The organism is Marmoricola sp. Leaf446, assembly GCF_001424755.1.
In the GTDB taxonomy this organism is placed as follows: Bacteria; Actinomycetota; Actinomycetes; order Propionibacteriales; family Nocardioidaceae; genus Marmoricola.
Genome location: NZ_LMRF01000001.1, coordinates 976,853 through 1,032,468 on the forward strand (window position 1 = coordinate 976,853; position 55,616 = coordinate 1,032,468).

The window sequence follows — 55,616 nt, forward strand, 5'->3', positions numbered from 1 at the left end:
GGCGACCGCCTCGCCGCGGGCGGCCCACTCCCGGCGCTCCTCGACCAGGTCGGGCCAGCGCTCGGCGGTGTGGGGCGCCCGCTCGCGCGGGCCCTCGCTGAAGTGCTGCATCACCGGGTCGGCCAGGCACTCCAGCATCCTCGGGAGGTCGGCGTCGGCCGGCGGGCGCAGCACGACGCCCTGGTCGCGCAGCACGGGCACGTCGTACCAGGGGTGGCGGGGGGCGAGCTCCTCGCCGCGGGCCAGGGTGCCGTGCCAGGCCGGGACGAGCGCGCCCCGCTGCTGCATCCAGTGGCGCTCCTGTCCGACCGCGAAGCCCAGCCGCCACGCGACGCGGCGCGAGGGCCAGTTCCACTTCTTGGCCGTCCAGTCGACCACCTCGAGCCCGCGCTCCTCGAACCCCCACCGCACCAGCAGCCGGCACGCCCGCTCGGTCACGCCGCGGCCGCGCGCCCACGGGCTGGTGGCGTAGCCGAGCTCGGCCAGGCCGGCCCCGCGCCGGTTCAGCGCGACGCCGCCCGCGAACCGCTCCGTGCCGTCGTCGTCGGGCGCGGTGACGGCGAATCCCCACTCGGCGTCGGCCTCCCACCCGCCCGGGACGAGGTGGCGCACGAACGTCTTGGCGTCGTCGAGGGTGTAGGGCACCGGGACGGTCGTCCACGCCTGCGTCCCGGCGTCGGTGCACTGCTCCAGGACCGCTGGTACGTCGTCCTCGGTGTGCCCGCGCAGCGTCACCACGCCGTCGGTCAGCGTGGGGACGCGGGTCACGGGTAGGACATCCCCATCGCCTCGCGCACCTCGGCCAGCGTGGCGTCCGCGATCTCGTTGGCCCGCTCGTTGCCGCGCCGCAGCACGCCGTCGACGAAGCCGAGGTCCTCGGCCAGGGCGGCGCGGCGCTCGCGCAGGGGGGCGAAGTGGGTGTTGACCGCGTCGGTGACGCGCTTCTTCAGCCCGCCGCCACCGCCGTCGCCGATCTCCTCGGCGATGGTGGCCGGGTCGCCGCCCTCGCACATGGCGGCGACGGTCAGCAGGTTGGCGACCTCGGGGCGGTGCTCGGGGTCGTAGGTGATGTGGCGGTCGCTGTCGGTCTTGGCGCCCTTGAGCTTCTTGGCCGTCTCGTCGGCGCTCATCCGCAGCTCGATGACGTTGCCCTTGGACTTGCTCATCTTGGTGCCGTCGGTGCCCAGCACGTTGGTGGCCTCCGAGAGCAGGGCGCCCGGCTCGGGGAAGGTGACGCCGTACTTGTCGTTGAACCGGCGGGCCACGACGCGGGTCTGCTCGATGTGGGGCAGCTGGTCCTTGCCGACCGGCACCACCGTGGCCTTGCAGAACAGGATGTCGGCCGCCTGGTGCACCGGGTAGGTCAGCATCAGCCCGTTGATCGAGGTGATGCCCGCCGTGGCCGCCTCGTCCTTGACGGTGGGGTTGCGCTGCAGCTCGGCCACGCTGACCAGGCTCAGGAAGGGCAGCAGCAGCTGGTTGAGCGCCGGCACCGCGGAGTGGGTGAAGATCGTGCATCGCTCGGGGTCCAGGCCCGCAGCGAGGTTGTCGAGCAGCAGGTTGCGGACGTTGCCGCGGATGTCGCCGGCGATCTCGCGGTCGGTGATCACCTGGTAGTCGGCGATCAGCTGGAGGATCTCGACCCCGGCCTCCTGCAGGCGCAACCGGTTGCGGATCGAGCCGAAGTAGTGGCCGATGTGCAGGGCGCCGGTGGGGCGGTCGCCGGTGAGCATCCGCAGCTCGCCGGGTGCGTTCTCGATGCGTGCCTCGAGAGCGGCGCTGCGCTCGAGGGCGGCGCTGAAGGAGTCGGTCATGAGGTGGGTCCTCCTGGGGGAAGGGGCACAACTCTACAAAGGCCCGGCCGGGCCTGCCGGCGACCCCGTCGGGGTCGCTAGGGTCGTCGTCGTGCCCACAGTCGGAGTCAGCCTCGCCGTGCCGGAGCCGTGGGGGCGCGAGCTTCAGGAGTACCGCGTCTCGCTCGGCGACGCGGCGGCGGTGCACATCCCCACGCACATCACGCTGCTGCCCCCGTTGGAGGTCGACGAGGCCGACGTACGCCTGCTGGAGGAGCACCTCGCCGGCGTCGCCGCACGCACCCCGGCCTTCTCGGTCCACCTGCGCGGCACCGGCAGCTTCCGCCCCGTCTCGCCGGTCGTGTTCGTCGGCGTCGTCGAGGGCATCAGCGCGTGCGAGCAGCTCGCCGCCGACGTCGTCTCGGGCCCCCTCGAGGTCGACCGGGGCTTCCCCTACCACCCCCACGTGACGGTGGCCCACCACCTCGGTGACGACCTCCTCGACCGCGCCTTCGCCGAGCTCGGCGACTTCGACGTGGCCTTCGCGGCCGAGGAGATGTGGATGTACCGCCACGACCCCGACTCCGGCTGGCAGCCCACCCGCGCCTTCGCCCTCACCGGCGCCTGATCCCTCACCGTCCACAGGGACAGCCGGACCGGTCGCACGTGGCGCCGGGGGGCGACATCCTCCCGGGGTGACCGTGCTCCCCGCGCCGCTGCGCGCCCTGCTGGACGAGCAGGGCGGCGTGGTGGCCCGGTCCCAGGTCCTTACGGTCGGTCACGAGGTGCACGACCTGCGCCGGTGGGTCCGGCGGCGGCTGCTCGTGCCGGTCCACGAGGGGGTGTACGTCGACCACACCGGTCCGCTGACCTGGCACCAGCGCTCGGTGGCCGCGGTGCTGTACGCCGCCCCGGCAGCGCTCCACGGCTGCTGCGCGCTCCGGGCGATCCACGGACCCGGGTGGCGGGGCCACGACGACACCGACGCGGTGCACGTGGCCGTCGACGTCTCGCGGCGGGTCGTAGACCAGCCGGGTGTCGTGGTGCACCGGGTCGCGGGGTTGGCCGAGAGGGCATCGTGGCACCGGTGCCCGCCACGGATGCGTGTCGAGGAGGCGGTGCTCGACGTGGCCTCGACGGCCGTCGACGACTACGCCGCCGTCCAGGTGGTCGCCGCCGCGGTCGGCGCGCGGACGACGACGGCGGTGCGGCTGGGTGCGGCGCTGTCCCGCCGCCGCCGCATCGCCCGACGGGCGTTCCTGCAGGGCGTCGTCGACGACGTGGCGCAGGGCGCGTGCTCGGTGCTCGAAGTCGCCTACCTCCGCGACGTCGAGCGGGCCCACTCGCTGCCGCGGGGGAGGCGTCAGGTGCCCAGACCGGACCGACCCGGCCTTCGCGACGTGCTCTACGCCGAGCAGGACACCGTCGTCGAGCTGGACGGTCGGCTGGACCACACCCGGATGGCCGACCGTGGCGCCGACCTCGACCGCGACCTGCAGGCGCTGACCGACGGCCTGGTCACGGCCCGGGTCGGCTGGGGCCAGGCCGTACGCCGCTCCTGCCGCACGGCCCGGGCCGTGGGCAGCCTGTTGCAGGCCCGAGGATGGACGGGCGTCCCCATCACCTGTCCACGCTGCCGAGAACGCGGAAGATCCGAGTCACCAGGTGACTCGGATCTTCCGCGTTGATGCGTGGTTACTCAGTGACCGTGGCGGATGGCGGTCCGGAGGTCCTTGTTGAGCTGGGAGATGACGTCCAGGGGGATGCCCTTGGGGCAGGCCGAAGTGCACTCGCCGATGTTGGTGCAGCCGCCGAAGCCCTCGTGGTCGTGCTGGGCGACCATGCTGGCGACGCGGGTGTCGCGCTCGGCCTGGCCCTGGGGGAGCTCGCCGAGGTGGGTGATCTTGGCGCCGAGGAACAGCGAGGCCGAGCCGTTGGGGCAGGCCGCCACGCAGGCGCCGCAGCCGATGCAGGTGGCGACGTCGAACGCGCGGTCGGCGTTCTCCTTCGGCACCGGGGTGGCGTGGGCGTCGGGGGCCGCGCCGGTGTTGACCGAGACGAAGCCGCCGCGGGCGATGATGCGGTCGAAGGCCGACCGGTCGACCATCAGGTCCTTGATGATCGGGAAGGCGGCGGCGCGCCACGGCTCGACGGTGATGGTCTCGCCGTCGCGGAAGGAGCGCATGTGCAGCTGGCAGGTGGTGGTCACCTCGGGGCCGTGGGCCTCGCCGTTGATCATCAGGTCGCAGCTGCCGCAGATGCCCTCGCGACAGTCGTGGTCGAAGACGATCGGCTCCTCGTCGTCGTTGATGAGCTGCTCGTTGAGCACGTCGAGCATCTCCAGGAACGACATGTCCTCGGAGATCTCGTCGACGTCGTAGGTGCGGATGCCGCCCTCGGCCTGCGGGCCGGCCTGGCGCCAGATCTTCAGGGTGAGCTTCATGGGGTGGGGATCTCCAGGTGGGTGAACGTCAGGGGGAGGGAGGGGAGGCCGGTCACTTGTAGCTGCGCGCGGCCATCTTGACGGCCTCGTAGACGAGGTCCTCCTTGTGCAGGACCGGCTTCTCGCCCTCGCCGGCCCACTCCCAGGCGGCGACGTAGGCGTACTGGTCGTCGTGGCGCAGCGCCTCGCCGTCCTCGGTCTGGGACTCGCCGCGGAAGTGACCGCCGCAGGACTCGCGCCGGTTGAGCGCGTCGATGCACATCAGCTCGCCGAGCTCGAAGAAGTCGGCCACGCGGCCGGCCTTCTCCAGCGACTGGTTGACGCCGTCGCCGGTGCCGAGCACCTTGACGTTGCGCCAGAAGTCGTCCTTGAGGGTGCGGATGAGGTCGATGGCCTTCTTCAGGCCGTCCTCGGTGCGCTCCATGCCGCAGTACTCCCACATGATGTTGCCGAGCTCGCGGTGGTAGGAGTCGACGCTGCGGGTGCCCTTGTTGGACAGGAAGTGGTTGATCCGGGCCTCGGCCGACTCGCGCGCCTCGACGACGGCGGGGTGGCTCTCCTCGATCTTCTCGAACGGGGAGTCGGCCAGGTAGTCGCGGATCGTGTTCGGCAGCACGAAGTAGCCGTCGGCCAGGCCCTGCATCAGCGCCGAGGCGCCGAGGCGGTTGGCGCCGTGGTCGGAGAAGTTGGCCTCGCCGGCCACGAACAGGCCGGGGATCGTCGACTGCAGGTCGTAGTCGACCCACAGGCCGCCCATCACGTAGTGGACGGCCGGGTAGATCCGCATCGGGACCTCGTAGGGGTCCTCGCCGGTGATGCGGGCGTACATGTCGAACAGGTTGCCGTACTTGCTCTCGATGGCCGGACGGCCGAGGCGCTCGATGGCCTCGGAGAAGTCCAGGTAGACGCCGCGGCGCACGCCCTCGACCTCGGGGCCGACGCCGCGGCCCTCGTCGCACATGTTCTTGGCCTGGCGCGAGGCGATGTCGCGGGGCACCAGGTTGCCGAAGGAGGGGTAGATCCGCTCGAGGTAGTAGTCGCGGTCGTCCTCGGCGATCTCGCGCGGGTCCTTGTCGGCGTCCTTGGCGTCCTTGGGCACCCAGATGCGGCCGTCGTTGCGCAGCGACTCGCTCATCAGGGTCAGCTTGGACTGGTGGGCGCCGGAGACCGGGATGCAGGTCGGGTGGATCTGGGTGTAGCAGGGGTTGGCCATGTAGGCGCCCTTGCGGTGCGCGCGCCAGGTGGCGGTGACGTTGCAGCCCATGGCGTTGGTGGAGAGGAAGAAGACGTTGCCGTAGCCGCCGCTGGCCAGCACGACCACGTCGGCCAGGTGGGTCTCGAGCTCGCCGGTGACCATGTCGCGCACGATCACGCCGCGGGCGCGGCCGTCGACGACGACGAGCTCGACCATCTCGTGGCGGGAGTACTGCTGGACGGTGCCGGCGCCGATCTGGCGCTCCAGCGCCTGGTAGGCGCCGAGGAGCAGCTGCTGGCCGGTCTGGCCGCGGGCGTAGAAGGTGCGGGAGACCTGGACGCCGCCGAAGGAGCGGTTGTCGAGCAGGCCGCCGTATTCGCGGGCGAAGGGGACGCCCTGCGCGACGCACTGGTCGATGATGTTGGTGCTCACCTGGGCCAGGCGGAAGACGTTGGTCTCGCGGGAGCGGTAGTCGCCGCCCTTGATGGTGTCGTAGAAGAGGCGGTGGACGGAGTCACCGTCGCCCTTGTAGTTCTTGGCCGCGTTGATGCCGCCCTGGGCCGCGATGGAGTGCGCGCGCCGCGGGGAGTCCTGGTAGCAGAACGTCTTGACCTGGTAGCCGGCCTCGCCGAGCGTGGCGGCCGCGGAGCCGCCGGCCAGGCCGGTGCCGACCATGATGACCGAGACCTTGCGGCGGTTGGCCGGGTTGACGATGCGGGCCTCGAACTGGCGGGTGTCCCACTTGTCCTCGACCGGACCGCCGGGGGCCTTGGTGTCGGCGATTGGGTCGCCGGGGACGTAGTAGCCCGCGGCGTCGTCGTGCTGCTGCGGGTCGTCGGGGGAGGAGGGGTCCGAGGTCTTCAGTGCGGGGTTGCTCATGGTGACTTCGCCTTACTTCGAGATGACGCCGGTCAGGACGCCGAGAGGGACGAGGGAGAACCCGCCCGCCACCACCACGGCGACGACGAGCCCGGCGCGCTTCCAGACCAGCCGCTGGCGCGCGGAGTTGGTGAAGCCGAGGGTCTGGCCGGCGCTCCACACCCCGTGGTGCAGGTGCGTGCCCAGCATGAACATGGCGACCAGGTAGATCAGGGTCAGCCACCACACCGAGAACGAGTCGACCATCAGGTTGAACGGGTCGTTGGTGGCACCGCCGGTGACGTTGACCTTGCCGACGGTGAAGTTGAGCAGGTGCCACACGATGAACAGCAGCAGCGTCACGCCGCCCCAGCGCATCAGGTGGGAGGAGAACGAGGAGTGCTTGTTCTTCTTCACGACGTACTTCGTCCCGCCGCGGGCGGTCTGCGCCCGGCGCCACAGCGTCACGGCCGCGTAGACGTGCAGGGCCAGCGAGACCAGCAGCACCACCCGGATGACCCAGAGCAGCCCGCTGTAGGGCAGCAGCGGCTCACCGAGGGTGCGCAGGTGCTCGGCGTACTCGTTGAACGAGTCGTGGCCGGCGAACGCCTTGAGGTTGCCGTACATGTGAGCGAGGACGTAGCCGATGAAGACGAGGCCGGTGACGGCCATCAGGAGCTTCAGGGCGATGGTCGAGCGCGTCGACCTGCTGTTCTTCACGAGAGTCGCGGTTGCCACGCCGACCACGGTATCCCGCGGACGGGCGTGACGGGGCGCACGGGTGTGTGAGACATCCCTCGCGTCGGGCCGCGGTGGTGGTCGCGTCCCACGGAGCGGGACGGTCTAGCCGCGCACCACCCTGACCGTCGTACGCCGCGCCGCGGTGAAGTCCCAGACGGAGCGGGCCATCTGCGAGGACACCCGGAAGCAGCCGTGCGAGCGGAAGGTGTCGGTGCCGAGGAAGTGGTCGGGGTGGATCTGCTCGCCGCTGGACATCGACCGCGGGATCCGGTGGAAGCCGAAGCCGCACGCGGCGAAGCGCACGAAGTGGTCCAGCCACAGCGAGCCGCTGCGGTTGCGCACCACGCGGGCGGCGCGGCCGCAGTAGGAGCCGGTCGCGTAGCTGCCCGGTCGCAGCTCGGCGGGGTTGTCGACCATGCCGCCCTGGGCCACGACGCTCCCGTCGGCGCCGACCAGCCACACCCAGTTCTGGCGCTGGCTGGCCACGATGCGGCGGCCGCTGCCGGACGCGGCCGGCACGGGGCGCCGGTCGCACCGTGCGGCCGACGACGCGGCCAGGCGCTGCCTGGTCGTGGCGTCGAGCCGACCGGTCTGCGCCATGGCGTGACGCGACTGGAAGCGGACCACCGCCGCGCGGGTCCACGCGCCGAGCTCGCCGTCGGCGCGGCCGGGGTCGCAGCCGAGCGCGGCCAGCCGGCGCTGTGCCTGGGCGACGGTGAGGCCGGCGGCGCCCGCGGGGGAGGCGGGCGCCAGGGTGACGACCAGGGCGGCGAGCACGAGAGCCACGAGCGCCGCCAGCGACACGGGGCGAGGGGCGGAGCGGGGTCGGGTGGTGGTCACGGCAGTGCCTTCCTGGTCGGGGCCTCGTCGCGGGCCGGGGTGGTGGGGGAGTCGGGGGCCCGGTGCAGGATCAGCACGGCGCGGTCGTCCTCGCCGCGGCGTACTTCCTGGAGCAGGCGCTGGGCGGCGCCCTCGAAGCCGTCGGCCACCGCCACGGCGCCGCGCTCGCGCAGCCACTCCAGGCCGACGTCGAGGTCGTGGGAGCGGTACTCGATGACGCCGTCGGTGTAGAACATCAGCGCCTGGCCGGGGTCGAGGGTGCCGGTGGTGGTGTGCATCTCGGGCTGCTCCACGATGCCGAGCGCCATCCCGCGGGCGGCGTCGGTGCGCCACTCGCCGTCCTCGGGCCACCACACCAGGGCGGGCGGGTGGCCGGCGCTGGTCAGCCCGTAGTCGCCCGTCTCGAGGTCGACGGTCACGTGGATGGCGGTGGCGAAGCCCTCGTCCTGCTTCTGGCGCAGCAGGAAGTCGTTGGCCGACTCGAGCAGCCCCTGGGGCGGCAGCGACCCGATCAGGCCGCCCAGCGCCCCGCCGAACTGCAGCGCCTGGGAGGCGGCGCCGACGCCCTTGCCGCACACGTCCACCAGGATCATCTCGAGCCGGCGGCCCTGCTGGGACAGGTCGGCGACCAGGAAGTCGCCGCCGTAGCCGACCCCGCTGGCGGCGATCATCGCCGACTGGGTGGTCCAGCCGTCGGGCAGCGGCGGCACCGTGCCGGCCGCCTGGAGCCGACGGCGCAGGTCGTTGAGCATCGCCTCGCTCATCGGGCCGGGCAGGCCGCTGTGCTGGCGGCTGCTGGCGAACAGGATCAGCCCGATCGAGAGCAGCACGGTGGTGATGGCGGTGACGCGGGTGGGGTTGAGGCCGACCTCGGTCACCATGGCGGTCACGGAGAGCACGTACGTCGTCGCGCAGAGCACCACGAGCGGGCGGAAGCGCAGCAGCAGCATCCCGAGCAGCAGCCACACGTAGTACGCCGTCAGCGGCATCAGCGGATAGCTGGCCAGCGAGACGCCGAAGCACACGACCACGCCGACGAGCAGCGCCGCGAGCGTGAGCAGCTGGCTCTCCCGGCTGCCGGTGCGCCACGTGGCCACGGGGTCGGTCAGGTAGCGCCGTACGCGCGTCGACAGCGAGGTGGTCTGCACGGCTGTCCTCCCCCCGAGATGCTGCCGCTCCAGGCTAGGGGCATCGGGGGCCGCGGCGGAGGTGGAACCGGACTGGTCTAGTGGGGGACGCCCTCGGCACGCAGCGGTCGCGCGGCCCCGGTCCCGAGCAGGGCCGGGTAGTGGCGCTCGAGCAGGTCGGCGACCGCGTCGTCCCAGGTCCGGTGGGCGACCGAGGCGCGGGCCCGTGCGGCCAGCGTGAAGCGCAGGTCAGGGCTGGCGGCCAGCCGCGCCACCGCGCGGGCCAGGGCCTTGCCGCCACGGTCGGTGGTCACGAGCAGGCCGTTCTCCTCGTGGCGCACCGCCCGGGTCGCCGTACCGCTGTCGAAGGCCACCACCGGCACGCCGCTGGCCAGGGCCTCCAGCAGCACCGGGGCGTACGCCGCCCGCTTGCGCGGCTGCACCAGCACGTCGGCGGTGGCCAGGCAGCGGGCGCGCTCGACGCCGGTGGCCCGGGGCACGACCTTGGCGCCCGCGGCCCGCAGGTGGTCCGCGCCGGCGCCGTCACCCAGCGCCACCAGCCGTACGCCGGGGAGCCGGGCGACCGTGGCCAGCCGGCCGACGACCTTGCGCCGGTCGAGCGGGCCGTCGTGCAGCACCACCAGCCGCCCGCCGTCGGGGGCGTGCACCCGGGCCCACCGGTCGTGCAGCGCCTCGTCGCGCAGCCCGGGGTGGTGGTGCTCGAGGTCGACGCCGGGACCCCAGCGGCGGGGCTCGAGCACCAGCGTCGGCACGCCGAGCCGGTCGGCCGCCTCGGCGGCCTTCATGCCCAGCCGGTGGGGGTCGAGGAGGTGGCAGACGTCGGGCCGGGAGAGGGCCATCGCCTCGCGCACGGCCGAGACCGGCGTCATCCGGCTGGCCCAGAACATCCGGGCGCCGTGGAAGGTCGCCTGCCCGCGACCGCCGGCGAAGACGACGACGTCGTGCCCGGCGGCGGTGAGCCGCACGGCCACCTCGCGCGTGACCCGGGCGGACGGGTCGTCGGCGGGGGTGAAGGTCTCGCTGACCAGTGCGATGCGCATGGCCCCCACGCTGCTCCCGTCCGATGTCGGTCGGGTGACGTTCGTGGGTGTGTCAGGTGAACGTGCCGGCCCCGGCCGGCTGCTCGAGCTCGGGCGCCAGTCGGCCGTGGAGGCAGACGTCGTGGCGGCGCTCGCCGCCGGGGGCGTCGGGGTCCCGCAGCGGCAGGAAGGCGCGGCGTACGCCCTCGCGCTCGTAGCCGGCGCCGGTGGCGACCCGGCAGGAGGCGAGGTTCTCGGTGCTGTGGTCGAGCTGCACCCGCACCTGGTGGGGGCCGCCCTCGTCCTCGAGCAACCAGCGGGTGAGCAGCCGCAGCGCCCGGGTGCCGACCCCGCGACCGCGTGCGTCGGGGTGCACGCCGTAGCCCACGTCGGCGATGCGGAAGGCGGGTGGCAGCTCCTGGCGCCAGGCCACCGTGCCGAGGAAGTGCTCCGGGGCCCCCTCCTCGGCCACCACCAGCGCGCCCGGGACGAGGTCGTCGAAGTGCCGCCGGCTCTCCTCCGGGCGGCCCTCGAGCTGCTGCACCGAGGTCGGCAGCACGACGATGGTGGGGATTCCCCAGCGGAGCTCGTCGGGGTCCCCGTAGAGCGCGAACCAGCGGTCGAGGTCGCCGGGGTGGGCCGGACGCAGCACCAGGCCCTCGCCGGTGACGAGGTGCCGACGGCCGTCCGCGTCCTTGGTGTCCACCGGCCCAGGCTAGGACGAGATTCACACTCGCTGGTCGCGCCGCGGGTCTGTCCCTACCCTCGGCCCATGACCAGTGACGCCCGTCTCAGCCTGGCCGAGGGCAGCCGGCACACCCGCGAGGACTGGGAGCGGGCGGCCGCGGCGGTGCTGCGCAAGGCCCGCCGCCTCGGCGAGGACGCCCCCGACCACGACGTGTGGGAGGCGCTGACGGGCACCACGCTCGACGGGCTGCGGGTGCCGCCGCTGGGCACGCCCGAGCTGGTCGCCGACCTGCCCGCCCCGGTGCGGCCCCCGGCGCGCGACGCCGGGTGGGACGTCCGGGCCTGGCTCGCCGACGCCGACGCCGCCCGTGGCAACGCCGCGCTGCTGACCGACCTCGAGAACGGCGCCACGTCGCTGCTCGTCCAGGTCGGGGCCGGCGGCACCGCTCCCGAGGACCTCGCCCGGCTGCTCGACGGCGTCCTGCTCGACGTCGCCGCCGTGGTGCTGGACGCGCCCGGCGACCCGCTCGGCGCGGCCCGTGCGCTCGCGGCCGTCGCCGAGGGCGTCGAGGCGCCGCTCGCCGCGGGCACCAACCTCGGCGTCGACCCGGTCGCCGCGCGGGTGCGCGGCCTCACCGGCGACGGCGCGGTCGAGGACGACGACGAGACGCTGCGGCAGGCGGCGACCCTCGCCCGGGGGCTGGGGTGCCGGGCGTTCGTCGTCGACGGCACCGCGCTGCACGACCTGGGTGCCTCGGACGTGCAGGAGGTCGGCTACGCCCTGGCGGTCGCCGTCCACCTGCTCCGGACGCTGGAGCGCGCCGGGGTCGACGTCGACGAGGCGGCGGGCCTGGTGGAGTTCCGGCTCGCCGCGACCGACCAGCAGTTCGTCACGATCGCCAAGCTGCGCGCCGTACGACGGCTGTGGGCGCGCGTCCTCGAGCTCAGCGGGGCGTCGGAGGACCGTCGCCAGATGGTGCTGCACGCGATGACCTCCCGCCCGATGATGACCCGCTACGACCCCTGGGTGAACCAGCTGCGCACCTGCGTGGCCGCCTTCGCCGCCGGGGTCGGGGGCGCCGACGCCGTGACCGTGCTGCCCTTCGACTCCCGCCTCGGCGTGCCCGACGCCTTCGGTCGCCGCATCGCCCGCAACACCTCGACGCTGCTCGTCGAGGAGTCCCACGTCGCCCGGGTGGCCGACCCCGCCGGCGGCGCCTTCGCGGTCGAGGGGCTGACCGACGACCTGGCCGTCGCCGCGTGGGAGGAGCTGGGCCGGCTCGAGGGGTCCGGCGGCGTCCACGCGGCGCTCGAGGACGGCTCGCTGCAGTCCCGCGTCGACGACGTGGTCGCCGAGCGCGACCGCCGGGTCGCGACCAGGGCGCTGCCGCTCACCGGCACCTCGGAGTTCCCCCACCTCGGCGAGACCCTGCCCGAGCGGGAGCCGTACGCCGAGGGGTCGTACCTCGTCCGTCCGTACGCCGAGCCGTTCGAGCACCTCCGCGACGAGCCGGCCGCCACGCCGGTGTTCCTGGCCACCATGGGCAGCGTCGCCGCCCACACCGCGCGCGCCACCTTCGCCCGCAACCTGTTCGCGGCGGGCGGTGTCGACGTGGTCAACCAGGGCGCGCACGACGACGTCGAGGCGGTGCTGGCCGACTACCGCGGACCCGACGGCGGCCAGCCGGTGGTGTGCCTGGTCGGCCACGACCGGGCCTACGACGCGTGGGGCGCCGACCTGGCGGCCGCGCTGCGCGAGGCCGGGGCGGCCCACGTGGTCGTGGCCGGCAAGGCCCGCGACTGGGCCGACGACAGCTGCGCCCTGGGGGTCGACGCGCTCGACTTCCTGCGCCGGACGAGGGAGAACCTGCGATGACCGTCCCGGAGAGCTTCGCCGGACTGCCCCTGGCGGGCGAGGTCCGCGCCGAGGAGGCCGTCGAGCGGGAGCCGTGGCCCTCGCCGGAGGGCATCGACGTGCTGCCGGTCTACGGGCCCGAGCACCTCGAGGGCCTCGACGCCCTCGACACCTACCCCGGACTCGCGCCGTTCCTGCGCGGGCCCTACCCGACGATGTACACCACCCAGCCCTGGACGGTGCGGCAGTACGCCGGCTTCTCGACCGCCGAGGAGTCCAACGCCTTCTACCGCCGCAACCTCGCGGCCGGGCAGAAGGGCCTCTCGGTCGCCTTCGACCTGGCCACCCACCGCGGCTACGACTCCGACCACCCGCGGGTCAAGGGCGACGTCGGCATGGCCGGCGTGGCGATCGACTCGATCTACGACGCCCGCACCCTCTTCGACGGCATCCCGCTCGACGAGATGTCGGTCTCGATGACCATGAACGGCGCGGTGCTGCCGATCATGGCGCTCTACATCGCCGCGGCCGAGGAGCAGGGGGTGAAGCCGGAGCAGCTCACGGGGACCATCCAGAACGACATCCTCAAGGAGTTCATGGTCCGCAACACCTACATCTACCCGCCGCAGCCGAGCATGCGGATCATCTCCGACATCTTCGCCTACACCTCGGCCAAGATGCCGCGCTTCAACTCGATCTCGATCTCCGGCTACCACATCCAGGAGGCCGGGGCAACGGCCGACCTGGAGCTGGCGTACACGCTGGCCGACGGCGTGGAGTACATCCGCGCGGGCCTCGACGCCGGCCTGACCATCGACCAGTTCGCGCCGCGGCTGTCCTTCTTCTGGGCCATCGGGATGAACTTCTTCATGGAGGTCGCCAAGCTCCGCGCCGCCCGCGCGCTGTGGGCCCGCCTGGTGGCGCAGTTCGAGCCGGAGAACCCCAAGTCGCTCTCGCTGCGCACGCACAGCCAGACCAGCGGCTGGTCGCTGACCGCGCAGGACGTGTTCAACAACGTGCAGCGCACCTGCATCGAGGCGATGGCCGCGACCCAGGGCCACACCCAGTCGCTGCACACCAACGCCCTCGACGAGGCGATCGCGCTGCCGACCGACTTCTCCGCCCGGATCGCCCGCAACACCCAGCTGCTGCTGCAGCAGGAGTCCGGCACCACCGGGACCATCGACCCCTGGGGCGGCAGCTGGTACGTCGAGCGGCTGACCCACGACCTCGCCGAGAAGGCCTGGGCGCACATCGAGGAGGTCGAGGCCGCCGGCGGCATGGCCAAGGCGATCGAGGAGGGGCTGCCCAAGATGCGCATCGAGGAGGCCGCGGCCCGCACCCAGGCGCGGCTCGACTCCGGCGTGCAGACGCTCGTGGGCGTCAACACCTACCGCCTCGCCGACGAGGACAAGCTCGACGTCCTGCGCGTCGACAACGCCAGCGTCTACCGCCAGCAGCTCGACAAGCTGGCCCGGCTGCGCGAGGAGCGCGACGACGACGAGGTCCGCCGCACCCTCGAGGCGCTGACCCGCTCGGCCGAGGCCGGCGTCTCGACCGGCGCGACCAGCGGCCCCGAGGCCTCCGACGGCAACCTGCTCGCCCTGGCCGTCGACGCCGCCCGGGCCAAGGCCACGGTGGGGGAGATCTCCGAGGCGCTCGAGCAGGTCTACGGCCGCCACCGCGCCACCATCCGTACGATCTCGGGCGTGTACAAGCGCGAGTCGGGCAGCAGCGAGGCGCTCGACAAGGTGCTCGCGGCGACCGAGAAGTTCGCCGAGGACGAGGGCCGGCGCCCCCGCATCCTGGTGGCCAAGATGGGCCAGGACGGCCACGACCGCGGCCAGAAGGTCATCGTCACCGCCTTCGCCGACATGGGCTTCGACGTCGACGTGGGGCCGCTGTTCTCCACCCCCGAGGAGGTCGCCCAGCAGGCGGTCGACGCCGACGTGCACGTCGTCGGGGTCAACTCGCTCGCCGCTGGCCACCTGACGCTCGTGCCCGAGCTCAAGCAGGCGCTGGCCGACCAGGGCGCCGAGGACGTGATGGTGGTCGTGGGCGGCGTGATCCCGCCCGACGACGTGCCCACGCTGCTCGAGGCGGGGGCGGCCGAGGTGTTCCTGCCCGGCACCGTCATCGCCGACGCCGCGCTCGGCCTGCTCGAGAAGCTCTCGGCCCAGCTGGGTCACTGAGGGTGGCCGGCAGGGACGTCGCCTCGCTGGTCGAGGGCATCCGCGAGGGTCGCCGGGCCGCGGTGGCGCGCGCCATCACGCTGGTGGAGTCGGCGCGCCCCGACCACCGGGCCACCGCCCGCGAGCTGCTGACCGCGCTGGCGGGGGAGCCCGACCGGGCCCCGGCCGTGCGCGTCGGCGTCTCCGGGGTGCCGGGCGTGGGCAAGTCGACCTTCATCGAGGGCCTCGGCACCCGGCTGACCGGGGCCGGCCACCGCGTCGGCGTGCTGGCCGTCGACCCGTCCTCGGTCCGCACCGGCGGGTCGGTGCTGGGCGACAAGACGCGGATGGCGACGCTGACCGCCGACCCGCAGGCCTACATCCGGCCCTCGCCGAGCGCGGGCACCCTGGGCGGGGTCGCGCGGGCGACCACCCAGGCGATGGTGGTGCTCGAGGCCGCGGGCTACGACGTCGTGCTGGTCGAGACCGTCGGCGTCGGCCAGTCCGAGGTGACCGTGGCCGGCATGGTCGACACCTTCCTGTTCCTCACCCTGGCCCGCACCGGCGACCAGCTGCAGGGCATCAAGAAGGGCATCCTGGAGATCGCCGACGTGATCGCGGTCAACAAGGCCGACGGCGACCGCGCCCAGGAGGCGAGGTCGGCGGCCAGGGAGCTCGCGGGCGCGCTGCGGCTGGTGCAGTCCTCCTCGGAGGGCTGGGTGCCACCGGTGCTGACCTGCTCGGCGCTGCACGACGAGGGCCTCGACGAGGTCTGGGCGCGGGTGCTGGCGCACCGGGAGTCGCTGGGGGAGCAGGGGCTGGCCGCCAAGCGCGCCGCCCAGCAACACGACTTCACCTGGGCGCTGGTGCGCGACGAGCTCGACCAGCGGCTGCGACGCTCGCCGGGGGTGGCGGCCGTGCGTGACGACGTACGCCGGGCGCTGCTGGCCGGCGAGACCACGGCCCCCCTGGCCGCCGACCGGCTGCTCGCGGCGTACGACTCGGACCCGCGGGCGGACTGACCTCTCGTCGGTCGGGCTCGTCGGGAGCCCGGTCTCGACCTGCGGGTGTGGGGGCGGAGCGGGCGCGCCGACGGATACCCTTGCCCGAGTGACCCCGCCACCCACCGCCACCGCCGACCTCGCGCAGGCCGTGGTCGAGGGGGTCCGTGACCGCGAGGAGCTGCTCGTCGAGGTCCGCCGCGACCTCCACGCGCACCCCGAGCTGTCGTGGTCCGAGCACCGCACCGCGGCCCTGGTCGCCAAGCACCTCGAGCACGCCGGCCTCGACCCGCGCCCGATGCCGCGCGGCGGGCTACTCGTCGAGGTGGGTGGCGCCCACGACGGGCCGACGGTGGCGCTGCGCGCCGACCTCGACGCCCTCCCGGTCGACGACCGCACCGGCGACCCGTGGGCCAGCACCGTGCCCGGCGTCGCCCACGCCTGCGGCCACGACGTCCACACCACCGCGCTGCTGGGCGCCGGGCTGGCCCTGGCCGCCCACGCCGACCGGCTTCCCGGCCGGGTGCGCCTGGTCTTCCAGCCGGCCGAGGAGATCATGCCCGGCGGGGCGCTGATGGCCATCGACGCCGGCGCGCTCGACGGTGTCAGCCGCATCTTCGGCCTCCACGTCGACCCGACCCTCGACGTCGGCACGGTCGGGCTGCGCGAGGGCCCGCTGACCGGCGCGGCCGACCACCTCGACGTCGTGCTCACCGGAAAGGGCGGGCACACCTCGCGCCCCCACCTGACCGAGGACCTCACCTTCGCGCTCGGCAAGCTCGTCACCGAGCTGCCGGCCGTGCTCTCGCGGCGGCTCGACCCCCGCGCCGGGGCCAGCGTGGTGTGGGGACTGGTCCAGGCCGGTTCGGCCGTCAACGTGATCCCCTCGACCGGTCGCGCGGGCGGCACCGTGCGGATGCTGGACGCCGTCGCGTGGGCCGACGCCGAGCAGCTGGTGAGCGACATCATCGAGCAGATCGTCGAGCCCTACGGCGTCGAGCCGGTCATCCGCTACGTCCGCGGCGTGCCCCCGGTGGTCAACGAGCCCCGGTCCACGCAGCTGCTGGGCCGCGCCGTGCGCGACGTCCTGGGCGAGGAGGCCGCCGTGGGCACCACGCAGAGCCTCGGCGGCGAGGACTTCGCGTGGTACGTCGACACGGTGCCCGGCGCGATGGGCCGGCTTGGCGTGCGCACGCCGGGCGGACCGACGTACGACCTGCACCAGGGGGACCTGCGCATCGACGAGCGCGCGACGGTCGTCGGGGCGGGTGTCCTGGCGGCCGCGGCCCTGGCCTCGCTGGCCGCCGAGGTCACCGACCGATAACACTTGCCGTCCACCCCTCGCCACCGGTAGGTGCGGCCCACCGGCTCGCTTAGGGTGCGTCGAGACGTGCCGGCCCGTGGCACCCGAGACCCAGGAGGCATCTTGCGTCGCATGAGCAAGATCGCGGCAGTGACCATGGTGGGGGCCCTCGCCCTGACCGGGTGTGGCAGCAATAGCGGCGGTGGCGGTGGGGGCGGCAGCAGCAGCTCCGGCGGCTCGGCCTCCGAGGACGTCTGCAAGTCCAAGACGGACGGCGACGGTCCCAAGATCGGCCTGGCGTACGACGTCGGCGGCCGGGGCGACCAGTCCTTCAACGACTCCGCCTACGCCGGTCTCGAGAAGGCCGTCGAGGACCTCGACGCCACCTGCGTCGAGGCCAACGCCCAGACCGACGACAACGACACCACCCGCGCCGAGCGGCTGCGCACGCTGGCCGAGGGCGGCGTGAACCCCGTCATCGCGGTCGGCTACCTCTACTCCCCGGCCGCGGCCAAGGTCGCGCCGGAGTACCCCGACGTCGACTTCGCGGTCATCGACGGCTACGCCAGCACCATCGCCACCGACGCGACCAACCTCGCCGACCTGACCTTCGCGGAGAACGAGGGCTCCTACCTCGTCGGCGTCGCCGCGGCGCTGGAGTCCAAGAGCGGCAAGATCGGGTTCGTGGGCGGCGTCGACGGCGAGCTGATCCAGAAGTTCGAGGCGGGCTACGTCGCCGGTGCGAAGTCGGTCAAGCCCGACATCGACATCGCGATCCAGTACCTCACCCAGGACCAGGCCGACGCCGCGACGGGCTACGAGAACCCGTCCGGTGGCAAGGCGGCGGCCGAGGCGATGTACCAGGACGGCGCCGACGTGGTCTACCACGCCGCGGGCAAGTCGGGGCTGGGTGTCTTCCAGGCCGCGGCCGCGGCCGGCGACGGCAACTGGGCGATCGGGGTCGACTCCGACCAGTACCTCACCGCGCCGAAGGACCAGCAGCCCCGCATCCTGACCTCGATGCTCAAGCGCATCGACACCGCGGTGCTCGAGGCCGGCAAGGCCGTCCAGGACGACAGCTGGAAGTCCGGGTTCGTGACCTACGACCTCAAGAGCGACGGCGTGGGCTACTCCACCTCGGGCGGTTTCGTCGACGACCTGAAGACGCAGATCGACGAGGCGGCCGACCAGATCAAGAGCGGCGAGGTCACGGTCCCCGCGAAGCCGGAGAACTGACCCCACGCTCCGGCCCGCTGCAGGGCCACGAGCAGTGACCAGGTGCCCGGGCGACCCGTAGGGTCTGCCCGGGCACCTGGCTGTAGCGCCACCTGGCACACCCACCGAGGAGGAGGCGGACCGTGTCGACCAGCACCGGCTCGCAGACGCAGGCGGGCCGCACCCGCACCCCGGCCATCGAGCTGCGGGGCATCGGCAAGCGCTTCCCCGGCGTGATCGCCAACCACGACGTCGACATCACGATCGAGAGCGGCACCATCCACGCCCTCGTGGGGGAGAACGGTGCCGGCAAGTCGACCCTGATGAAGATCCTGTACGGCGTGCAGCGGCCCGACGACGGCACCATCACCGTCGAGGGCCAGCAGGTCACGCTGTCCACCCCGGCCGACGCGATCGCGCGCGGCATCGGGATGGTCTTCCAGCACTTCATGCTGGCCGACAACCTCACCGTCCTGGAGAACGTCACCCTGGGCGCGGAGAAGCTGCACGGCATCGGCGACGCCGCGCGCGCCCGGATCGTGGAGATCTCCGAGCAGTACGGCTTCGGCCTCGACCCCGACGAGCTCGTCGAGACCCTCGGCGTCGGCGAGCGGCAGCGCGTGGAGATCCTCAAGGTGCTCTACCGCGGCGCCCGCATCATCATCCTCGACGAGCCCACTGCCGTGCTGGTGCCGCAGGAGGTCGACGCCCTGTTCGACAACCTTCGGCTGCTGCGCGAGGAGGGCAACACCCTCATCTTCATCTCCCACAAGCTCGACGAGGTCCGGGCCGTCGCCGACCGGATCACGGTCATCCGCCGCGGCACCACCGTCGCCTCCGTCGCCCCGGCCGAGGTGACCTCGCGCCAGCTCGCCGAGCTGATGGTCGGCAGCGAGCTGCCCTCGCCGAGCACGGGGGAGTCCACCGTCACCGACCGGGTGCTGCTCTCGGTGCGCGACCTCACCGTCCGTGACGCCCCCACCGTCCCCGGCCAGACGGTCGGCCGGGCGGTGCTCGCCGACGTCTCCTTCGACATCCACGCCGGGGAGGTGCTGGGCATCGCGGGGGTCGAGGGCAACGGGCAGACCGAGCTCGTCGAGGCGCTCGTCGGGATGCGCCGCCCGGAGCAGGGGTCGGTGCACCTCGCCGACCAGGACGTCAGCGAGTGGTCCACCCGTCGGCGCCGCGAGGCCGGCATCGGCTACGTGCCCGAGGACCGCCACCGCCACGGCCTGCTCCTGGACTCGCCGCTGTGGGAGAACCGCATCCTGGGCCACCAGACCAGGCCCCCGTCGGTCAGGGGCGGCTGGCTCGACGTCCGCGGCTCGCGCAAGGACTCCACCCGCATCGTGGAGCAGTACGACGTCCGCACCCCCGGCATCGACACCACCGCCCGGGCGCTGTCGGGCGGCAACCAGCAGAAGTTCATCGTCGGCCGCGAGATGAGCGGCGACCCGGTGCTCCTGGTGGCCGCGCACCCGACCCGCGGCGTCGACGTCGGCGCCCAGGCGCAGATCTGGCAGCACGTCAAGGACGCCCGGCGCGAGGGGCTGGCCGTGCTGCTCGTCTCGGCCGACCTCGACGAGCTGATCGGCCTGTCCGACACCATCCGGGTGATGCTGCGGGGGCGCCTGGTCGGCGACTTCGACCCGCAGACCGTCACCCCCCAGGAGCTCGGCTCGGCGATGACCGGGGCCGGCGACGAGGAGACCGCACGATGAGCGTCGTACGCCGGGCCGTGGTCGTGCTCGCCGCCCCCGTCCTCGCCCTCGTGGTGGCCGGGCTGATCGTGAGCGGGCTGCTGCTCGCCACCGGCGACGACGTCGCGGGGTTCTGGCGGGTGATGACCACGGTGCCGAGCGAGCGCTCGATCGTGGCGATCATGAACCAGTCGACGATCCTCTACGTCTCGGGCGTCGCGGCCGCGATCGGCTTCCGGATGAACCTGTTCAACATCGGCGTCGAGGGCCAGTACCGCCTCGGCGGGTTCGCGGCCGGCGCCTTCGCCGGCCAGGCCTGGCTGCCCGGCTACCTCAACACCGTCGTCGCGATCCTGGTCGCGATGCTGGTCGGCGCGCTGTGGGCCGGCATCGCCGGCGTGCTGCGCGCCTACCGCGGCGTCAGCGAGGTGATCTCCACGATCATGCTCAACGCCATCGCGGGGTCGCTGATCGGCTACCTGATCAAGCGCTGGGGCGAGAGCACCGGCAACGCGACCAACACCAAGGCCATGCCCGAGGGCAGCCGCATCGGCACCGTCGCGGTCTTCCCCGACAGCCCCGTGGAGCTCTACGGCCTGGGCCTGCTGGCGGTCGTCGTGGGCGTCGGCTTCTGGGTGCTGCTCAACCGGACCCGCTTCGGCTTCGACCTGCGGGCCACCGGCGCCTCGGAGTCGGCGGCCGTCGCGAGCGGCGTCGACACCCGCCGGATGATCGTGGTGACGATGCTGGTCTCGGGCGGCGTCGCCGGCCTGATCGGGCTGCCGGTGATGTTCTCGCAGTCCTACAACTACGGCTCGTCGTTCCAGACCGGGCTCGGCTTCACCGGCATCGCGGTGGCGCTGCTCGGTCGCAACCACCCGGTGGGCATCGCCTTCGGCGCGCTGGTCTTCGCCTACCTCTCCCAGCAGGCCAACCTGCTCAACATCCAGGCCGGCATCAGCCCCGACATCATCGAGGCGACCCAGGGCATCATCGTGCTCGCCGTGGTGATCGCCTACGTCGTCGTGCGCCGCTACCGCGTCCGGCAGGAGCAGGCGCAGGTGGCCCGCCAGCTCGACGACGCCCCGCCCGGCGCCGCGCCCGCGTCAGCCGCGACCCCCGCCGGAGGTGCCCGATGAGCGTCCCCACCACGGCGACCGGCGGCGCCGGAGCCCCTGCCCCCCAGGGTGACCCCGCCCCGCACCGGGGGCTGCGGCTGCTCGGCATCGGGGTGGGCGTGTTCCTGCTGCTGTGCCTGGTGCGGGTGGTCACCGGCGCCGGCCCGCTCACCTCGTTCGGCACCCTCGCGCTGACGCTGACCGCGGCGACCCCGATCGTGATGGCCGGTCTGGGCGGGCTGTGGTCCGAGCGCGCGGGCGTGGTCAACATCGGGCTCGAGGGCATGATGATCCTCGGCACCCTGGGCGCCGGCTACATCGGCTACCACTACGGCTGGGTGGCCGGGGTCCTCGGCGCGGTGATCTTCGGCGTCGTCGGCGGCGCGCTGCACGCGCTCGCCACGGTCGTCTTCGGCGTCGACCACATCGTCTCCGGGGTGGCGATCAACATCATCGCGCTCGGCATCTCCGGCTTCCTGGCCGAGGTCTGGTTCTCCGCGCTCCCGGGCGGCGGGCCGACCCAGTCACCGCCGCTGCCGGCGGTGCCGCGGATCGACGTGCCCTTCCTCGCCGAGCCGGCCAAGGCGCTGGCCGACCGCGGCTGGTTCGTGCTCAGCGACCTCGCCGGCCTGGCCGAGGTGTTCACCCGCAACCTCTCGCTGCTGCACGTCGTGGGCCTGCTGCTGCTCCCGGCCAGCTACTGGCTGCTGTGGCGCACCCGGTTCGGGCTGCGGCTGCGCTCGGTCGGCGAGGCCCCCGCGGCCGCGGAGTCGCTCGGCGTCGACGTCATCCGCTACAAGATCGTCGCGGTCCTGGTCTCCGGCGCCCTGGCCGGCCTGGGCGGCGCGATGATCGCGATGGTGTCCTCCTCGGGCTTCCAGGTCGGGATGAGCAGCGGCATCGGCTACATCGGCCTCGCCGCGATGATCTTCGGCAACTGGCGGCCCACCGGCCTGCTCGTCGGCGCGCTGCTGTTCGGCTACACCCAGGCGCTGCCGTTCCGCGACGGCCCCGAGACCGTGCACGCGCTGCTCCTGCTCGTCGGCGTGCTGCTGGTCGTGGTCGCCGTCGTGCAGGTGGTGCGTCGCAAGGGCCGCACGGCGGTCTGGCTCGGGGTCTTCGCCGTGGCGTTCCTCGCCTGGTTCGCCAGCACCGACGTCGTGCCCTCGGACTTCACCCGGATGTCGCCCTACGTCACCACGCTGCTCGTGCTCGCCCTGGCCTCGCAGCGGCTGCGGATGCCTGCGGCCGACGGCGTGATCTACCGCAAGGGCTCGGCCGGGTGAGCGTGACCCCCGACGAGCCCGCCGGCGGCTGGGAGGCGCTCCGGGCCGAGGCGGTCGCCGCGTCCGCGCACGCCTACGCGCCGTACTCCCGCTTCCGCGTCGGCGCTGCCGCGCTCGTCGACGACGGCCGCGTGGTCTCGGGCTGCAACGTCGAGAACGCGGCGTACGGCGTGGCGCTGTGCGCCGAGTGCGGTCTGGTCTCCCAGCTGCACCGCAGTGGCGGCGGCCGGCTCACCCACTTCGTGTGCGTCGACGGCGAGGAGCGGCTGATCATGCCGTGCGGTCGCTGTCGGCAGCTGCTGTGGGAGAACGGCGGTCCCGACCTGCTGCTGCTCACCGGGCGCGGCGTACGACGGATGGACGAGGTGCTGCCCGATGCGTTCGGCGCCGACGACCTCGGTTGACCTGACCTCGGCCGCCGTCGTGGCCGACCCCTACCCGGTGCTGGCCGCCGAGCGGGCGCAGCACGCGGTCGCCCGGCACGAGGACACCGGCACCTGGCTGGCGTTCTCCCACGCCGCCGCCGGGGCGGTGCTGCGCGACCGGCGGCTGGGCCGGATCTGGCGCGACCGCGAGCCCGCGGCCTACCTCGAGCCGTTCAACCTGCTCCACCGCCACCAGATGATGGAGAACGAGCCGCCCGAGCACACCCGGCTGCGCCGGGCCGTGGCCGGCGCGTTCAACCGCGGCCACGTCGAGCGGCTGCGCCCCCGGGTGCGGGAGCTGGCGGCGGGGCTGCTGGCCGAGGTCGACCGGTCGGGCTTCGACGTGCTCGCGTCGTACGCCGAGCCGCTGCCCGTCCTGGTCATCGCCGAGCTCGTGGGGCTGGACCGCGCCGACGTTCCGTCGCTGCGGCGCTGGTCGCAGGCGATCGTGCGGATGTACGAGCCCGCGCCCTCGCCGGCCACCGTGGACGCGGCCGTGTCGGCGGCGACCGAGTTCGCCGACCTGGTGCGCGAGCACGTGCAGCGGCGCCGCACCCACCCCGGCGAGGACCTCACCACCGACCTGCTGGCCGCCGGACTGTCCGAGGTCGAGCTGGTCGCCGCCGTCGTGCTGCTGCTCAACGCCGGCCACGAGGCCTCGGTCAACGTCTTCGGCAACGGGCTCGTCGCCGCGCTGCGCCACGGCGTGCGGCTCGGCGAGGTCGAGGACCTGCCCGTCCTGGTGGAGGAGATGCTGCGCTTCGACTCGGCGCTGCAACTCTTCGAGCGCACCGCCACCACCGACGTCGAGGTCGGCGGCGTGGTCGTCGCGGAGGGCGAGCGGGTGGCGGCGCTGCTCGGCGCGGCCAACCGCGACCCGGCGGTGTTCGCCGAGCCCGACCGCTTCGACCCCGCGCGGGCGACCAACCCGCACCTCGCCTTCGGCGCCGGCCTGCACTTCTGCCTCGGCGCGCCGCTGGCCCGGATGGAGCTGGTCGAGTCGCTCGCCGCGCTGGGCTCCACGTTCCCGGACCTGGCGCTCGCGGGCGAGCCGACCGGCCGGGGCACGTTCGTGCTGCGCGGCTGGGCCGAGGTGCCGGTCACCGGCTGACCGGCGGCGCGGGTCGAGCCGGTCGCCGGTCGAGTCGGTCGCCGGTCGAGCCGGTCGCCGGTCGAGTCCGTCGCCCTCAGGTCTCGCGGGTGCGTGGGCTGATGCCGCAGCCCACCACGGCCAGCCCGACGAGCCCGGCCACCAGCGCGGGCAGCGCCACGGTGGGCACCAGCACGGCCAGCAGCGCCCCGCCGAGGCCGACGAAGACCGCCTGCGACATCTGGTCGGCCAGCTGGACCGAGGAGGAGTGGAAGCCGACCTCCTGCTGCTCGGAGTGGGCCAGCATCAGGAACGACAGCGACGAGTAGGACAGCCCCATCCCGGCGCCGCTGAGCGCGAGCCCGAGGAACGCCAGCCACGGCACGAGCCCGAGCGTGACCGGCACCAGCAGCGCGAGGCCGACCGCCACCAGGGCGAACCCGACCCGCAGCAGCGCCGCGCGCGAGAGCGCCGGACGACGCCCCTGCCAGGCCGAGGCGGCCGACCAGCCCAGCGAGCCCACGATGAGCGGCGCCCCGGCGGCGGTCAGCGACCAGCCGTGCGTGGTGGTGAGGGTCAGGGGCAGGTAGGCGTTGGCGGTGAAGAACGCGCCGGAGACCAGCCACCGGCCGGCGACCACCGCGCCGATCCCGGCGCCGGCGCGGGGGGTGCCGGTGGGGAAGACGCGCACCAGCGCCACCCCCAGCACCCCCACCGCGCCCACCACGACCAGGAGCCGGCCGCCGCGGGGGTCCTCCGCGGCCCAGGTCAGCACCGAGACCGCGACGGCCGAGACGGCCGCCGCCGTCACCAGGCCGCGCCGGGCCTGCGGGGGGTCGCCCTCGGGCGGGGCCAGGCCCGCCACGGCCGGCAGCACCAGCAGCACCGCGACGGCCACGAGCGGGACCAGCCCGAGGAAGACCCAGTGCCAGGAGAAGCGGTCGGTCACGAACCCGGCCACCGGCGGACCGATGAGCGACGGCAGCACCCAGGAGGCGGACAGCAGCGCGAACACCGCGGGCCGGGCGCGCCGGGTGTAGACGACGGCGATGAGCACGTAGACCCCGACCCCGAGGGCCCCCGCCGCGAACCCCTGCAGCACGCGTCCCACCAGCAGCGGCGCCATCGTCGGGGACAGCCCCGCCAGCAGCAGGCCCGCGCCGAAGACCAGGGGCCCGACCAGGAGCGGCAGCCGGGGGCCGTGGGCGTCGCACCAGCGTCCGGTCAGCACGTTGCCGAGCACGGTGCTGGCGATGAACGCCACGAACGGCCAGGCGTAGGTCTCCACCGACCCGAGGTCGGCGACCAGCGCGGGCATCGCCGTACCGACGCCCATGGCCTCGAACGCGACCAGGCTGATGGTGAGCACGATGCCGACCGTCACCGCCCGGTGGGAGGGCCCGAAGAGCTCCTCGCGCACGCTCGGCTCGGTCGTCGTCACCGTCCCAGCCTGCCCGCCCGTGCCTGACGTCGCGCACCGGGGGAGCGCCGGTAGGTTGGTCGGTCCGCAGCACCCCAGGGAGGACCGCCATGGCCCAGCACGACGCCGTCGAGGTCATCGTCGCCAAGCGCGACGGTGGCGAGCTCAGCGACAGCCAGATCGACTGGGTGGTCGACGCCTACACCCGGGGCGAGGTGGCCGACGAGCAGATGTCCGCGCTCGCGATGGCGATCCTGCTCAACGGCATGGACCGCCGCGAGATCTCCCGGTGGACCGCGGCCATGATCGCCAGCGGAGAGCGGATGGACTTCTCCTCGCTGTCGCGGCCCACCGCCGACAAGCACTCGACCGGTGGCGTGGGCGACAAGATCACGCTGCCGCTGGCGCCGCTGGTCGCGGCCTGCGGCGTGGCCGTGCCGCAGCTCTCCGGCCGCGGTCTGGGCCACACCGGCGGCACCCTCGACAAGCTCGAGGCGATCCCGGGCTGGCAGGCCTCGCTCTCCAACGCCGACATGCTCCGCCAGCTCGAGGACGTCGGCGCCGTGGTGTGCGCCGCGGGGTCGGGGCTGGCCCCGGCGGACAAGAAGCTCTACGCCCTGCGCGACGTCACCGGCACCGTCGAGGCGATCCCGCTGATCGCGTCCTCGATCATGAGCAAGAAGATCGCCGAGGGCACCGGCTCGCTGGTGCTCGACGTCAAGGTCGGCACCGGCGCGTTCATGAAGGACCTCGAGCGTGCCCGCGAGCTCGCCGAGACCATGGTGGCGCTCGGGAAGGACGCCGGCGTCCACACCGTCGCCCTGCTCACCGAGATGTCGGTGCCGCTCGGCCTCACCGCGGGCAACGCGCTCGAGGTGCGCGAGTCGGTCGAGGTGCTCGAGGGCGGTGGCCCCGCCGACGTCGTCGAGCTCACCCTCGCGCTGGCCCGCGAGATGCTCGCCGGCGCCGGCCGCGACGACGTCGACCCCGCCGAGGTGCTGGCCTCGGGTGCGGCGCTCGACGCCTGGCGCGCGATGATCGCCGCGCAGGGCGGCGACCCGGCTGCGCCGCTGCCGACCGCCCGCGAGACCCACGTGGTCACCGCACCGGCCTCGGGCGTGCTCACCCGGCTCGACGCGATGGCCGTCGGCATGGCCGCCTGGCGCCTCGGTGCCGGCCGCGCCACCCAGGGCGCCGCGGTCCAGGCCGGCGCGGGTGTCGAGTGGCACGCCCGCCCCGGCGACGAGGTCGCCGAGGGACAGCCGTTGCTCACGCTGCACACCGACGAGCCCGACCGGTTCGAGCGTGCGCTCGCCTCGTTGGAGGGCGGCATCGACGTCTCGCCGGCCGGCACGGCGTACGAGCCCGGGCCGATCGTGATCGACCGGGTGGGCTGAGGGTCTTCGGTTTCCCAGGCCCGCCTGGGAAACCGCCCTCGTCCGAACGCACGGTACGCGACACGCCGTACGACGGGGTCCGGGTGTTCGGAGAAGGATGACGCCCCCGGGACGTCATACGGATCGTGGCTCGGAGCCACCGACTCGTATGACGTCCCGGTGCGGGCGGGCGCCCACGAGCCCTCAGACGTACGTCGTGACCTCGCCCGACAGCATCGTGGCGCCGCCGGTGGCGAAGGTGGGGACGTCGGCGACCGCGGCCTTGCCCTCGGGCCCGCCGAAGCCGGCGGCGAACGCGTCGCGGTCGGCGAAGGTGAGCACCGCGACCAGGTAGTGGTCGGCGGGGGAGCCGTCCGGTCCCGGGTCGGCCTTGTGGGAGGTGTACGACAGCAGGCCGGGCACCTTCTCGGCGAGCGGCGCGTGCGTGCTCGCGTAGTGCTCGTCGAAGGCGGCGGGGTCGTCAGGGTGTCCGTACACGACGGTGAGCTGGTAGGTCATGGACCCACCTTCACCCCTGCCCCCCGACGGCACAAGGCGCTCGCGGGGTAGTCCGAGACGAAGAGCACCGTACGACGAGCCGCGACGGTGCTTTTCGTCTCGGACTACCCGGTGGTCCGGGGTCGCTCGGTCAGCCGAGCAGCAGCACGACGGTCTCGGCGACGCAGGCGGGCTTGTCCTGGTCCTCGATCTCGACGACGTACTTCAAGGTGAGCTGGCGGCCGGCGGAGACCTCGGTGATGGAGCCGATGCTCGCGACCAGGCGCACCCGGGAGCCGACGAGGACCGGGTGGGGGAAGCGGACCTTGTTGACGCCGTAGTTGAGCTTGGCGCCGGAGGTCTGCAGGTCGATCACCTGGGCGCTGAGCCAGGGGATGAGCGAGAGCGTGAGGTAGCCGTGGGCGATGGTGCCGCCGAACGGTCCCTCCTTCGCCTTCTCGACGTCCACGTGGATCCACTGGTGGTCGCCGGTCGCGTCGGCGAACTGGTCGACGCGCTCCTGGGTGATCTCCACCCACTCGGTGGTGCCCACCTCCTCGCCGGTGGCGGACTCGATCTCCTCGAAGGTGCTGAAGGTGCGCATGCAGGTGGCTCCCGTTCGGCGTCGACCCGTCCCGAGCCTCGCCCGACGACGGTGTTGGATGGCGGCATGGCCGAACCTACCGCCCTCACCACCGCGCAGATTCGGTCCGTCCCGAAGGTCCTGCTGCACGACCACCTCGACGGCGGTCTGCGGCCGGCCACGATCGTCGAGCTCGCCGACGAGGTGGGCCACGCCCTGCCCGCCGCCGACGCCGCGTCGCTGGGTCGCTGGTTCACCGAGTCGGCCGACAGCGGGTCGCTCCCGCGCTACCTCGAGACCTTCGACCACACCGTCGCGGTGATGCAGCGCGCCGACCACCTGCGCCGCGTCGCCCGGGAGTGCGTCGAGGACCTCGCCGCGGACGGCGTGGTGTACGCCGAGGTGCGCTACGCCCCCGAGCAGCACCTCGCCGCCGGGCTGACCCTCGACGAGGTGGTGCGCGCGGTGCAGGACGGCATCGACGAGGGCACGACGGCGGTCGCGGCCGGCGGCGGCCGGGCGATCGTCGTACGCCAGCTGCTGACCGCCATGCGGCACGCGGCCCGCTCACGCGAGATCGCCGAGCTGGCCGTCGCCCACCGCGACGTCGGCGTGGTGGGGTTCGACATCGCGGGAGCCGAGGCGGGCTACCCGCCCACCCGCCACCTCGACGCCTTCGAGCACATGAAGCGCAGCAACGCCCACTTCACGATCCACGCCGGCGAGGCGTTCGGGCTGCCCTCGATCTGGGAGGCGTTGCAGTGGTGCGGGGCCGACCGGCTGGGCCACGGCGTGCGCCTGATCGACGACATCGAGGTGCTCGACGACGGCGAGGTCCGGCTGGGCCGGCTGGCCTCCTACGTCCGCGACCGCCGGGTGCCGCTCGAGCTGTGCCCGCACTCCAACGTGCAGACCGGTGCCGCCGCCTCGATCGCGGAGCACCCGATCGGGCTGCTGGCCCGGCTGAAGTTCCGCGTCACGGTCAACACCGACAACCGGCTGATGAGCGGCACCTCGATGACCCGCGAGATGCAGGCGCTGGTCGAGGCCTTCGGGTGGGGGCTGGAGGACCTGCGCTGGGTGACGGTCAACGCCATGAAGTCGGCCTTCGTCCACTTCGACCAGCGGCTCGCGATCATCGAGGACGTCGTCAAGCCGGCGTACGCCGAGGCGCTGCGCGACTGACCCACCCGGGCCGCAACACGCCCGTGGCGACCATCCGACATCGGGCCGATCGGGCGCGACAACGGGGCCCCCGGTCGGAGAGGGTGAGGGCCGTGCCGTGCTGCGGTCCCGGTGTCCCGGGCGCTGCGCGGACGCGCGGTGGGACGGCGACCGGGGGGATCGCCGTCTCGTCGCGCGGGCGGGAAAGGTGCTGCCCACGTGCTGATTCTGCGAACATGCCCTGCATGGACGTCATCGACCACGGTCACGTTCTCGGGGAGACGCCTGACATCCGTCGGTTGCGCGAGCAGTCCGACGAGGTCGAGCGTCTCGTGGGGGACCTGGCCGCAAGCAAGGCCCGGGGGGGTGACGAGGTGCGGCCGGTGGTCGGCCTCGGCGCCCTGGTCGGCGAGCTGAAGCGGCTCGAGCCGACGGCGACCCGTGTGTCCCGGGTGCTGCAGCCCGACTACTCCTACGACCCCGAGGACCCGGGCGTCGAGCTGGTGCAGCGCGCGGAGGCCCGCGGGGTGGAGCAGCGGCTGATCACCTCGCCGCACTCGCTGCGCACCCACCCGCTGCTGAGCTCGATCTTCCCGCGGGTGCTGAGCGGCCCGGTCTTCCTCCGCGCCATGGTCATCGACGAGACGGCGGCGCTGATCGGCGGCCGGCCCGACGCGTTCGGCAACCGGGTCTCGTGGAGCACCCGCTCGCCCCAGGTGATCGCCGCGGTGCTCGACGTGTGGCACGCCACGGTCAAGCTGTGCCGGCCGGCGCTGGCGCCGGGGGAGCAGCCCCCGTTGACGCGGCGTCAGCTCGACGTCGCCCGGCTGCTGTGCATCGGCGAGAAGGACAAGTCGATCGCCCGGCTGCTCGACCTGTCGGCCCGCACGGTCGAGCGCGAGGTCAGCGCGATCCTGCGCGCGCTGCAGGCCACCAGCCGCACGGAGGCGGTGCTGCTGATGCGCGGCCGGGGCGTCAACGGCGGCTGGGCGGAGACGACGGACCCGGTCGGTCCCTGAGCCGGCCGATCGCGAGCCGAGCCTCCTCGGGGCGGCACACCTCGCAGCCGAGCCGGCGCGCGTGCGACACCACCTCGCGCTGGGCGCGGAGCAGGTGCAGCCCTCGCCGCAGCAGCACCCACGGCGGCTTGCGGCGCTCGCTCAGGTCGCGGGAGAGACGTCGGGCGAAGGTGAGGGCCGGGTGCTGCGTCACGCAGTACGCCGCGGCGAGCAGCCCGCGACGCCGGCACTCCGCGACCACCTCCTGCGCGAAGATCCCCTCGGCCACGACCAGCGGGGCACCGGCCAGCTCGACGACGCGGTGGCCGGTGCGGGCGTTGGCCGCGATCTCGTAGACCGGCGCGTCGACGGAGCCGGTGCGGCACAGCTCCTCGAGGGCCTGGACCGCGGCGTCGTGGTTCCACGAGGCGGGGGCGTCCCAGTCCACGACGGGGTCACCACCGGCGAGGTCGAGCACCGGCAGCGTCGGGTCGTCGCCGTCCTTGTAGAAGTCGTCGAGCCGCAGCACCGGCAGCCCGAGCCGCTCGGCGAGCCGCGACTTGCCCGAGCCCGAGGGGCCGGCGAGGACGACGACGCGGGCGAGCAGCGGGGAGTCGGGCACTCAGAGGCCCATCGGGTGCCAGACCGTCTTGGTCTCCAGGAAGTCGGTCATCCGGTCCAGGCCCGGGGTGGCCAGCCAGTCCTCCGCGGCCGGGCGGCGGACGCGCTTGAGGTTGTCGGCGGCCGCGATCTCCAGGTTGCGGGCGGCCTCGGGGTCCTCGACGCCGGTGAGATCGATGGCGTCGACGTCCATGTGGGAGGCCAGCCACGGCGCGATCTCGTCCTGCGGCCCGGTGAGCACGTTGACGACGCCGGCCGGCACGTCGGAGGTCGCCATCACCTCGCCCAGCGTGATCGCGGTGAGCGGGTGCGGCTGGCTCGCGACCACGACGCAGGTGTTGCCGGTCGCGATCACCGGGGCGACCACGCTGACCAGTCCGAGCAGCGGCCCGGCGGGGGCGAGCACGGCCACGACGCCGGTCGGCTCGGGCGCGGAGTGGTTGAGGTAGGGCCCGGACACCGGGTTGGCGCCCCCGACCACCTGGGCGAGCTTGTCCGACCACCCGGCGTACCAGACGAGCCGGTCGATCGCCGCGTCCACGTAGGTGCGCGCCCGCGAGGCGGTGATCCCCTCGGCGGTCCGCAGCTCGGCCTCGAACTGGTCGCGGCGGCTCTCCAGCACCTCGGCGACGCGGTAGACGACCTGCCCCCGGTTGTACGCCGTGCGGCCGGACCAGCCGTCGAAGGCCTTGCGGGCGGCGACGACCGCGTCGCGGGCGTCCTTGCGCGAGGCCCGGGACGCGTGGGCCCAGAACCGGCCCTTGGCGTCCTCGACGGCGTAGGAGCGCCCCGACTCCGAGCGGGGGAAGGCCCCGCCGAGGTAGAGCTTGTAGGTCTTGCGTACGTCGGCGCGCGTCATCGCTCGCTGCCCTTCAGGTAGGGGGCCAGGCCGTGCCGGCCGCCCTCGCGGCCGTAGCCCGACTCCTGGTAGCCGCCGAACGGGCTGGCCGGGTCGAACTTGTTGAACGTGTTGGACCACACCACGCCGGCGCGCAGCCGGGCCGCGGTCCACAGGATGCGCGAGCCCTTGTCGGACCAGACGCCGGCCGAGAGGCCGTACGGCGTGTTGTTGGCCTTGGCGACCGCCTCCTGCGGCGTCCGGAAGGTCAGCACCGACAGCACCGGCCCGAAGATCTCCTCGCGGGCGATCCGGTGGGCCTGGCTGACCCCGGTGAACAGCGTCGGGGCGAACCAGCTGCCCTTGGTGGGCAGCTCGCACGGCGCCGACCAGCGCTCCGCGCCCTCGGCCTCGCCGACGCCGACCAGCTCCTGGATGCGACCGAGCTGCTCGGGGGAGTTGATCGCGCCGACGTCGGTGTTCTTGTCGAGCGGGTCGCCGACCCGCAGGGTGGCCATCCGGCGCTTGAGCCGCTCGAGGACCTCCTCGGCCACCGACTCCTGGACGAGCAGCCGCGAGCCGGCGCAGCAGACGTGGCCCTGGTTGAAGAAGATGCCGTCGACGATGCCCTCGACGGCCTGGTCGACCGGGGCGTCGTCGTAGACGATGTTGGCGGCCTTGCCGCCGAGCTCGAGCGTCACCTTCTTGGTGGTCCCGGCGACGCTGCGCGCGATCGCCTTGCCGACCTCGGTCGAGCCGGTGAAGGCCACCTTGTCGACGTCGTCGTGCGAGACCACCGCGTGGCCGGTCGCGCCGGCGCCGGTCACGATGTTGACCACGCCCGGGGGCAGGTCGGCCTGCTGGCAGATCTCGGCGAACAGCAGCGCGGTCAGCGGCGTGGTCTCGGCGGGCTTGAGCACGACCGTGTTGCCGGCGGCCAGCGCGGGTGCGACCTTCCAGGCCAGCATCAGGAACGGGAAGTTCCACGGGATCACCTGGCCGGCGACGCCGAGGGACTCCGGACGGGTGCCGAGGCCGGCGTGCTCGAGCTTGTCGGCCCAGCCGGCGTAGTAGAAGAAGTGCGCGGCGGCCGTCGGCACGTCGACGTCGCGCGCCTCCTTGATCGGCTTGCCGTTGTCGAGGGTCTCCAGCACCGCGATCTCGCGGGCCCGCTCCTGCACCAGCCGGGCGATCCGGAAGAGGTACTTGCCGCGCTCGCTGCCGCTCATCCGCGACCACACCCGGGTGTGCGCCCGCCGGGCGGCCTTGACCGCGTCGTCGACGTCGCGCTCGTCGGCCTCGGCGACCTCGGCGAGCACCTCCTCGGTGGCGGGGTCGGTGGTCTTGAACGGCGTGCCGCGTCCGTCGACGAACTCGCCGTTCACGAACAGGCCGTACGACGCCCGCAGCGTCACCGCCGACCGCGACTCGGGGGCGGGGGCGTACTCGAAGGTGGCCATCGTCAGTCCATCGTCACGTAGTCGGGACCGCTGTAGCGGCCGGTGGTCAGCTTGGTGCGCTGCATCAGCAGGTCGTCGAGCAGGCTGGAGGCGCCGAAGCGGAACCAGTCGGGGTCCAGCCAGTCGGGGCCGGCGACCTCGTTGACCATCACGAGGTGCTTGACCGCGTCCTTGGTGGTGCGGATGCCGCCGGCGGGCTTGACGCCCACCTGCTGGCCGGTGGCGAGGCGGTAGTCGCGCACCGCCTCGAGCATCACCAGCGTCACCGGGAGGGTGGCCGCGGGCTGCACCTTGCCGGTCGAGGTCTTGATGAAGTGGGCTCCGGCCATCATCGCCAGCCAGCTGGCCCGGCGTACGTTGTCGTAGGTCTGGAGCTCGCCGGTCTCGAGGATCACCTTGAGGTGGGCGCTCTGCCCGTTCGGCAGGGCGCAGGCCTCCTTGACCGCCACGATCTCGTCGTGGACGTCGAGGTAGCGGCCGGTGAGGAACGCGCCGCGGTCGATGACCATGTCGATCTCGTCGGCCCCGGCCTCGACGGCGTCACGGGTGTCGGCCAGCTTGACGTCGAGCGCGGCGCGGCCGCTCGGGAAGGCGGTCGCGACCGACGCGACGTGCACGCCGGAGCCCCTGAGGGCGTCGACGGCGTGGGGGACCATGTCGGGGTAGACGCACACCGCCGCGGTCGCGGGGCAGGTGGGATCGGTGGGGTCGGGCCGCTGGGCCTTGGCCGACAGCGCGCGGACCTTGCCGCGGGTGTCCGAGCCCTCCAGCGTGGTCAGGTCGACCATCGAGATGGCGAGGTCGACGGCGTACGCCTTGGAGGCGGCCTTGATCGAGCGGGTGCCGAGGCCGGCGGCACGCTGCTCGGCACCGACCTGGTCGACCCCGGGGAGGCCGTGCAGGAAGCGGCGCAGCGCGGCGTCGGAGGACGTGGCGTCGAGCAGCGGGGCCGGTGCGGCCGCAGCCAGGTCGGCCGGGGCGTCCGTGGGAGTCACCGAGCGATCGTAGGTGAGGCCAGACCCGGGCGCACATCGGTGGTGGCCCGGGTCCGGCGTCAGGGGGCGGGGTGTCCCGCGGGGAGGGTCAGCCCTCGAGCGACGCGTCCAGCGTGATCTCGACGCCGGTCAGCGCCTTGCTCACGGGGCAGCCGGCCTTGGCGTCCTGCGCGGCCTTCTCGAAGCCCGCGGCGTCGAGGCCCTCGACCTCACCGACGACGGTGAGCTTGATGCCGGTCAGCTTGAAGCCGCCGTCGGCCTTGTCCGGGCCGAGCGAGACCTCGGCGGTCACGTCGAGCGACTGCGGGGTGCCGCCGGCCTCGGCGATCAGCGCGGAGAGCTGCATGGCGTAGCAGGACGAGTGCGCCGCGGCGATGAGCTCCTCGGGGCTGGTGGTGCCCCCGGCCTCGTCGGCCGCGCGCTTGGGGAAGGAGACGTCGTAGGTGCCGACCTTGGAGCTGCTGAGCTCGACCTGGCCCGAGCCCTCCTGCAGCGAGCCGTTCCAGGCGGTGCGAGCGGTACGAGTGGGCATGGTGCTCTCCTTCGGGTCGGGGATGAGGTCCCGTGCACTTGTCTTGTGCACAAGATAATCGTAGGCACGTTAAGATGGGCGCACAAGTAGTTCAGCGGAAAACTTTCTCCACGGAGGTCTTCATGAGCGTGACGACCGGCGACGCACAGGTGCGCGGCCTCGACGAGCTGCTGTGCTTCGACCTGTACGCCGCGTCGCGCGCGGTCACGGCGTTCTACCGGCCGCTGCTCGACGAGCTGGGCCTGACCTACCCGCAGTACCTCGTGCTCGTGGCGCTGCCCGCCGAGGGCGCGGTGGCGGTGAAGCAGATCGGCCACGACCTCGAGCTCGACCACGGCACGCTCACCCCGTTGCTGCGGCGCATGGAGCAGGCCGGGCTGCTGACCCGGCGTCGCAGCACCGCCGACGAGCGCCGGGTCGAGGTGGCGCTGACCCCGGAGGGCCGCCGGTTGCGGCTGCGGTTCGACGACGTGCAGTGCAAGGTCGGCGACGCGGTCGGCCTCGACGACGCGGAGTTCCGGGCCCTGCAGGCCTCCCTGGTGCGGCTGACCCGCGCCGTTCGTCGTGCCGCGGAACCGCCCGCGCGAGGTTAGCGATCGCTAACCTCGCGGGGCTACGATGCCCCGCATGACCTTCGAGCTCTCCGAGGACCACGAGTCGTTCCGTCGCGTCGTGCGTGACTTCGCCGAGAAGGAGATCGCCCCCCACGCCGCGCAGTGGGACCGCGACCACCACTTCCCGGTCGACGTGGTGGCCTCGATGGGGCAGCTCGGGCTGTTCGGCCTGACCGCTCCGGAGGAGTTCGGCGGCGCGGGCGAGGACGGCGACTTCACCTCGCTGTGCGTGGCGATCGAGGAGATCGGCCGCGTGGACCAGTCGCTCGGCATCACGCTCCAGGCGGGCGTCGGACTCGGCATCAACCCGCTCCTGGAGTACGGCACCCAGGCCCAGAAGGAGCGCTGGCTGCCCGACCTCGTCGCCGGCACCGCGCTCGCCGGCTTCGGGCTGACCGAGCCCGGCGCGGGCTCCGACGCCGGCGCCACCCGCACCAGGGCCGAGCTCGACGGCGGCGAGTGGGTCGTCAACGGCGCCAAGCAGTTCATCACCAACTCCGGCTCCTCGGTCACCAGTGTGGTCACCGTGACCGCCCGCACCGGCGAGCGGCCCGACGGCCGTCCGGAGATCTCGGCGATCATGCTGCCCAGCGGCACGCCCGGCTTCACCGCCGAGAAGGCCTGCGACAAGCTCGGCTGGCACGCTTCGGACACCCACCCGCTGTCCTTCGCCGACGCCCGCGTGCCCGAGGACCACCTGCTCGGCGAGCGGGGCCGCGGCTACGCGCAGTTCCTCGCCACCCTCGACGACGGCCGCGTCGCCATCTCGGCGCTCTCGGTCGGCTGCATCCAGGCCTGCCTCGACATGGCGCTGGCCTACGCGGGGGAGCGCCAGACCTTCGGCGGCCCGATCGGCCGCAAGCAGGGCGTCGCCTTCCAGATCGCCGACCTCGAGGTGATGCTCCACGCCAGCCGCGGCCTGACCTACCGCGCCGCGGCCCTCAAGGACGCCGGCGCCCCGATGAAGCAGTTCAAGCAGGCGGCGGCCGTCGCCAAGCTCTACTCCACCGAGTCGGCCGTCACCGCCACCCGGATCGCCACGCAGGTCTTCGGCGGCTACGGCTTCATGGAGGAGTACCCCGTCGCCCGCTTCTACCGGGACGCCAAGGTCCTCGAGATCGGCGAGGGGACCTCCGAGGTGCAGCGGATGCTGATCGCGCGAGGGCTGGGGCTCCCGGTCGAGTAGGGGGTCGAGCTCCCCGGCGCGCTCGTCCGCCCGGACTTGGACGGGTCGGGGGTTGGTGGGCTGCTGGGGCCCGGTCGTCCACGTGCGTCGTCCGCTCGCGGGGCGGCGTACGTCCGATGACGCTGGGGCGGCGGGGGCGGCGATCGGCGTACGACGTGTCGGTGGGGCGTGTGCGTCCTCGACCGGCCGTGTAGGCGACGCTGTTGTCCCACTCACGGGCAGTTTCACCGGCCAGCCGGGGAAACTGCCCCCCGAGCTGTCCGTACGCCGACCCGCGGGCCTGCCGGGTCGGCGTACGTCGGACGAGTGCCGCGTCAGCGTCGCGCCGGGGGCCGTGCGACGACGCTGGTGTAGCAGTGGCGGGGCATCGGTCGACGTACGGCATCTCGGTGGGACGTGTGCGTCGCCGACCGGCCCTGTCGACGACCCTGCGTCCCACTCGCGGGCAGTTTCACCGGCCAGCCGGGGAAACTGCCCAGCCGAGTTGTCCGTGCGCCGACCCGCTGACCGGCTGGTTCGGCGTACGTCCGACGAGTGCCACGTCAGCGTCGCGCCGGGGACCCTGCGACGACGCTGGTGTGGCAGTGGAGGGCAACGGCCGACGTACGGCATCTCACTGGCAGGTGAGCGTCCTCGACCGGACCTGTCGACGACCCTGGCGTCCCACTCACGGGCAGTTTCACCGGCCAGCCGGGGAAACTGCCCTCGTCACCCCGGAGCAGACCAGAAGTCCGTCCAGGTGAAGCCGAGCTCGTCGAACATCAGGCGCAGGAGGGGGAGGCTGATGCCGACGACGTTGTGAGGGTCGCCGGTGACGCCGGAGACGAAGGCGCCGCCGAGGCCGTCGAGGGTGAAGGCGCCGGCGACGGCGAGGGGCTCGCCGGTGGCGACGTACGCCGCGATCTCCTCGTCGGTGACGTGGGCGAAGCGCACCTGGGTGGCCGTCGACCGGGCCAGCCAGACCTCGCGGTGGGTGTCGATGACGCAGTGGCCGGTGTGCAGGACGCCGGAGCGGCCGCGCATCTGCTGCCAGCGGCGGGTGGCCTCGGCCTCGGTGCCGGGCTTGCCCAGGATCTCGCCGTCGATGGAGAGCACGGAGTCGCAGCCGATGACCAGGGCGCGCTTCTCGTGCGAGGCGACCGCGACGGCCTTGAGCTGGGCCAGGCGCATCGTGAAGTCGGCCGGGCCGGTCTTGGGCACGGAGTCCTCGTCGACGCCGCTGACCACGACCTCGGGCGACAGCCCGGCGTCGCGGAGCGTCTTCAGCCGCGCCGGGGAGGCGGAGGCGAGGACGAGCTTGGGGACGCGGGCCACGTCAGCGGGCGCTGGCGCGCCAGGCGCCGGGTCCGTGGCGGTGCGGACCGCGCACCAGGCGGTGGCGGGCCGACCACTCCGAACGGGGTGCGGGGGAGTCGGACGCGCCGCCCGACCCGGCGGCCGCGACGACCGCGACCAGGGCCGCGAGCTCCTCGGGCGAGGGGTTGCCGGACACGACGCGCAGGAGCGGCGTGGTCTCGACGGGCTCGACCGACGAGCCCGGCGACCCGGGCTCGACCGACGAGCCGGATGACCCGGGCTCGACCGACGAGCCGGATGACCCGGGCTCGACCGACGAGCCCGACGAGCCCGACGACCTGGGCCCGACCGACGAGCGCGACCCCGACGACACCGACGACCCGCTCACAGCGGGATGTTCCCGTGCTTCTTGGGCGGCAGCGTCGCGCGCTTGGTGGCCAGCAGCCGCAGCGCCCGGACCACCTCGATGCGGGTCTCGTGGGGCGCGATGACCGCGTCGACGTAGCCGCGCTCGGCGGCGACGTAGGGGTTGGCCAGCGTGTCCTCGTACTCCGCGATCAGCTCGGCGCGGCGCTGGTCGACCGCGTCGGAGGAGCCGCCGTCGTCGGCGATCGCCTTCAGCTCCTTGCGGTAGACGATGTTGGCCGCGCCCTGCGCGCCCATCACCGCGATCTGCGCGGTCGGCCAGGCGAGGTTGATGTCGGCGCCGAGGTGCTTGGAGCCCATCACGTCGTAGGCGCCGCCGTAGGCCTTGCGGGTGATGATCGTGACGAGCGGGACGGTGGCCTCGGCGTAGGCGTAGATCAGCTTGGCGCCGCGCCGGATGATGCCGTTCCACTCCTGGTCGGTGCCGGGCAGGAAGCCGGGCACGTCGACGAAGGTGAGCACCGGGATGTTGAAGGCGTCGCAGGTGCGCACGAAGCGCGCGGCCTTCTCGGAGGCGTCGATGTCGAGGGTGCCGGCGAACTGCATCGGCTGGTTGGCCACGACGCCGACCGACGTGCCCTCGACCCGGCCGTAGCCGACCACGATGTTGGGCGCGAAGAGCTCCATCACCTCCAGGAACTCGCCGTCGTCGACGACACCCGCGATGACGGTCTTCATGTCGTAGGGCTGGTTGGCGCCGTCGGGGATGACGGTGTCGAGCTCGCGGTCCTCGTCGGAGACCTCCATCGAGGCGGGGTCGTCGTACGTCGGGGGCTCGTCCATGTTGTTCTGCGGGAGGTAGGACAGCAGCGCCTTGGTGTACTCCAGGGCGTCGGCCTCGTCGGTGCCCATGTAGTGGGCGTTGCCCGACTTGGTGTTGTGGGCACGGGCGCCGCCGAGGTCCTCCATCGTGACGTCCTCGCCGGTGACGGTCTTGATGACGTCGGGGCCGGTGATGAACATGTTGGAGGTGCCGTCGACCATCACGGTGAAGTCGGTGACGGCGGGGGAGTAGACGTGGCCGCCGGCGCAGGAGCCCATGATCAGGCTGATCTGCGGGATGACGCCCGAGGCGTGCACGTTGCGGCGGAAGATCTCGCCGTAGAGCCCGAGGGAGACCACGCCCTCCTGGATGCGGGCGCCGGCGCCCTCGTTGATGCCGATGATGGGGCAGCCGGTCTTCATGGCGAGGTCCATCACCTTGGTGATCTTCTCGCCGTAGACCTCGCCCAGCGAGCCGCCGAAGACGGTGAAGTCCTGGGAGAACACGCACACCTGACGGCCGTCGATGGTGCCGTAGCCGGTGATCACGCCGTCGCCGTAGGGCCGGTTCTTCTCCAGCCCGAAGGCGACCGAGCGGTGCCGGGCCAGCTCGTCGAGCTCGACGAAGGAGCCCTCGTCGAAGAGCATCTCGATGCGCTCGCGGGCGGTCTGCTTGCCCTTGGCGTGCTGCTTCTCCACGGCCTTGGCCGAGCCGGCGTGGACGGCCTCGTCGATGCGCCGCTGGAGGTCGGCCAGCTTGCCCTGGGTGGTGTGGATGTCGATGTCCTCGGGGACGTCCGTGCCTTCACCGGGTTGTGCGCTCAACGTCGGGCTCCTCGTGGGTCGTCGCGGCCGTGTCCTGGCCAGCCTCGCGTGCGTGCGCCAATCTAGACGGCATGAACGCCGAGCAGCCACGCCGCCCACCCCTCGACGCGGCCGCCGTGGGCGCCACCGGCCGCTGGCGGGTGGAGGTGGTGGAGAGCTCCGGGTCGACCAACGCCGACGTCGCGCAGCGGTACGCCGCGGGCGAGGCCGAGGGACTGGTGCTGGTGGCCGAGCACCAGACCGCGGGCCGCGGCCGGCTCGGGCGCGAGTGGGTCAGCCCGGCCCGCAGCTCGCTGACGGTGTCCTTCCTGCTCGTGCCCGCCGCCGACGTCGCCCCCGTCCGGTGGGGCTGGCTGCCGCTGGCGACCGGGCTGGCCACCGCGGCCGCCGTACGCCGCACGACGGGGGTCGACGTGGCGCTGAAGTGGCCCAACGACGTGCTCGCCGACGACGGTCGCAAGCTCGGCGGCATCCTGCTCGAGCGGGTCGACCGCGACGGCACGCCCGCCGCCGTGATCGGGATCGGCCTGAACTGCACCCAGACGGCCGACGAGCTGCCCGTGCCCGAGGCGACCTCGCTCGCGCTGGCCGGAGCCGCCGACGTCGACCGGGCCACGGTGCTGGGCGCGCTGGTCGAGGAGCTCGACGGGCTGCTGGAGGGGTGGGCCGGGGGCGAGGACCTGCGGGCGGCGTACGTCGGGGAGTGCTCGACCCTCGGTCGGGAGGTGCGCGTCACCGTGCCGGGCGGGGAGGTGCTGGGCGAGGCCGTCGACGTCGACGCGGACGGCCAGCTGGTGGTCCGCACCGCCTCGGGCGAGCAGCACCTGGGCGCCGGGGACGTGGTCCACGTCCGCCCCACCGACGCCTCGTGACGGGAGCGCGCCGCAAGCCCCCCGAGGCCCCCCACGGCGGTGGCATGATCGCGCTGTGGTGATCTCCTCCAAGCTCCTCGACGACGGCGAGCGGGTCCTCGTGGGCACCCGCACCCACGTCAAGGCGCTGCTGCTCCCCGCGCTGGTGCTGGTCGTGGTGGCGGGCCTGGCGGGGTTCCTGAGCACCCTGCCCAGCGGCGAGCGTGCCGGCACCTGGCGCCTGGTGATCTGGGTCGTGGCGCTGCTGGTGGTGCTGTGGCGGAGCGTGCTGCCCTTCTTGCGCTGGCTCTCGACGACCTACGTCTTCACCGACCGGCGGCTGATCACCCGCACCGGGCTGCTGACCCGCACCGGCCACGACATCCAGCTCAACCGGATCAGCGACATCACCTACGAGAAGGGCTTGCTCGACCGGGCCCTGGGCTGCGGCACGCTGGTCATCTCCGACGCCAGCGAGATGGGGATCCGGCTGCCCGACATCCCCCGGGTCGAGCAGACCCAGCTCGCCGTCAGCCGGCAGCTCTACCGCTCCTCGAGGCCGCATGACGACGCCTGAGGACCTCGAGCGCGCGATCCTCGGCGCCGTCCCCGGACTCACCGGCGAGGAGATCTCGGCGCGCGCGGGCCTGACCCGCGAGCAGTCGCAGCGGCTCTGGCGGGCGCTGGGGTTCCCCGAGGCCGGGGGCAGCGCGGCGTTCGGCGCCGCCGACGAGGAGGCGCTGCACCGGGTCGCCTCGATCCTGGGGGAGGGCAGCATCGACTTCGAGACGGTGCTGCGGATGACGCGCGCCCTGGGGCAGACCATGGACCGGCTGGCCGAGTGGGAGGTGGCGACCATGGCCACCGCGCTGGAGCGCCACGAGGGCGAGGAGCCCCGCACCGAGGAGGCGCTGCGGCTGATCCGGGACATCGGGCCCGACTTCGAGGCGCTGCTCGCCTACGTCTGGCGCCGCCACCTCGTGGCCGCGGTCGCCCGCGTCGAGTCCGTCGAGGCCGCCGACGAGCAGGTCGCCGAGGCCACGGTCGGGTTCGCCGACCTCGTCAGCTTCAGCGCGCTGACCAACCGGCTCCGCGACGACGAGATCGGCGACCTCGTCGAGGTCTTCGAGGGCCGCAGCCACGACGTCGTCTCGCGCTGGCGCGGTCGGGTGGTCAAGACCCTCGGCGACTCGGTGCTCTTCATCGCCCCGACGCCCAGCGACGCGGTGGAGATCGCGTGGGACATCGTCAAGGTCATCGGCGGCGACAAGCGGCTGCCCGACGTGCGCGTCGGCCTGGTCACCGGCTCGGTGGTGATGCGGATGGGCGACGTCTACGGCCCCGCGGTCAACCTGGCCGCGCGGCTCACCGGGGTGGCGCGCCGCAACCGGGTGATCACCGACGTGCACACCGCCTCGGTGCTGCCGACGGACCGCTTCGAGATGCGCACGCTGCCCGCGCGACCGGTGCGGGGCTTCGGCGACCTGCAGCCCGTCGCCGTACGCCGCAGCCCGGCCTGACCAGGCCCGCCGAGCACCTCACAGGAAGTCGGCGGGGTCGAACTCCTCGATGGCGAGGACGCGGATGCGCGGCAGCCTCGTCTTGAAGGCGTTGACGTCGTACTCCAGGTCGAGGAACTCCAGCCCGCGGGCCTCCAGCGCCCGGAAGCCGGCGTTGCGGAACTCCTGGAAGGCCATCTGGCCGACGCGGCGGGTGCCGACCAGCTCCTCCATCTGCGGGATGAAGTCGCCGTCGTTGCTGACCAGGACGACGTCGTCGTCGCGGTCGCGCAGCGCCTCGAGGGTGCGCTGGATGGCGATGTCGACGACCTTCTCGGCCGGACCGCCCCGCAGCGGCACCGGGCGGTAGCCGATGCTGATCAGCGCCTGCACGAAGCTCATCGGCAGCTCGTCCTTGACCGCCAGGAAGAACAGTCCGCTGACCGGCTGGCCCCACTGCGCCTCGGCGTACGTCAGCAGGCGCTCCCAGCGGGGCCGCTCCTCGGGGTTGGGCCGCCGGCCGAAGACCGACGCCCCGAGGGTGGCGTCGATGTTCTCGCCGTCGACCAGGACGTACGTCGTGCGCGCGCTCTCGCTGCCGCCACCGCTCATGGGCCGACCCTATGCCCGGCAGACCCCGACGACCCCGGATCGGTAGGGTCACCGCGTGGCAACCCTCGCTCCCACCGTCGCCGTGATCGGGGGCGGCCAGCTCGCCCGCATGATGGCCGAGCCGGCGGCCGCGCTCGGCATCCCGCTCCGCCTGCTCGCCGAGGCCGAGGGGGTCAGCGCCGCGCAGGTCGTGCCCGACCACTCCGTCGGCGACTACACCGACCTCGACACGCTGCGTCGCGTCACCGAGGGCTGCGCGGTGGTCACCTTCGACCACGAGCACGTCCCGACCGACCACCTGCACGCCCTCGAGGGCACGCTGCCGGTGCGCCCGGGGCCCGACGCGCTGGTGCACGCCCAGGACAAGGCCGTGATGCGTGCCCGGCTCGCCGAGCTCGACGTGCCGTGCCCGCGCAACGCCGTGGTGGCCTCGGTCGCCGACGTCGAGGCGTTCGGGCTGCCGTGCGTGCTCAAGACGACCCGCGGGGGCTACGACGGCAAGGGCGTGTGGTTCGTCGGCAGCGCCGAGGAGGCCGAGGCGGTCTTCGCCACCGCCGCCGAGCAGGGCCGCACCGTCCTGGCCGAGGAGCGCGTCGACTTTCGCCGCGAGCTGTCGGCGCTGGTCGCGCGCTCGCCCTCGGGCCAGCTGGCGGTCTGGCCGGTCGTGGCCTCCACCCAGCGCGACGGCATCTGCCACGAGGTGGTCGCGCCGGCCCCCGACCTCGACCCGGAGCTCGCCGTGGAGGCGCAGCGGGCCGCGATGCGGATCGCCGGCGAGCTGGGGGTGACCGGCGTGCTGGCCGTCGAGCTGTTCGAGACCCACGACGGGCGGATCCTCGTCAACGAGCTGGCGATGCGGCCGCACAACACCGGCCACTGGACCCAGGACGGTGCGGTCACCAGCCAGTTCGAGAACCACCTGCGGGCCGTGCTTGACCTGCCGCTCGGGGCGCCCGACGCCCGCGAGCGCTGGACGGTGATGGTCAACATCCTCGGCGGCGAGCGCGAGACGGGCAGGCTGTACGACGGCTACCCCCACGCCATGGCCCGCGACCCCCGCCTCCGGGTGCACCTCTACGGCAAGGAGTTGCGGCCCGGTCGCAAGGTCGGCCACGTCAACGCCTACGGCGACGATCTCGAGGACTGCCTCGAGCGCGCCCGCCACGCCGCGGCGTGGTTCGCCGGCGACCTCGGTGAGGAGTCCGAATGACCACCCCAGCACGACACTCGCTGCGCTCGCGTCGCACCGGGGACCCCGGATGAGCGACCAGCAGCCCCGCGTGGGCATCGTGATGGGGTCCGACTCCGACTGGCCGACGATGCAGGCGGCCGGCGAGGCGTGCGCGGAGTTCGACGTCGCCTTCGAGGCCGACGTGGTCTCGGCGCACCGGATGCCCGACGAGATGCTGGCCTACGGCCGCGAGGCCGCCGGCCGCGGGATCCAGGTCATCGTCGCGGGTGCCGGCGGTGCCGCCCACCTGCCGGGCATGCTCGCCGCGGTCACGCCGCTGCCCGTGATCGGCGTGCCGGTCGCGCTGAAGTACCTCGACGGCATGGACTCGCTGCTCTCCATCGTGCAGATGCCCGCCGGCGTCCCGGTCGCGACGGTCGCCGTCGGCAACGCCCGCAACGCCGGGCTGCTGGCCGTGCGCATCCTGGCCGCCTCCGACGCCGGACTGCAGCAGCGGATGGTCGAGTTCCAGGCGCGCCTGCGCGACGCCGCGCACGCCAAGGGCCAGGTCGTGCGCGACGCCGCGTCGGGCGGGCGGCGTACGGGCTTCTAGCCCTCAGCGTCCGGGCAGCTCCGCGGGCGCGGCCAGGAACCGGTCGGCGGTCAGCGGCAGCGAGCGCACCCGCACCCCGGTCGCGTGGAAGGTCGCGTTGGCGACCGCCGCAGAGGTGCCGACGATGCCGATCTCGCCGATGCCGCGCGAGCCCATCGGGGTCGCGAGGGTGTCGGACTCGTCGAGCCACTCGACCTGGAGGTCGTGGACGTCGGCGTGCGAGGCGACGTGGTAGCTCGCCAGGTCCTGGGTCACGACGTGGCCGAACCGCGGGTCACGCACGGACTCCTCGAACAGCGCCGCCCCCAGGCCCATCGTCATCGCGCCGAGGAACTGCGAGCGAGCCAGGACCGGGTTGATGATCCGCCCGACGGAGTAGACGCCGAGCATCCGGGGCACCCGGATCTCGCCGGTCCAGCGGTGCACCCGCGCCTCGGCGAAGACCGCGCCGAAGGAGTGCATCGCGTGCTCCTGCTGCCGCGGGTCGGCCTCGCCGCCCGCGGTGCTCTCGGCGCCGGGGCTGGGGTGCTCGCCGTGGTCCTCGCGGAGCTGCTCGACCGCGGCCGCGATCGCGCCACCCCACGAGCTGGTGCCGGCCGATCCTCCCGCCACCGTGGCCGCGGGCAGGTCGGTGCTCGCGATCTCGACGTCGACCGAGGCGACCGGGCAGCCGAGCGCGTCGGCCGCGACCTGGGCCAGCACGGTCCAGGCGCCGGTGCCGATGTCGACGGCGCCGACCTCGACGCGGTAGCGGCCGCCCTCGAGGGCCACGACCCGCGCCTGGTTGCCCGGCATGACGTACGTCGGGTAGGTGGCCGATGCCACGCCGGTGCCCACCCACCAGTCGCCGTCCAGGGTCGAGCGGGGGGCGTCGATGCGCGAGGCCCAGCCGAAGCGCTCGGCGCCGCGGTGCAGGCAGTCGACCAGGCGACGGTCGTTCCAGGGCTGGTCGTCCTCGGGGCTGCGCGGCGGGTCGTTGAGCTCCCGCAGCGCGACCGGGTCGACGCCGGCGGCGACGGCGAGCTCGTCCATCGCCACCTCGAGCGCGTGAGCACCCGGCAGCTCGCCCGGCGCGCGCATCCACGACGGCACGGCCACGTCGAGCCGGGCCAGCCGGTGGCTGGTGCGGCGGTGCTCCCCGGCGTACATCATCCGGCTGATGGTGGCCGTCTGCTCCGCGAACTCCTTGATGGCCGAGGTCTGCTCGAGCACCTCGTGGCCGACGGCCGAGATCCGGCCGTCGCGGTCGGCCCCGAGCCGCATCCGGGAGACGGTCGCGGTGCGGTAGCCGGCCAGCGCGAACAGCTGCTGCCGGGTCAGCACCAGCTTGACCGAGCGGCCGGGCACCGCCTTCGCGGCGAGCGCGGCGACGACCTCGTGGCAGTGGGGCAGGCCCTTGGAGCCGAACCCGCCACCGACGTACGGCGCCAGCACCTGCACCTGCGCCTGCTCGAGGCCGAACAGAGGAGCGAGGGTCTTGGCGACGGGGTGGACGCCCTGGGTCGAGTCGTGCAGCACCAGCGGCCGGTCGGCGCCCTCGTCCCAGAGCGCGATGGTCGCGTGGGGCTCCATCGGGTTGTTGTGGTGGTAGGGCGTGGAGTAGGTCTGCTCGACCGTCACGGTCGCCTCGGCCATCGCCGCGTCGAGGTCGCCGACGTCGGTGTCGGTGGGGTAGCCGGCGTTGACCTTCTCCGGGGCGTCGGTCGCCGCCTCGGGCGTGAACTCGACGTGGTGCTGCTGCGTGTCGTAGGAGACCTCGACGAGCGCGGCGCCCTCGCGGGCGACCTCGAGCGACTCGGCCAGCACGACGGCGACGACCTGGCCGCGGAAGCCGACCCGGTCGTCCTGGAGGACGGCCAGCTCGCGGTCGTCGGTCTTGTCCAGGCGCGGAGCGCTGGTGTGGTCGAGGACCTCGACGACGCCGGGCTGGGCAAGGGTCTGCGTCGCGTCGACGGAGGTGACCCGGCCCTTGGCGATTGTCGACTGCACGACGACGGCGTGGAGCGCGTCCTGCGCGTGCTCGGCGGCGTACGTCGCGGTGCCGGTGACCTTGGCGCGCCCGTCGCGGCGTACGACGGAACGGCCCATCTCGCGGGCCTCGATCGGCCGCGCCGTGCGGCTGCTGGGCTCCTGGGTGATGCTCATGCGTCGATCCCCTCGGTCGTGGCGGCGCCGGCCCGGCGGGCGAGGCCGGTCAGCGCGTGGACGGTGGCGCCGCGCACCATGGCGGGCTTGTAGGCGTTGTCCGCGCCGGTGACGGCGTCGGCCAGCTCGGCGTCGGCCGCGGCGGCGATGGTCTCCTCGGTGAGCCGCTGCCCGCGCAGCCGGTCCTCGAGGGTGGTGGCGCGCCAGGGTCGGTGGGCCACCCCGCCCCACACGACGCGGAGGTCGCGCACGGTGTCGCCGTCGAGGTCGACGGCGGCGGCGACGGAGACCAGCGCGAAGGCGTACGACGCCCGGTCGCGCGCCTTGTAGTAGGTCGAGAGCCCGGCCACGGGGGAGTCGGGCAGCTCGACGGCCGTGACCAGGTCGCCGTGCTCGAGCACGGTGTCGTCCTGCGGCCGGTCGCCGGGCAGGCGGTGCAGCTCGGTCATCGGGACCCGCCGCTCCCCGCCGGGACCCTGCACGACCACCACGGCGTCGACCGCGGTCAGCGCGACCGCGAGGTCGGAGGGGTGGACGGCCACGCACGACCCCGAGGCGCCGAGGATCGCGTTGTAGCGGCCGTAGCCCTCGATCGCGGAACAGCCGCTGCCGGGCTCGCGCTTGTGGCAGGGCGTGGTGACGTCCTGGAAGTAGACGCAGCGGGTGCGCTGGAGCAGGTTGCCGGCGGTGGTGGCCTGGTGCCGGATCTGGCCCGAGGCGCCCGCGAGCAGGGCGCGGGCGACGGCCGGGTAGCGCTGCCGCACCACCGGGTGCGCGGCGAGGTCGCTGTTGCGCACGTTGGCCCCGACGCGCAGGCCGCCCTCGTGGGGCTCGATCGCGTCGAGCCCGAGCCGGGTGACGTCGACGAGCGTGCCGGGCCGCGCGACCCCGAGCTTGAGGTGGTCGACCAGGTTGCTGCCGCCGGCGACGAAGCGCGCCTCGGCATCGGCGGCCACGGCCTCGACGGCACTCGCGACGTCGTCGGGCCGGACGTAGGTGAAGGTCCTCATCGGGCCGCCTCCTCGGTGGTGGTGGGGCCGTCCGTCGCGACGCCGGCGGCGTCCTTGATGGCGGCGAGGATGTTGACGTAGGCGCCGCAGCGGCACAGGTTGCCGCTCATCCGCTCCCGCAGCTCGTCGTCGAGGTGGTCGTCGTCGAGGTCGACCTCGGCCTCGAGGTCGTCGGTGACGTGGGAGGGGTGGCCCTGCTTGAGCTCGTCCAGCGCGCCGACGGCCGAGCAGACCTGGCCCGGCGTGCAGTAGCCGCACTGGTAGGCGTCGCGGTCGAGGAAGGCCTGCTGCACGGGGTGCAGGTCACCCTCCCCGCCACCCTCGGTGGCGGCGAGACCGTCGGCGGTGGTCAGCTCGGCGCCGTCGTGCTGCACGGCCAGGCTGAGGCAGGTCAGGTGGCGTCGGCCGTCGAGGAGCACGGTGCACGAGCCGCACTGGCCGTGGTCGCACCCCTTCTTGACGGTGGTGACGCCGAGCCGCTCGCGCAGCGTGTCCAGGAGCGTGGAGCGGACGTCGACCTCGACCTCGTGCGCCCGACCGTCGACGGTCAGCGTGAGGTGGTGGCCGGTGTCCTGGGGGGAGGTTCCGGTCTGGGTGGTCACGGGAGGGCGAGTACCCAGCCCCGGGGGCGGCTCACGGGGGGCCGGTTTCCCAGGTGATGAACCCGAACCGCCTCTCTGCACACGTCGCACCGTGTGTGAGGAGGCGGTTTCCCTTCATCACCTGGGAAACCGGCAGCGGCGGGTCGGTCGGTCAGTCCCGGACCCGACCGCGCAGCTGCTTGACCTGGGAGCGGCGCTTCTTGCCCTCGGCCCGGCGGCGCTGGGAGCCACGGGTGGGCTTGGTCGGCACGCGGGGGAGCGGGGGCGGGGCGAGGGCCTCGCGCAGCCGGTCGGCCAGGCGCTGGCGGGCCGCGAGCCGGTTGCGGTGCTGCGAGCGGTGCTCGGAGGCGGTGACCGCGAGCCGCGGCCCGAGGGTGCGTACGACGCGCTCGCGCTGCGCGTCCGAGAGGGCACTCGTCGTCGTCAGGTCGAGCAGCACCTCCACCCGGCTGTCGGTGGTGTTGACCGACTGTCCTCCCGGGCCCGAGGACCGGCTGAACCGCTCGACGAGGTCGCCCTCCGGCACGGTCAGCCCCGACGGCACGCCCGGTCCGGGTCGCAGCTGCAGCCCGGCGCCCACGCCGCGCCCGCCGTCCACCGAGACCATGGGGACCAGGCTAGGGCGCGCGGCCCGCCGCCGCAGGGCGGGACCTTCGCCCCTGGTGCGAGCGACGCCGACGGGTTCGGCTTGGTCCATGGCCGAGACCGACCTCACCGCCCGCACGGCCGTACCACGGCCGCCCAGCTTCGACGTCCTGCCCCGGCAGCGGTGCCTGGAGCTGCTGTCCGCGACGACCGTGGGGCGGATCGCCTTCACGGGGCGCGACGGGCCGGTGCTGCTGCCGGTCAACTACCGGGTCGTGGGCGACGCCGTGGTGCTGCGCACCTCGAGGTCGGGGACCCTCGCGCAGCTGGCCGGGGCGGACGCCGAGGTCGTGTTCGAGGTCGACTACCACGCACCGACCTCCCGCTCGGCCTGGAGCGTCCTGGTCCGCGGCACGGCGCGGGTGGTCGAGGACCCCCACGTGCTGGACGCCGCCGAGGTCTCCCGCGGCGTCTCGTGGGTGCCCGGCGACCACGCCCTCGTCCTCGCCGTCCCGCTCGACCGGGTGACGGGACGCAGCGTCGGGTAGCGGCCTCGCCGGTCCCCGCCGGGTCCACGTCGGGGTCAGGGCGCTCGGGCCGCCCGAGCGCCGGTGTCGCGGGACACGGCGCGCAGGGGCAGCAGCACGAGGAGGCCGCCGAGCAGCAGCGCCCCCGAGGCCAGCCCGAGCAGCGTCCACATGACCGGGCGGAGCGCAGGGACCTCGGCACCGGCGGCCGCGCCCACGTCGACCCCCGCGCTGGCGTCGGCGTTCATGACGACCACGGTCCAGTCGCCGTCCTGGGGCGTCCAGGTCAGGCGCTGCGGCCCGGTGCCGGTGCTGCGCGCCGTCCAGATCCCGGCCTCCTCGGGCAGGGTCGTGGGCCGGTCGCCGCCGGAGCGCTCCAGCAGCGGTCGGTCGCCGCTCATCCCGGTCACGACGTCGCGCTCCACGCCCCGCAGGTAGTCCGCGACCGCAGCGGTCGGCGCGATCCCCACGAAGACCGGCTCGTCGGTGGACGGGGTGACGGTCAGCCGGGTGTCGCCGAGCAGCGCCTCGGGGGTGAGCGCGGGGGGCGCGTCGACGTGCAGGGCGAGGTTGGTCGAGGCCACGGCGTACGTCGGGCTGCGCAGCGGCTGCACCTCGCTCGTCACGAAGCCGTCGGCGTCGCGGGCCCCCACCTCGGCCGCCACGAGGGCACCGAAGGGGACGGCGAACCCCAGGGACAGCGTGACCACGAGGGCGCCGAGGGTCACCGACACCACGCGTCCCGCGGTCCACCCGGAGGGGTGGTGGGCCCGTGGCGGGCGGTCGGAGGGCGCACCCGCCACGGGGGCATCTGGCCCGGTGGGACCGGTGGGCCCGGACGGACCCCGGGTGGGCGGCAGCACGAGCGTGGCCTCTCGGCCCTCGTGGCCGCCCTGGACGAGGCTGAACGGCGGGTAGCGGTCGGTCATCAGGCCGGCGTAGCCCGCGACCCGGAGCACCCAGCGGTTGAGGCCGAGGACGAGGTCGAAGAGCGGCTGCGGGTAGCGGCCGGTGACGAGCAGGGTGACGCCTGCGACCAGCACCAGCAGGCCGATCAGGCCCGCTCCCCACGCGACGGGCTCGCCCCGGTCGTCGGTGGCGACCCACCACGTGCCGCTGACGAGGAGACCCACCACGACGTAGTGCGGGATGGCGAGCAGCCACCACTTCACGAGCACCAGCCCGCGGGAGAGGTGCTCGGGGTAGTCGACCTCGAGGTGTGCGGGGTAGTCGGCGACGTCGTGCAGCGTGAACGGCGGGTAGCGGTCGGTGCCCAGCGCGCCGTAGGCGTAGTAGGCCACGCGCCAGCTCCACCGCAGCACGCCGACGTTGAACTCGAAGACGCCGCGCGGGTAGCGGCCGGTGACCAGGATGCCCACGAACGCCACCACGCTCAGCAGCGTGAAGGCGAGCCAGAGGAACGCCAGCACGACGTAGTGGGGCAGCACCAGCAGCCACTTGAACAGCCACAGCCAGCGCCCCACCCCCGGGTCGAGGTCGGCGTCGACGTGCACGGGATAGGCGGTCGTGGTCATGGGGAGCTCCTGTCGTCGGTCGCACCTCGATCCTGGTGAGCGGCGGGGGCGGGGCACAGGGCACAAGGTCGCGCGTCGCCGGGACGGGTCCTCGCGGCAGGCCGGCTCGTCGGCGTACCCCTCAGGAGCCGTCGCCCATCGGGCCGCCCGGCATCATCCCGCCCTCGGTCCAGGACCGGCCGAACCACGCCCTCGACCACCGGTGCATCTGTGCGATCTCGGCGGTCTGGTCACGGACGATGGTCCTGGCCAGGGAGCCGAGCTCCGCGTGCTCCAGGCGGTCGCCGGCCAGCAGCCGGCGCGCCATCATCACGGCCGTCATGTGGTGCTGCGTCATGTCGGCCAGGAAGGCCTCGTCGAGCCGGTCGCCGTCGAGCCGGGTGAGGTCGCGCATCATCGGCTCGTACGTCGACGCCGTCGGTGCCTCGTCGAACCACTGCGACGACCAGGCCCGCATCTGCTCGACCTGGGCCGACTGGTCGGCGACGACGCGCCGGCCGAACGCCCGCATCTCGGGCCGCTCCGAGCGGCGCAGCTCGCGGGCGGCCGTGATCGCCTCCTCGTGGTGGGCGACCATGTCGACCAGGAATCGCTCCTCGCCGACGTCCGCGCCCATGCCCATGCCCGTGCCCGTGCCCGAGCCCATGCCCGACCGCTGGCCGGCGACGGGGGCCGACGGGTCCCGCGAGGCGAGGGCGGCACCGACGGCGGCCCCGCCGAGCGCGGCCAGGACCACCAGGGCCACGACGGCGGCCAGGAGGCCCCGGGACAGGTGGCGCCGCGGGGAGGTGGTGGGGCTGGTGGCGGGGTCGGTGGCGGGGTCGGTGGCGCTCATGCAGCCAGGCTCGGCCCGGTCCGACCGGTCGGCCAGGGCCGGGAGGCACGAGCCTGCGGGCCGGGCGTCCTAGCGGGCGCGGGACCTCGAGGCGACGGCCAGCCCGGCGGACCAGCCCGGGGCACGCCCACCCGGCGGCGGGGCGATGGCACCCGTGTCGTGACCGCTGCCGAGGAGCAGCCAGGCGACCAGGGAGTTGGAGTTCCACATCTCCCCGGTCGTGAGCTCGTCGCGCCCCCAGGTCGCGGTCGGGAACGACGGGACCAGGTCGAGCAGGGTGCGGGCCGCGCGCCGGTCGCTGCTCACGCGCCGGGGGCTGTCGACGGCCCCGGCCACGTCGGGGATCGTCGCGTCGACCCGGCAGCGGACCTCGTAGCGGAACAGCACCGAGCGGCCGAGCCGACGGGCTCCGACGGGCCCCGTGGCGACCACGCCCGGGCCGCGACCGTTCACGTCCCAGGCCGGCGCCATCTCCAGGGCGTGCACGTGACCGTCGAGCCGGACGAGGAGCGCCGAGTGGTAGAGGTCGCAGGGCTGCCGGTGCTCGTGCCGGGCGCACCCGGCCTCGTAGGCACGACCGCTCCAGCGGACCAGGGGGCCGCCGCCCTCGCCGCGGTCGCCCGGGCGGCCGCCCAGCGGCAGCCAGTAGAGGTCGACGCCGGCCGTCGGAGGGTGTGTGCGGGGGCTGGTCACCGTGGTCCCCACGCCCCGGTGGTGGCCGGGTGGGCGACGTCGTCCACCTCGAGCTCGACGTAGGTGAACCAGCCGCCCGCCGCCGGGTCGAGCCACCTCGCCGACCCGGAGGTGAGCACGCGACGGCCGTGGACGACCCGGTGGCCCGCCAGCGGTGTCGACCAGCGCTGGTCGGTGAAGGTCGCGCCGTCCATCGACGCGCGTGAGCGGTCCGCGGAGGTGACGTCGACGAGGTCGTGGTCCGCGTCGAAGCTCAGCTCGGCCGAGACGACCTGGTCGCCGACGGTGAGGACGCCGCGCACGTGCCGGTCGTCCACCGCCGACCACCGGACGGGGGCGTCGGCGACGGCGCCGGGGGCCAGCACCACGAGGTCGTCGAGGATCGTGACGGTCTCGCTGCGGTCCATCTCCGGCCCGGCGGCGTCGACCACGGTCACCGACGAGAGGACCTTGCCCCGCATGGTGGCGCTCGCACCGGCGTACGAGTGCAGCACGGAGACCGGCACGCCCGAGCGGGTCGCCTCCATCAGGAACAGGCGGCGTGGGTGCGCGCCGAAGGTGTTGACCTGGGTCGCCGCGAACGGCATCCACGCCGCGTCGGGGCCGCTGCGGATGCGGCCGTGCAGCTCGGCCCGCAGGCTCGTGACGCGCGGCCTGCCGACGGCCCCCGAGCGACGGACGTACGCCGCCAGCGGTGCGGGCAGGTGCCGGAGGTCGGCCTCGGTCAGCAGCCCGGGCGAGGGAGCGACCGCGGCCACGGCTGCCGCCGCCCCGTCCTGCCACCGGGCGCGGTCGCTGGTCGGGCCCACCGAGGCGAAGCCGTACGCCGCGGCGCAGGCGAGCACGACGTCGACCAGGGTGCCGGCGCGTGCGTCGCTCCATGCCGTCAGGACGGCCACCTGCGAGGCGGCGACGCCCAGCGCGGCCACCCACCACCAGGCCCGTCGTCGTGCCGCGACCAGCGCGGCGCAGGAGAGCAGGAGCGTCGCCGCCAGCAGCCAGAGCAGTCCGCCGGCGACCCCGACCTGCCCCAGCCGGGGCACCTCGGCCCAGCCGAGCCCCGCCGCCGCCCCCAGCAGGTGGATCGCCCCGTGGCCGACCAGGACGGCGACCAGGGTCCAGCGCGCGAGGGCCTTCACGGGCCGGGGACGGCGTGGGTGAGGACGTCGGTGAGCGGTCGGCGAGGGGTGCGGGGGAGGGTGCCGCGGCCGATCTGCTGCCAGCCGACCCGCACGAGCAGCTGCGGGCACAGCCCGCCGTGGAGCACCTCGTCCTGGAGCACGCGGCGGGTGGCCGGGACCTCGACCACCTGGCTGAGCGGGACCACGGAGAGGCCGGCCCGGTGGGCCGCGAGCCACAGGGCGCCGAGGGCCTGCCCGGCACCGACCCAGGCCGTGCGGTCGTCGACGGTCGTGCCGAGGAGGACCAGCCCCTCGGTGCTCCGCACGAGCTCGGCGGTGTCCACGAGGTCGGGCTGGTAGCGCGTCGGGTGCTGCACCGGGCGCCCCGTGACCGGGGGCGACGCGTCCGCGGTGGGGACGCCGTCGTCGGCGCCGCGGTCGACCCAGGCCTGCTGCTCGGCCAGGAACCGGGGGTCGGCCGCCTGGACCGAGCGTGCCCGGCCCATCAGCACCTCGAGGCGAGAGCGGTCCGTCCGGCCGGTCAGCGGCACGGCGTACGCCCCCCAGCCGGAGGCGGTGGCGGCCAGCTCGAGCAGCCGGCCGTCCGGCACCGGCCAGGCGGTGAAGCGGCGGCGGTCGGTGCACCGCTGGGCGAGACCGTCCAGCGTCGCCCGGGCGTCGGGCGGGACGTGGCCGGCGGCGAACCGGACCCGCGCGATCCAGCCGGACGTGGGGGACAGCGGGTCGACCCACGCCCGGAGGCCGAGCGCGCCGGCAGCCGTGAGCGCGTGGTGGAGGACCGCGCCGCAGCTGATGGCGAGGTTGCGCCCCTCGGGGTCGGAGACCAGGAGCTGCCGGCTCGGGTCGGGGTGGAGCTCGAGGACGTCGTCCTCGGTCGCGCGCCACCGCCACGGCTGGGTGTTCTGCACGCTCGGTGCCCGGCAGGCCAGCTCCAGGAGCCGGCCGAGGAGCAGCGGGGACACCTCGGTCACGGGGCGCGGGTCGTGACGCGCACGACCCCCGCGACTGAGGCCGCGCTCGCCTCGGCCACGGCACGGTCCTCGGTCGTCGTGGGTCCGGTGACCACCACCGATCCCGCCACGACGTCGACCTGCCAGTCGGGGTGGAGCAGGTCGCCGAACAGGGCCAGGACGTCGTCACGGATCGCCTCGTCGCCCCGGGCGCGCACCCGGAGGAGGTCGCTGCGGCTGATGACGCCGACCAGGGTGCCGGCGTCGTCGACGACGGGGAGGCTCTTGTAGCCGTGGGTGCGCATCTGCACGACCACCTCGGCGACGTCGGTGGCGGCGTGCACGGTGAGGGCGGGGGAGGTCATCACCTCGCCCGCGGTGCGTCCCGAGGTGTCCCGGGGCTCGGGCGGTGGGCGCAGGTGGGCGCGTCGGTCGGGCGGGAAGGCGTCCTGCAGCAGGTCGGCCTCGCTCACCACCCCCAGCACGCCACGGTGCTCGTCGACCACCGGGACCGCCGAGATGCGGTGGGTGGCCAGGACGGCGGCGGTCTCCTCGACGGTGCGTGTCGTGCTGACCGTGACCGGGTCCGGGGTCATGGCGTCGCGGACGAGCATGGGTTCCTCCGTGGGTGAGGGGTGTGGACGTCGGCTCCAGCCTCCCGCGGTCGTGGTGGTCCGGCGAGGGGCGAAGGTCCCCGGTGGCCGGGTCCGACCAACAGGTTCGACTACTGGGCCCTACCACCGGGCTCGACCACCGGGCTCGGGAGCGGCGCCGGCCGGCCTCGTGCGCGTAGGTTGGGGTCATGCCCGAGAACCCCGCGTCCGCTGCCCCCGCGCGGCCCATCTCGGTCTACCTCCTCGACGACCACGAGCTGGTCCGGCGCGGCATCCGGGAGCTGCTGGAGAGCGAGGGCGACTTCGTCGTCGTCGGTGAGTCGGGGCTCGCGGCCGAGGCCGCACGGCGGATCCCGGCGCTGCGCCCCGACGTGGCGGTGCTCGACGCCCGGCTGCCGGACGGCTCGGGCATCGAGGTGTGCCGCGACGTCCGGTCGCAGGACCCCTCGATCGCCGCCCTGATCCTCACGTCCTACGACGACGACGACGCGCTGTTCTCCGCGATCATGGCCGGTGCGGCGGGCTACGTCCTCAAGCAGGTGCGGGGCCACGACTTCGTCAACACCGTGCGCCAGGTGGCCGCGGGGCACTCGATGCTGGACCCGGGCGTCACCACGCAGGTGCTCGAGCGCATCCGTCGCGGGCCGCCGACCGACCCGGCCCTGGAGCAGCTGACCGCCCAGGAGCAGCGGGTCCTGGAGCTCATCGGCCAGGGCATGACCAACCGCCAGATGGCGCAGGCGATGTCCC

55 protein-coding genes (2 of these 55 running past the window's edge) are annotated in these 55,616 nt (G+C 73.8%); 24 read left to right on the forward strand and 31 right to left on the reverse strand.

From position 1 onward, the window contains the following. Together ASG49_RS04520 and trpS are read right to left on the reverse strand one after the other, a co-directional pair. Nucleotides 1-768, reverse strand: the 5' portion of a protein-coding gene (locus ASG49_RS04520; protein WP_056537599.1) for a GNAT family N-acetyltransferase. 357 nt of this gene lie to the left of the window's left edge; only the first 768 of its 1,125 coding nucleotides appear in the window; it begins with the start codon at nucleotides 766-768; the stop codon falls past the left edge of the window. Further along, complete coding sequence (gene trpS / locus ASG49_RS04525; RefSeq protein ID WP_056537602.1) at nucleotides 765-1,814, reverse strand: tryptophan--tRNA ligase; 1,050 nt, start codon at nucleotides 1,812-1,814, stop codon at nucleotides 765-767. Before trpS ends, ASG49_RS04520 begins: the two co-directional genes overlap by 4 nt. Nucleotides 1,815-1,905: 91 nt before the next feature. Here trpS and ASG49_RS04530 point away from each other — a divergent pair, with 91 nt between their 5' ends. Both ASG49_RS04530 and ASG49_RS04535 read left to right on the forward strand, forming a co-directional pair. After that, on the forward strand, nucleotides 1,906-2,421 hold the full coding sequence (locus ASG49_RS04530) for a 2'-5' RNA ligase family protein (RefSeq protein WP_056537605.1): 516 nt from the start codon (nucleotides 1,906-1,908) through the stop codon (nucleotides 2,419-2,421). A 67-nt stretch (nucleotides 2,422-2,488) separates the two neighbouring features. After that, nucleotides 2,489-3,481 carry a hypothetical protein gene (locus ASG49_RS04535; protein WP_200936195.1) on the forward strand — a complete coding sequence of 331 codons (993 nt, stop codon included), beginning with the start codon at nucleotides 2,489-2,491 and terminating at the stop codon, nucleotides 3,479-3,481. A gap of 11 nt (nucleotides 3,482-3,492) precedes the next feature. On the opposite strand, the gene ASG49_RS04540 is transcribed toward ASG49_RS04535, so the two are convergent. From ASG49_RS04540 to ASG49_RS04570, 7 genes are all read right to left on the reverse strand, one after another. After that, nucleotides 3,493-4,236: a succinate dehydrogenase/fumarate reductase iron-sulfur subunit gene (locus ASG49_RS04540; protein WP_056537608.1), complete on the reverse strand. Its 744-nt coding sequence runs from the start codon at nucleotides 4,234-4,236 to the stop codon at nucleotides 3,493-3,495. Nucleotides 4,237-4,288: 52 nt separating this feature from the next. Then, nucleotides 4,289-6,310: a fumarate reductase/succinate dehydrogenase flavoprotein subunit gene (locus ASG49_RS04545; protein ID WP_082533776.1), complete on the reverse strand. Its 2,022-nt coding sequence runs from the start codon at nucleotides 6,308-6,310 to the stop codon at nucleotides 4,289-4,291. Nucleotides 6,311-6,322: 12 nt separating this feature from the next. Continuing rightward, the gene (locus ASG49_RS04550) at nucleotides 6,323-7,027 is read right to left on the reverse strand and encodes a succinate dehydrogenase cytochrome b subunit (protein ID WP_056539774.1); all 705 of its coding nucleotides are present in this window, start codon (nucleotides 7,025-7,027) and stop codon (nucleotides 6,323-6,325) included. Nucleotides 7,028-7,132: 105 nt separating this feature from the next. Then, nucleotides 7,133-7,870: a peptidoglycan-binding domain-containing protein gene (locus ASG49_RS04555; RefSeq protein WP_235561898.1), complete on the reverse strand. Its 738-nt coding sequence runs from the start codon at nucleotides 7,868-7,870 to the stop codon at nucleotides 7,133-7,135. Then, nucleotides 7,867-9,018, reverse strand: coding sequence for a PP2C family protein-serine/threonine phosphatase (locus ASG49_RS04560; RefSeq protein ID WP_056537611.1), 1,152 nt, complete (start codon nucleotides 9,016-9,018; stop codon nucleotides 7,867-7,869). The genes ASG49_RS04555 and ASG49_RS04560 overlap by 4 nt, the downstream gene beginning before the upstream one ends. A gap of 77 nt (nucleotides 9,019-9,095) precedes the next feature. Beyond that, complete coding sequence (locus tag ASG49_RS04565) at nucleotides 9,096-10,058, reverse strand: glycosyltransferase (protein ID WP_056537614.1); 963 nt, start codon at nucleotides 10,056-10,058, stop codon at nucleotides 9,096-9,098. A gap of 52 nt (nucleotides 10,059-10,110) precedes the next feature. After that, nucleotides 10,111-10,743 carry a GNAT family N-acetyltransferase gene (locus tag ASG49_RS04570; RefSeq protein WP_056537617.1) on the reverse strand — a complete coding sequence of 211 codons (633 nt, stop codon included), beginning with the start codon at nucleotides 10,741-10,743 and terminating at the stop codon, nucleotides 10,111-10,113. 66 nt (nucleotides 10,744-10,809) lie between these two features. Here ASG49_RS04570 and ASG49_RS04575 point away from each other — a divergent pair, with 66 nt between their 5' ends. From ASG49_RS04575 to ASG49_RS04620, 10 genes are all read left to right on the forward strand, one after another. Continuing rightward, nucleotides 10,810-12,600 carry a methylmalonyl-CoA mutase family protein gene (locus tag ASG49_RS04575; RefSeq protein WP_056537621.1) on the forward strand — a complete coding sequence of 597 codons (1,791 nt, stop codon included), beginning with the start codon at nucleotides 10,810-10,812 and terminating at the stop codon, nucleotides 12,598-12,600. Next, a complete protein-coding gene (scpA, locus tag ASG49_RS04580) occupies nucleotides 12,597-14,771 on the forward strand; it encodes a methylmalonyl-CoA mutase (RefSeq protein ID WP_056537624.1) in 2,175 nt (724 codons plus the stop codon). Before ASG49_RS04575 ends, scpA begins: the two co-directional genes overlap by 4 nt. A 2-nt stretch (nucleotides 14,772-14,773) precedes the next feature. Further along, nucleotides 14,774-15,772: a methylmalonyl Co-A mutase-associated GTPase MeaB gene (gene meaB, locus ASG49_RS04585; protein WP_156384185.1), complete on the forward strand. Its 999-nt coding sequence runs from the start codon at nucleotides 14,774-14,776 to the stop codon at nucleotides 15,770-15,772. Between the two features lie 88 nt (nucleotides 15,773-15,860). Further along, the gene (locus ASG49_RS04590) at nucleotides 15,861-17,075 is read left to right on the forward strand and encodes an amidohydrolase (RefSeq protein WP_082533777.1); all 1,215 of its coding nucleotides are present in this window, start codon (nucleotides 15,861-15,863) and stop codon (nucleotides 17,073-17,075) included. 111 nt (nucleotides 17,076-17,186) lie between these two features. After that, on the forward strand, nucleotides 17,187-18,290 hold the full coding sequence (locus tag ASG49_RS04595; protein ID WP_156384186.1) for a BMP family protein: 1,104 nt from the start codon (nucleotides 17,187-17,189) through the stop codon (nucleotides 18,288-18,290). A 122-nt stretch (nucleotides 18,291-18,412) separates the two neighbouring features. Next, entirely contained in the window at nucleotides 18,413-19,990 is a 1,578-nt protein-coding gene (locus ASG49_RS04600; RefSeq protein ID WP_056537630.1) for an ABC transporter ATP-binding protein, read from the forward strand. Next, complete coding sequence (locus ASG49_RS04605) at nucleotides 19,987-21,108, forward strand: ABC transporter permease (protein WP_056537633.1); 1,122 nt, start codon at nucleotides 19,987-19,989, stop codon at nucleotides 21,106-21,108. The genes ASG49_RS04600 and ASG49_RS04605 overlap by 4 nt, the downstream gene beginning before the upstream one ends. After that, a complete protein-coding gene (locus tag ASG49_RS04610) occupies nucleotides 21,105-22,373 on the forward strand; it encodes an ABC transporter permease (RefSeq protein ID WP_056537636.1) in 1,269 nt (422 codons plus the stop codon). The genes ASG49_RS04605 and ASG49_RS04610 overlap by 4 nt, the downstream gene beginning before the upstream one ends. A 2-nt stretch (nucleotides 22,374-22,375) precedes the next feature. Beyond that, on the forward strand, nucleotides 22,376-22,777 hold the full coding sequence (locus ASG49_RS04615; RefSeq protein ID WP_056537639.1) for a cytidine deaminase: 402 nt from the start codon (nucleotides 22,376-22,378) through the stop codon (nucleotides 22,775-22,777). Then, entirely contained in the window at nucleotides 22,749-23,909 is a 1,161-nt protein-coding gene (locus ASG49_RS04620; protein WP_056537643.1) for a cytochrome P450, read from the forward strand. The genes ASG49_RS04615 and ASG49_RS04620 overlap by 29 nt, the downstream gene beginning before the upstream one ends. Nucleotides 23,910-23,985: 76 nt before the next feature. Here the strand turns inward: ASG49_RS04620 and ASG49_RS04625 are convergent, their stop codons facing one another. Further along, nucleotides 23,986-25,329, reverse strand: coding sequence for an MFS transporter (locus ASG49_RS04625; protein ID WP_200936196.1), 1,344 nt, complete (start codon nucleotides 25,327-25,329; stop codon nucleotides 23,986-23,988). Nucleotides 25,330-25,418: 89 nt separating this feature from the next. Here ASG49_RS04625 and ASG49_RS04630 point away from each other — a divergent pair, with 89 nt between their 5' ends. After that, the gene (locus ASG49_RS04630; RefSeq protein WP_056537649.1) at nucleotides 25,419-26,705 is read left to right on the forward strand and encodes a thymidine phosphorylase; all 1,287 of its coding nucleotides are present in this window, start codon (nucleotides 25,419-25,421) and stop codon (nucleotides 26,703-26,705) included. Between the two features lie 183 nt (nucleotides 26,706-26,888). Here the strand turns inward: ASG49_RS04630 and ASG49_RS04635 are convergent, their stop codons facing one another. Both ASG49_RS04635 and ASG49_RS04640 read right to left on the reverse strand, forming a co-directional pair. After that, nucleotides 26,889-27,203, reverse strand: a complete 315-nt coding sequence (locus ASG49_RS04635; RefSeq protein ID WP_056537652.1) for an EthD family reductase — start codon at nucleotides 27,201-27,203, stop codon at nucleotides 26,889-26,891. A gap of 130 nt (nucleotides 27,204-27,333) precedes the next feature. Continuing rightward, nucleotides 27,334-27,786 (reverse strand): MaoC family dehydratase, encoded by a 453-nt coding sequence (locus tag ASG49_RS04640; protein WP_056537657.1) that lies wholly within the window; start codon nucleotides 27,784-27,786, stop codon nucleotides 27,334-27,336. Between the two features lie 66 nt (nucleotides 27,787-27,852). Between ASG49_RS04640 and ASG49_RS04645 the strand changes: the two genes are divergently transcribed. Together ASG49_RS04645 and ASG49_RS04650 are read left to right on the forward strand one after the other, a co-directional pair. Continuing rightward, nucleotides 27,853-28,950 (forward strand): adenosine deaminase, encoded by a 1,098-nt coding sequence (locus tag ASG49_RS04645; RefSeq protein WP_056537660.1) that lies wholly within the window; start codon nucleotides 27,853-27,855, stop codon nucleotides 28,948-28,950. 224 nt (nucleotides 28,951-29,174) lie between these two features. Further along, on the forward strand, nucleotides 29,175-29,948 hold the full coding sequence (locus ASG49_RS04650; protein ID WP_056537663.1) for a helix-turn-helix transcriptional regulator: 774 nt from the start codon (nucleotides 29,175-29,177) through the stop codon (nucleotides 29,946-29,948). On the opposite strand, the gene ASG49_RS04655 is transcribed toward ASG49_RS04650, so the two are convergent. From ASG49_RS04655 to ASG49_RS04675, 5 genes are all read right to left on the reverse strand, one after another. Then, nucleotides 29,905-30,549 (reverse strand): uridine kinase, encoded by a 645-nt coding sequence (locus tag ASG49_RS04655; RefSeq protein ID WP_235561900.1) that lies wholly within the window; start codon nucleotides 30,547-30,549, stop codon nucleotides 29,905-29,907. The two genes, ASG49_RS04650 and ASG49_RS04655, sit on opposite strands and share 44 nt — an antisense overlap. Further along, a complete protein-coding gene (locus tag ASG49_RS04660) occupies nucleotides 30,550-31,407 on the reverse strand; it encodes an aldehyde dehydrogenase (RefSeq protein ID WP_056537666.1) in 858 nt (285 codons plus the stop codon). Next, a complete protein-coding gene (locus ASG49_RS04665) occupies nucleotides 31,404-32,846 on the reverse strand; it encodes an aldehyde dehydrogenase family protein (RefSeq protein WP_056537669.1) in 1,443 nt (480 codons plus the stop codon). Before ASG49_RS04665 ends, ASG49_RS04660 begins: the two co-directional genes overlap by 4 nt. Before the next feature lie 2 nt (nucleotides 32,847-32,848). Next, on the reverse strand, nucleotides 32,849-33,841 hold the full coding sequence (deoC, locus tag ASG49_RS04670) for a deoxyribose-phosphate aldolase (protein ID WP_200936197.1): 993 nt from the start codon (nucleotides 33,839-33,841) through the stop codon (nucleotides 32,849-32,851). A gap of 88 nt (nucleotides 33,842-33,929) precedes the next feature. Continuing rightward, entirely contained in the window at nucleotides 33,930-34,373 is a 444-nt protein-coding gene (locus tag ASG49_RS04675) for an OsmC family protein (RefSeq protein WP_056537672.1), read from the reverse strand. A gap of 122 nt (nucleotides 34,374-34,495) precedes the next feature. On the opposite strand from ASG49_RS04675, the gene ASG49_RS04680 reads away from it, so the two are divergent. Together ASG49_RS04680 and ASG49_RS04685 are read left to right on the forward strand one after the other, a co-directional pair. Then, entirely contained in the window at nucleotides 34,496-34,966 is a 471-nt protein-coding gene (locus tag ASG49_RS04680) for a MarR family winged helix-turn-helix transcriptional regulator (RefSeq protein WP_056537675.1), read from the forward strand. A gap of 34 nt (nucleotides 34,967-35,000) precedes the next feature. After that, entirely contained in the window at nucleotides 35,001-36,173 is a 1,173-nt protein-coding gene (locus ASG49_RS04685) for an acyl-CoA dehydrogenase family protein (protein ID WP_056537677.1), read from the forward strand. Between the two features lie 708 nt (nucleotides 36,174-36,881). Here ASG49_RS04685 and ASG49_RS04690 read toward each other — a convergent pair. From ASG49_RS04690 to ASG49_RS04700, 3 genes are all read right to left on the reverse strand, one after another. Further along, nucleotides 36,882-37,487 carry a nucleoside triphosphate pyrophosphatase gene (locus ASG49_RS04690; protein ID WP_056537679.1) on the reverse strand — a complete coding sequence of 202 codons (606 nt, stop codon included), beginning with the start codon at nucleotides 37,485-37,487 and terminating at the stop codon, nucleotides 36,882-36,884. 1 nt (nucleotide 37,488) lies between these two features. Then, nucleotides 37,489-37,665 carry an acyl-CoA carboxylase epsilon subunit gene (locus ASG49_RS19570; RefSeq protein ID WP_235561901.1) on the reverse strand — a complete coding sequence of 59 codons (177 nt, stop codon included), beginning with the start codon at nucleotides 37,663-37,665 and terminating at the stop codon, nucleotides 37,489-37,491. Nucleotides 37,666-37,853: 188 nt separating this feature from the next. Then, entirely contained in the window at nucleotides 37,854-39,482 is a 1,629-nt protein-coding gene (locus tag ASG49_RS04700) for an acyl-CoA carboxylase subunit beta (protein ID WP_056537681.1), read from the reverse strand. Nucleotides 39,483-39,553: 71 nt separating this feature from the next. Between ASG49_RS04700 and ASG49_RS04705 the strand changes: the two genes are divergently transcribed. Genes ASG49_RS04705 through ASG49_RS04715 form a run of 3 tightly spaced genes read left to right on the forward strand, consistent with a single transcriptional unit; the run spans nucleotide 39,554 to nucleotide 41,853 of the window. After that, complete coding sequence (locus tag ASG49_RS04705; RefSeq protein ID WP_056537683.1) at nucleotides 39,554-40,354, forward strand: biotin--[acetyl-CoA-carboxylase] ligase; 801 nt, start codon at nucleotides 39,554-39,556, stop codon at nucleotides 40,352-40,354. A gap of 55 nt (nucleotides 40,355-40,409) precedes the next feature. Beyond that, on the forward strand, nucleotides 40,410-40,910 hold the full coding sequence (locus ASG49_RS04710) for a PH domain-containing protein (protein ID WP_056537686.1): 501 nt from the start codon (nucleotides 40,410-40,412) through the stop codon (nucleotides 40,908-40,910). Next, nucleotides 40,897-41,853, forward strand: a complete 957-nt coding sequence (locus ASG49_RS04715; protein ID WP_056537689.1) for an adenylate/guanylate cyclase domain-containing protein — start codon at nucleotides 40,897-40,899, stop codon at nucleotides 41,851-41,853. The genes ASG49_RS04710 and ASG49_RS04715 overlap by 14 nt, the downstream gene beginning before the upstream one ends. 18 nt (nucleotides 41,854-41,871) lie before the next feature. Here ASG49_RS04715 and ASG49_RS04720 read toward each other — a convergent pair whose 3' ends face one another. Then, nucleotides 41,872-42,444: an NYN domain-containing protein gene (locus ASG49_RS04720; protein WP_056537693.1), complete on the reverse strand. Its 573-nt coding sequence runs from the start codon at nucleotides 42,442-42,444 to the stop codon at nucleotides 41,872-41,874. A gap of 55 nt (nucleotides 42,445-42,499) precedes the next feature. Between ASG49_RS04720 and ASG49_RS04725 the strand changes: the two genes are divergently transcribed. Further along, nucleotides 42,500-43,654 (forward strand): 5-(carboxyamino)imidazole ribonucleotide synthase, encoded by a 1,155-nt coding sequence (locus ASG49_RS04725; protein WP_082533778.1) that lies wholly within the window; start codon nucleotides 42,500-42,502, stop codon nucleotides 43,652-43,654. Between the two features lie 49 nt (nucleotides 43,655-43,703). After that, complete coding sequence (gene purE, locus ASG49_RS04730; protein ID WP_056537696.1) at nucleotides 43,704-44,228, forward strand: 5-(carboxyamino)imidazole ribonucleotide mutase; 525 nt, start codon at nucleotides 43,704-43,706, stop codon at nucleotides 44,226-44,228. A gap of 3 nt (nucleotides 44,229-44,231) precedes the next feature. On the opposite strand, the gene ASG49_RS04735 is transcribed toward purE, so the two are convergent. The 4 genes from ASG49_RS04735 to arfB all read right to left on the reverse strand — a co-directional run bounded on the left by ASG49_RS04735 (nucleotide 44,232) and on the right by arfB (nucleotide 48,592). Continuing rightward, a complete protein-coding gene (locus tag ASG49_RS04735; protein ID WP_056537699.1) occupies nucleotides 44,232-46,373 on the reverse strand; it encodes a xanthine dehydrogenase family protein molybdopterin-binding subunit in 2,142 nt (713 codons plus the stop codon). After that, entirely contained in the window at nucleotides 46,370-47,383 is a 1,014-nt protein-coding gene (locus ASG49_RS04740) for a xanthine dehydrogenase family protein subunit M (protein WP_056537703.1), read from the reverse strand. Before ASG49_RS04740 ends, ASG49_RS04735 begins: the two co-directional genes overlap by 4 nt. Further along, a complete protein-coding gene (locus tag ASG49_RS04745; RefSeq protein WP_056537706.1) occupies nucleotides 47,380-47,985 on the reverse strand; it encodes a 2Fe-2S iron-sulfur cluster-binding protein in 606 nt (201 codons plus the stop codon). Before ASG49_RS04745 ends, ASG49_RS04740 begins: the two co-directional genes overlap by 4 nt. A 151-nt stretch (nucleotides 47,986-48,136) precedes the next feature. Then, nucleotides 48,137-48,592 carry an alternative ribosome rescue aminoacyl-tRNA hydrolase ArfB gene (arfB, locus tag ASG49_RS04750; RefSeq protein ID WP_056537709.1) on the reverse strand — a complete coding sequence of 152 codons (456 nt, stop codon included), beginning with the start codon at nucleotides 48,590-48,592 and terminating at the stop codon, nucleotides 48,137-48,139. Between the two features lie 88 nt (nucleotides 48,593-48,680). Here arfB and ASG49_RS04755 point away from each other — a divergent pair, with 88 nt between their 5' ends. Continuing rightward, nucleotides 48,681-49,118 (forward strand): pyridoxamine 5'-phosphate oxidase family protein, encoded by a 438-nt coding sequence (locus ASG49_RS04755; protein ID WP_056537712.1) that lies wholly within the window; start codon nucleotides 48,681-48,683, stop codon nucleotides 49,116-49,118. A 35-nt stretch (nucleotides 49,119-49,153) separates the two neighbouring features. Here ASG49_RS04755 and ASG49_RS04760 read toward each other — a convergent pair whose 3' ends face one another. The 6 genes from ASG49_RS04760 to ASG49_RS04785 form a co-directional block, all read right to left on the reverse strand. After that, a complete protein-coding gene (locus ASG49_RS04760) occupies nucleotides 49,154-50,632 on the reverse strand; it encodes a DUF4389 domain-containing protein (protein WP_056537715.1) in 1,479 nt (492 codons plus the stop codon). 121 nt (nucleotides 50,633-50,753) lie between these two features. After that, a complete protein-coding gene (locus ASG49_RS19260; RefSeq protein WP_056537718.1) occupies nucleotides 50,754-51,467 on the reverse strand; it encodes a DUF305 domain-containing protein in 714 nt (237 codons plus the stop codon). 69 nt (nucleotides 51,468-51,536) lie between these two features. After that, the gene (locus ASG49_RS04770) at nucleotides 51,537-52,160 is read right to left on the reverse strand and encodes a hypothetical protein (protein WP_056539794.1); all 624 of its coding nucleotides are present in this window, start codon (nucleotides 52,158-52,160) and stop codon (nucleotides 51,537-51,539) included. Continuing rightward, nucleotides 52,157-53,299: a DUF6544 family protein gene (locus ASG49_RS04775; RefSeq protein ID WP_056537720.1), complete on the reverse strand. Its 1,143-nt coding sequence runs from the start codon at nucleotides 53,297-53,299 to the stop codon at nucleotides 52,157-52,159. The genes ASG49_RS04770 and ASG49_RS04775 overlap by 4 nt, the downstream gene beginning before the upstream one ends. Continuing rightward, nucleotides 53,296-54,273 carry a nitroreductase family protein gene (locus tag ASG49_RS04780; protein WP_056537723.1) on the reverse strand — a complete coding sequence of 326 codons (978 nt, stop codon included), beginning with the start codon at nucleotides 54,271-54,273 and terminating at the stop codon, nucleotides 53,296-53,298. Before ASG49_RS04780 ends, ASG49_RS04775 begins: the two co-directional genes overlap by 4 nt. Continuing rightward, nucleotides 54,270-54,866, reverse strand: coding sequence for a CBS domain-containing protein (locus ASG49_RS04785; RefSeq protein WP_056537726.1), 597 nt, complete (start codon nucleotides 54,864-54,866; stop codon nucleotides 54,270-54,272). Before ASG49_RS04785 ends, ASG49_RS04780 begins: the two co-directional genes overlap by 4 nt. A 188-nt stretch (nucleotides 54,867-55,054) precedes the next feature. Here ASG49_RS04785 and ASG49_RS04790 point away from each other — a divergent pair, with 188 nt between their 5' ends. Then, nucleotides 55,055-55,616, forward strand: the 5' portion of a protein-coding gene (locus ASG49_RS04790; protein WP_056537729.1) for a response regulator transcription factor. 107 nt of this gene lie beyond the right edge of the window; 562 of the gene's 669 nt are visible here — the first part of the coding sequence; the start codon lies at nucleotides 55,055-55,057; its stop codon lies off the right edge, out of view.

Coding starts and splice junctions, on each gene's coding strand:
- ASG49_RS04650 (WP_056537663.1), top strand. CDS start 29,175: ATGGACGTCATCGACCACGGTCACGTTCTCGGGGAGACGCCTGACATC.
- ASG49_RS04680 (WP_056537675.1), top strand. CDS start 34,496: ATGAGCGTGACGACCGGCGACGCACAGGTGCGCGGCCTCGACGAGCTG.
- ASG49_RS04645 (WP_056537660.1), top strand. CDS start 27,853: ATGGCCGAACCTACCGCCCTCACCACCGCGCAGATTCGGTCCGTCCCG.
- ASG49_RS04740 (WP_056537703.1), bottom strand. CDS start 47,383: ATGAGGACCTTCACCTACGTCCGGCCCGACGACGTCGCGAGTGCCGTC.
- ASG49_RS04665 (WP_056537669.1), bottom strand. CDS start 32,846: ATGGCCACCTTCGAGTACGCCCCCGCCCCCGAGTCGCGGTCGGCGGTG.
- arfB (WP_056537709.1), bottom strand. CDS start 48,592: ATGGTCTCGGTGGACGGCGGGCGCGGCGTGGGCGCCGGGCTGCAGCTG.
- ASG49_RS04620 (WP_056537643.1), top strand. CDS start 22,749: ATGCGTTCGGCGCCGACGACCTCGGTTGACCTGACCTCGGCCGCCGTC.
- ASG49_RS04540 (WP_056537608.1), bottom strand. CDS start 4,236: ATGAAGCTCACCCTGAAGATCTGGCGCCAGGCCGGCCCGCAGGCCGAG.
- ASG49_RS04705 (WP_056537683.1), top strand. CDS start 39,554: ATGAACGCCGAGCAGCCACGCCGCCCACCCCTCGACGCGGCCGCCGTG.
- ASG49_RS04675 (WP_056537672.1), bottom strand. CDS start 34,373: ATGCCCACTCGTACCGCTCGCACCGCCTGGAACGGCTCGCTGCAGGAG.
- ASG49_RS04595 (WP_156384186.1), top strand. CDS start 17,187: ATGAGCAAGATCGCGGCAGTGACCATGGTGGGGGCCCTCGCCCTGACC.
- ASG49_RS04605 (WP_056537633.1), top strand. CDS start 19,987: ATGAGCGTCGTACGCCGGGCCGTGGTCGTGCTCGCCGCCCCCGTCCTC.
- ASG49_RS04760 (WP_056537715.1), bottom strand. CDS start 50,632: ATGACCACGACCGCCTATCCCGTGCACGTCGACGCCGACCTCGACCCG.
- trpS (WP_056537602.1), bottom strand. CDS start 1,814: ATGACCGACTCCTTCAGCGCCGCCCTCGAGCGCAGCGCCGCTCTCGAG.
- ASG49_RS04545 (WP_082533776.1), bottom strand. CDS start 6,310: ATGAGCAACCCCGCACTGAAGACCTCGGACCCCTCCTCCCCCGACGAC.
- ASG49_RS19260 (WP_056537718.1), bottom strand. CDS start 51,467: ATGAGCGCCACCGACCCCGCCACCGACCCCGCCACCAGCCCCACCACC.
- ASG49_RS04630 (WP_056537649.1), top strand. CDS start 25,419: ATGGCCCAGCACGACGCCGTCGAGGTCATCGTCGCCAAGCGCGACGGT.
- scpA (WP_056537624.1), top strand. CDS start 12,597: ATGACCGTCCCGGAGAGCTTCGCCGGACTGCCCCTGGCGGGCGAGGTC.
- ASG49_RS04720 (WP_056537693.1), bottom strand. CDS start 42,444: ATGAGCGGTGGCGGCAGCGAGAGCGCGCGCACGACGTACGTCCTGGTC.
- purE (WP_056537696.1), top strand. CDS start 43,704: ATGAGCGACCAGCAGCCCCGCGTGGGCATCGTGATGGGGTCCGACTCC.
- ASG49_RS04660 (WP_056537666.1), bottom strand. CDS start 31,407: ATGACGCGCGCCGACGTACGCAAGACCTACAAGCTCTACCTCGGCGGG.
- ASG49_RS04715 (WP_056537689.1), top strand. CDS start 40,897: ATGACGACGCCTGAGGACCTCGAGCGCGCGATCCTCGGCGCCGTCCCC.
- ASG49_RS04785 (WP_056537726.1), bottom strand. CDS start 54,866: ATGCTCGTCCGCGACGCCATGACCCCGGACCCGGTCACGGTCAGCACG.
- ASG49_RS04755 (WP_056537712.1), top strand. CDS start 48,681: ATGGCCGAGACCGACCTCACCGCCCGCACGGCCGTACCACGGCCGCCC.
- ASG49_RS04735 (WP_056537699.1), bottom strand. CDS start 46,373: ATGAGCATCACCCAGGAGCCCAGCAGCCGCACGGCGCGGCCGATCGAG.
- ASG49_RS04635 (WP_056537652.1), bottom strand. CDS start 27,203: ATGACCTACCAGCTCACCGTCGTGTACGGACACCCTGACGACCCCGCC.
- ASG49_RS04640 (WP_056537657.1), bottom strand. CDS start 27,786: ATGCGCACCTTCAGCACCTTCGAGGAGATCGAGTCCGCCACCGGCGAG.
- ASG49_RS04575 (WP_056537621.1), top strand. CDS start 10,810: ATGACCAGTGACGCCCGTCTCAGCCTGGCCGAGGGCAGCCGGCACACC.
- ASG49_RS04610 (WP_056537636.1), top strand. CDS start 21,105: ATGAGCGTCCCCACCACGGCGACCGGCGGCGCCGGAGCCCCTGCCCCC.
- ASG49_RS04685 (WP_056537677.1), top strand. CDS start 35,001: ATGACCTTCGAGCTCTCCGAGGACCACGAGTCGTTCCGTCGCGTCGTG.
- ASG49_RS04565 (WP_056537614.1), bottom strand. CDS start 10,058: ATGCGCATCGCACTGGTCAGCGAGACCTTCACCCCCGCCGACGACCCG.